Source organism: Caballeronia sp. DA-9, from assembly GCF_051615025.1.
GTDB classification, from domain to species: domain Bacteria; phylum Pseudomonadota; class Gammaproteobacteria; order Burkholderiales; family Burkholderiaceae; genus Caballeronia; species Caballeronia sordidicola.
In genome coordinates this window covers 57,672-115,342 of the sequence record NZ_CP195134.1, presented here as the reverse complement: position 1 = coordinate 115,342, position 57,671 = coordinate 57,672, and the positions used below count along the sequence as shown (strand labels likewise).

General features: G+C 56.1%; 47 protein-coding genes and 2 pseudogenes (2 of these 49 cut by a window edge). 22 read left to right on the top strand and 27 right to left on the bottom strand.

The window, feature by feature from the left end:
* Positions 1-116: the beginning of a phosphate ABC transporter substrate-binding protein PstS gene (gene pstS, locus ACRWA7_RS33870; protein ID WP_438396891.1), read on the bottom strand. Its footprint begins 904 nt before the window's first position; the window shows 116 of its 1,020 coding nt (coding positions 1-116); it begins with the start codon at positions 114-116; its stop codon lies off the left edge, out of view.
* A 248-nt stretch (positions 117-364) separates the two neighbouring features.
* Here pstS and ACRWA7_RS33865 point away from each other — a divergent pair.
* Together ACRWA7_RS33865 and ACRWA7_RS33860 are read left to right on the top strand one after the other, a co-directional pair.
* Positions 365-881, top strand: a pseudogene (locus tag ACRWA7_RS33865) (arsenate reductase ArsC).
* A 163-nt stretch (positions 882-1,044) separates the two neighbouring features.
* On the top strand, positions 1,045-2,328 hold the full coding sequence (locus tag ACRWA7_RS33860) for an arsenic transporter (RefSeq protein WP_438396890.1): 1,284 nt from the start codon (positions 1,045-1,047) through the stop codon (positions 2,326-2,328).
* A 149-nt stretch (positions 2,329-2,477) separates the two neighbouring features.
* Here the strand turns inward: ACRWA7_RS33860 and ACRWA7_RS33855 are convergent, their stop codons facing one another.
* From ACRWA7_RS33855 to ACRWA7_RS33845, 3 genes are read right to left on the bottom strand one after another with little or no spacing between them, the layout of a single operon-like run.
* On the bottom strand, positions 2,478-3,821 hold the full coding sequence (locus ACRWA7_RS33855; RefSeq protein ID WP_438396888.1) for a sigma-54-dependent transcriptional regulator: 1,344 nt from the start codon (positions 3,819-3,821) through the stop codon (positions 2,478-2,480).
* Positions 3,818-5,281: an ATP-binding protein gene (locus ACRWA7_RS33850; RefSeq protein ID WP_438396887.1), complete on the bottom strand. Its 1,464-nt coding sequence runs from the start codon at positions 5,279-5,281 to the stop codon at positions 3,818-3,820. Before ACRWA7_RS33850 ends, ACRWA7_RS33855 begins: the two co-directional genes overlap by 4 nt.
* Before the next feature lie 7 nt (positions 5,282-5,288).
* Positions 5,289-6,218, bottom strand: coding sequence for a substrate-binding domain-containing protein (locus ACRWA7_RS33845; RefSeq protein ID WP_438396885.1), 930 nt, complete (start codon positions 6,216-6,218; stop codon positions 5,289-5,291).
* Between the two features lie 127 nt (positions 6,219-6,345).
* Here ACRWA7_RS33845 and ACRWA7_RS33840 point away from each other — a divergent pair, with 127 nt between their 5' ends.
* The 8 genes and pseudogenes from ACRWA7_RS33840 to ACRWA7_RS33805 all read left to right on the top strand — a co-directional run bounded on the left by ACRWA7_RS33840 (position 6,346) and on the right by ACRWA7_RS33805 (position 13,319).
* A complete protein-coding gene (locus ACRWA7_RS33840; RefSeq protein ID WP_438396883.1) occupies positions 6,346-6,879 on the top strand; it encodes an arsenate reductase (azurin) small subunit in 534 nt (177 codons plus the stop codon).
* Between the two features lie 12 nt (positions 6,880-6,891).
* Positions 6,892-9,369 (top strand): arsenate reductase (azurin) large subunit, encoded by a 2,478-nt coding sequence (locus ACRWA7_RS33835; RefSeq protein ID WP_438397157.1) that lies wholly within the window; start codon positions 6,892-6,894, stop codon positions 9,367-9,369.
* A 57-nt stretch (positions 9,370-9,426) separates the two neighbouring features.
* The gene (locus ACRWA7_RS33830; RefSeq protein WP_438397156.1) at positions 9,427-9,756 is read left to right on the top strand and encodes a c-type cytochrome; all 330 of its coding nucleotides are present in this window, start codon (positions 9,427-9,429) and stop codon (positions 9,754-9,756) included.
* A 58-nt stretch (positions 9,757-9,814) separates the two neighbouring features.
* On the top strand, positions 9,815-10,330 hold the full coding sequence (locus ACRWA7_RS33825) for a radical SAM protein (protein ID WP_438397155.1): 516 nt from the start codon (positions 9,815-9,817) through the stop codon (positions 10,328-10,330).
* A gap of 74 nt (positions 10,331-10,404) precedes the next feature.
* On the top strand, positions 10,405-10,800 hold the full coding sequence (locus ACRWA7_RS33820) for a transposase (protein ID WP_438397154.1): 396 nt from the start codon (positions 10,405-10,407) through the stop codon (positions 10,798-10,800).
* Positions 10,797-11,132: an IS66 family insertion sequence element accessory protein TnpB gene (gene tnpB / locus ACRWA7_RS33815; RefSeq protein WP_044455394.1), complete on the top strand. Its 336-nt coding sequence runs from the start codon at positions 10,797-10,799 to the stop codon at positions 11,130-11,132. The genes ACRWA7_RS33820 and tnpB overlap by 4 nt, the downstream gene beginning before the upstream one ends.
* 58 nt (positions 11,133-11,190) lie before the next feature.
* Positions 11,191-12,722: pseudogene (gene tnpC, locus ACRWA7_RS33810) on the top strand (IS66 family transposase).
* Between the two features lie 57 nt (positions 12,723-12,779).
* Positions 12,780-13,319 carry a hypothetical protein gene (locus tag ACRWA7_RS33805; protein WP_438397152.1) on the top strand — a complete coding sequence of 180 codons (540 nt, stop codon included), beginning with the start codon at positions 12,780-12,782 and terminating at the stop codon, positions 13,317-13,319.
* A gap of 10 nt (positions 13,320-13,329) precedes the next feature.
* On the opposite strand, the gene arsC is transcribed toward ACRWA7_RS33805, so the two are convergent.
* Both arsC and ACRWA7_RS33795 read right to left on the bottom strand, forming a co-directional pair.
* Positions 13,330-13,752, bottom strand: coding sequence for an arsenate reductase (glutaredoxin) (gene arsC / locus ACRWA7_RS33800; protein ID WP_438397151.1), 423 nt, complete (start codon positions 13,750-13,752; stop codon positions 13,330-13,332).
* Complete coding sequence (locus ACRWA7_RS33795) at positions 13,749-14,843, bottom strand: ArsO family NAD(P)H-dependent flavin-containing monooxygenase (RefSeq protein ID WP_438397149.1); 1,095 nt, start codon at positions 14,841-14,843, stop codon at positions 13,749-13,751. The genes arsC and ACRWA7_RS33795 overlap by 4 nt, the downstream gene beginning before the upstream one ends.
* A 503-nt stretch (positions 14,844-15,346) precedes the next feature.
* Between ACRWA7_RS33795 and ACRWA7_RS33790 the strand changes: the two genes are divergently transcribed.
* A complete protein-coding gene (locus ACRWA7_RS33790) occupies positions 15,347-16,627 on the top strand; it encodes a methyl-accepting chemotaxis protein (protein ID WP_438397148.1) in 1,281 nt (426 codons plus the stop codon).
* Between the two features lie 400 nt (positions 16,628-17,027).
* Here the strand turns inward: ACRWA7_RS33790 and ACRWA7_RS33785 are convergent, their stop codons facing one another.
* Positions 17,028-17,996 (bottom strand): cation diffusion facilitator family transporter, encoded by a 969-nt coding sequence (locus ACRWA7_RS33785; protein WP_438397147.1) that lies wholly within the window; start codon positions 17,994-17,996, stop codon positions 17,028-17,030.
* A gap of 194 nt (positions 17,997-18,190) precedes the next feature.
* Positions 18,191-18,622 carry a Cd(II)/Pb(II)-responsive transcriptional regulator gene (cadR, locus tag ACRWA7_RS33780; protein ID WP_438397145.1) on the bottom strand — a complete coding sequence of 144 codons (432 nt, stop codon included), beginning with the start codon at positions 18,620-18,622 and terminating at the stop codon, positions 18,191-18,193.
* Between the two features lie 226 nt (positions 18,623-18,848).
* On the opposite strand from cadR, the gene ACRWA7_RS33775 reads away from it, so the two are divergent.
* The 4 genes from ACRWA7_RS33775 to ACRWA7_RS33760 all read left to right on the top strand — a co-directional run bounded on the left by ACRWA7_RS33775 (position 18,849) and on the right by ACRWA7_RS33760 (position 23,402).
* Complete coding sequence (locus ACRWA7_RS33775) at positions 18,849-21,299, top strand: heavy metal translocating P-type ATPase (protein ID WP_438397162.1); 2,451 nt, start codon at positions 18,849-18,851, stop codon at positions 21,297-21,299.
* A gap of 51 nt (positions 21,300-21,350) precedes the next feature.
* Positions 21,351-21,740: a zinc ribbon domain-containing protein gene (locus ACRWA7_RS33770; RefSeq protein WP_438397144.1), complete on the top strand. Its 390-nt coding sequence runs from the start codon at positions 21,351-21,353 to the stop codon at positions 21,738-21,740.
* Between the two features lie 138 nt (positions 21,741-21,878).
* Entirely contained in the window at positions 21,879-22,604 is a 726-nt protein-coding gene (locus ACRWA7_RS33765) for a ZIP family metal transporter (RefSeq protein ID WP_438397161.1), read from the top strand.
* A 270-nt stretch (positions 22,605-22,874) separates the two neighbouring features.
* Positions 22,875-23,402 carry an MgtC/SapB family protein gene (locus tag ACRWA7_RS33760; RefSeq protein WP_438397142.1) on the top strand — a complete coding sequence of 176 codons (528 nt, stop codon included), beginning with the start codon at positions 22,875-22,877 and terminating at the stop codon, positions 23,400-23,402.
* A gap of 295 nt (positions 23,403-23,697) precedes the next feature.
* On the opposite strand, the gene ACRWA7_RS33755 is transcribed toward ACRWA7_RS33760, so the two are convergent.
* From ACRWA7_RS33755 to ACRWA7_RS33730, 6 genes are all read right to left on the bottom strand, one after another.
* The gene (locus ACRWA7_RS33755; RefSeq protein WP_438397140.1) at positions 23,698-25,128 is read right to left on the bottom strand and encodes a heavy metal sensor histidine kinase; all 1,431 of its coding nucleotides are present in this window, start codon (positions 25,126-25,128) and stop codon (positions 23,698-23,700) included.
* Positions 25,125-25,808: a heavy metal response regulator transcription factor IrlR gene (gene irlR, locus ACRWA7_RS33750; RefSeq protein WP_438397138.1), complete on the bottom strand. Its 684-nt coding sequence runs from the start codon at positions 25,806-25,808 to the stop codon at positions 25,125-25,127. Before irlR ends, ACRWA7_RS33755 begins: the two co-directional genes overlap by 4 nt.
* Positions 25,805-29,038 (bottom strand): efflux RND transporter permease subunit, encoded by a 3,234-nt coding sequence (locus ACRWA7_RS33745; protein WP_438397136.1) that lies wholly within the window; start codon positions 29,036-29,038, stop codon positions 25,805-25,807. The genes irlR and ACRWA7_RS33745 overlap by 4 nt, the downstream gene beginning before the upstream one ends.
* Before the next feature lie 73 nt (positions 29,039-29,111).
* Entirely contained in the window at positions 29,112-30,584 is a 1,473-nt protein-coding gene (locus ACRWA7_RS33740) for an efflux RND transporter periplasmic adaptor subunit (RefSeq protein WP_438397135.1), read from the bottom strand.
* 8 nt (positions 30,585-30,592) lie between these two features.
* Positions 30,593-31,915, bottom strand: a complete 1,323-nt coding sequence (locus ACRWA7_RS33735; protein WP_438397134.1) for a TolC family protein — start codon at positions 31,913-31,915, stop codon at positions 30,593-30,595.
* A gap of 650 nt (positions 31,916-32,565) precedes the next feature.
* On the bottom strand, positions 32,566-32,829 hold the full coding sequence (locus tag ACRWA7_RS33730; protein WP_438397132.1) for a hypothetical protein: 264 nt from the start codon (positions 32,827-32,829) through the stop codon (positions 32,566-32,568).
* Between the two features lie 1,076 nt (positions 32,830-33,905).
* Between ACRWA7_RS33730 and ACRWA7_RS33725 the strand changes: the two genes are divergently transcribed.
* Positions 33,906-34,175 (top strand): DUF4148 domain-containing protein, encoded by a 270-nt coding sequence (locus ACRWA7_RS33725; RefSeq protein ID WP_438397131.1) that lies wholly within the window; start codon positions 33,906-33,908, stop codon positions 34,173-34,175.
* A 145-nt stretch (positions 34,176-34,320) separates the two neighbouring features.
* Here ACRWA7_RS33725 and ACRWA7_RS33720 read toward each other — a convergent pair whose 3' ends face one another.
* The 13 genes from ACRWA7_RS33720 to ACRWA7_RS33660 all read right to left on the bottom strand — a co-directional run bounded on the left by ACRWA7_RS33720 (position 34,321) and on the right by ACRWA7_RS33660 (position 50,650).
* Positions 34,321-35,289 (bottom strand): YncE family protein, encoded by a 969-nt coding sequence (locus ACRWA7_RS33720; RefSeq protein WP_438397160.1) that lies wholly within the window; start codon positions 35,287-35,289, stop codon positions 34,321-34,323.
* Between the two features lie 1,403 nt (positions 35,290-36,692).
* Positions 36,693-37,046: a copper-binding protein gene (locus ACRWA7_RS33715; RefSeq protein WP_438397129.1), complete on the bottom strand. Its 354-nt coding sequence runs from the start codon at positions 37,044-37,046 to the stop codon at positions 36,693-36,695.
* On the bottom strand, positions 37,043-40,249 hold the full coding sequence (locus ACRWA7_RS33710) for an efflux RND transporter permease subunit (protein WP_438397127.1): 3,207 nt from the start codon (positions 40,247-40,249) through the stop codon (positions 37,043-37,045). Before ACRWA7_RS33710 ends, ACRWA7_RS33715 begins: the two co-directional genes overlap by 4 nt.
* A complete protein-coding gene (locus ACRWA7_RS33705) occupies positions 40,246-41,787 on the bottom strand; it encodes an efflux RND transporter periplasmic adaptor subunit (RefSeq protein ID WP_438397126.1) in 1,542 nt (513 codons plus the stop codon). Before ACRWA7_RS33705 ends, ACRWA7_RS33710 begins: the two co-directional genes overlap by 4 nt.
* 7 nt (positions 41,788-41,794) lie before the next feature.
* Positions 41,795-43,090 carry a TolC family protein gene (locus tag ACRWA7_RS33700; protein ID WP_438397124.1) on the bottom strand — a complete coding sequence of 432 codons (1,296 nt, stop codon included), beginning with the start codon at positions 43,088-43,090 and terminating at the stop codon, positions 41,795-41,797.
* A gap of 90 nt (positions 43,091-43,180) precedes the next feature.
* A complete protein-coding gene (locus ACRWA7_RS33695; RefSeq protein WP_438397122.1) occupies positions 43,181-43,546 on the bottom strand; it encodes a hypothetical protein in 366 nt (121 codons plus the stop codon).
* A 187-nt stretch (positions 43,547-43,733) separates the two neighbouring features.
* Complete coding sequence (locus ACRWA7_RS33690) at positions 43,734-44,966, bottom strand: acyltransferase family protein (RefSeq protein WP_438397120.1); 1,233 nt, start codon at positions 44,964-44,966, stop codon at positions 43,734-43,736.
* A gap of 563 nt (positions 44,967-45,529) precedes the next feature.
* Complete coding sequence (locus ACRWA7_RS33685; protein WP_438397119.1) at positions 45,530-46,471, bottom strand: copper resistance D family protein; 942 nt, start codon at positions 46,469-46,471, stop codon at positions 45,530-45,532.
* Positions 46,472-46,846, bottom strand: a complete 375-nt coding sequence (copC, locus tag ACRWA7_RS33680; RefSeq protein WP_438397118.1) for a copper homeostasis periplasmic binding protein CopC — start codon at positions 46,844-46,846, stop codon at positions 46,472-46,474.
* A gap of 68 nt (positions 46,847-46,914) precedes the next feature.
* The gene (locus tag ACRWA7_RS33675; RefSeq protein ID WP_438397116.1) at positions 46,915-47,262 is read right to left on the bottom strand and encodes a copper-binding protein; all 348 of its coding nucleotides are present in this window, start codon (positions 47,260-47,262) and stop codon (positions 46,915-46,917) included.
* Between the two features lie 55 nt (positions 47,263-47,317).
* On the bottom strand, positions 47,318-48,613 hold the full coding sequence (locus ACRWA7_RS33670) for a multicopper oxidase family protein (RefSeq protein WP_438397115.1): 1,296 nt from the start codon (positions 48,611-48,613) through the stop codon (positions 47,318-47,320).
* Between the two features lies 1 nt (position 48,614).
* Positions 48,615-50,054, bottom strand: a complete 1,440-nt coding sequence (locus tag ACRWA7_RS33665; protein ID WP_438397114.1) for a TolC family protein — start codon at positions 50,052-50,054, stop codon at positions 48,615-48,617.
* A complete protein-coding gene (locus ACRWA7_RS33660) occupies positions 50,051-50,650 on the bottom strand; it encodes a hypothetical protein (RefSeq protein WP_438397113.1) in 600 nt (199 codons plus the stop codon). The genes ACRWA7_RS33665 and ACRWA7_RS33660 overlap by 4 nt, the downstream gene beginning before the upstream one ends.
* 700 nt (positions 50,651-51,350) lie before the next feature.
* Here ACRWA7_RS33660 and ACRWA7_RS33655 point away from each other — a divergent pair.
* The 6 genes from ACRWA7_RS33655 to ACRWA7_RS33630 all read left to right on the top strand — a co-directional run.
* Positions 51,351-52,022: a heavy metal response regulator transcription factor gene (locus ACRWA7_RS33655; protein WP_438397111.1), complete on the top strand. Its 672-nt coding sequence runs from the start codon at positions 51,351-51,353 to the stop codon at positions 52,020-52,022.
* Entirely contained in the window at positions 52,019-53,443 is a 1,425-nt protein-coding gene (locus ACRWA7_RS33650) for a heavy metal sensor histidine kinase (protein WP_438397110.1), read from the top strand. The genes ACRWA7_RS33655 and ACRWA7_RS33650 overlap by 4 nt, the downstream gene beginning before the upstream one ends.
* Complete coding sequence (locus ACRWA7_RS33645) at positions 53,440-54,402, top strand: cytochrome D1 domain-containing protein (RefSeq protein WP_438397108.1); 963 nt, start codon at positions 53,440-53,442, stop codon at positions 54,400-54,402. Before ACRWA7_RS33650 ends, ACRWA7_RS33645 begins: the two co-directional genes overlap by 4 nt.
* A gap of 31 nt (positions 54,403-54,433) precedes the next feature.
* Complete coding sequence (locus ACRWA7_RS33640; protein WP_438397107.1) at positions 54,434-55,672, top strand: permease; 1,239 nt, start codon at positions 54,434-54,436, stop codon at positions 55,670-55,672.
* A 76-nt stretch (positions 55,673-55,748) separates the two neighbouring features.
* Positions 55,749-56,156: a CopM family metallochaperone gene (gene copM / locus ACRWA7_RS33635; protein WP_438397105.1), complete on the top strand. Its 408-nt coding sequence runs from the start codon at positions 55,749-55,751 to the stop codon at positions 56,154-56,156.
* 1,088 nt (positions 56,157-57,244) lie between these two features.
* Positions 57,245-57,671 carry the start of a phage integrase family protein gene (locus ACRWA7_RS33630; protein WP_438397104.1) on the top strand. It continues 1,274 nt past the right edge of the window, so 427 of the gene's 1,701 nt are visible here — the first part of the coding sequence; its start codon is at positions 57,245-57,247; its stop codon lies off the right edge, out of view.

The window sequence follows — 57,671 nt, the reverse complement described above, 5'->3', positions numbered from 1 at the left end:
AAGATCGGGTAGACAAACGTCGAACCGGCCCCCGTTATATCTGCCGCATGCGCGACAACTGCGAATGTGGCAGCGAGCGCAGCGCCTGCGAGACGTTGCACGAACAACTTCTTCATTTTAGTCATCCTCAGTGGTTGCTGATATCTCGATAACTCTAGATACATTACGACTGTCGGGATTCTGAGTATAGTCCGTGACAAAGATGTGACAAGCTGGGCCTTGATGAAATTTTTATGACGGCGAGCCATAACTGCAGTCTTTGAGGCATCTTCTCGATGGTGCATTGCCAAAAAACGTCATTTCGATTATATTAGAGATGTTGATATGTTGCCAATGGGCGACTTTTACGCTTTCAGGAGCATTCATGACCGAAAACCAAAAACACGCCGTTCTTTTCCTGTGCACTCATAACTCTGCGCGTTCGATTCTTGCAGAGGCCATCTTGAATGACGTGGCCGGCGACCGGTTCACTGCTTACAGCGCGGGAAGTCATCCTGGCACTGCGCCTAATCCTTTTGCCCTTGACCTGCTGCGCTCACGGGAAATCAACGTCGACAATCTCAGAAGCAAGAATTGGGATGAGTTTGCGGAAGAAGGCGCTCCCAAAATCGATTACATTTTCACGGTGTGCGATAACGCTGCAGGTGAAGTCTGCCCAATCTGGCCAGGACATCCCGCGAAAGCGCATTGGGGCATCCCCGACCCGTCGATAACTGAGGGCACAGACGAGGACAAGCGCAAGGCTTTCATAACTGCGTTCATTCAGTTGCGCAAGCGCATCGACTTGCTGGTTAATATTGCCCTTAGACAAGCTGGACAGGCTTGATACGCGAGAACAACTTCAGCGCATCGGAAGCGATTTGGCGGCAAAGGGCGAATGAGGGTTCGTGGACGCGCGTCGGTTGCCTACGACATAGACAGAACAGCGGCTACGTTGCTGCCTGTTGAGCTATTGGCGCATCATTTCGGCGGTTTCTACTCGCGTTCCAACATCGTCTGCAATGGCGCGGGGCCGTTCGGCTTCGCAACTTTAGGAAGTCTTTAATGCTTACCGCGGTACTAATATTTATCCTCACCATCGTATTCGTGATTTGGCAGCCAAGGGGTTTGGGCATCGGATGGAGCGCAGTCGGCGGTGCCGTCCTCGCGCTGCTGACTGGCGTGATTCATATCTCAGATATTCCGGTGGTTTGGCATATCGTTTGGAACGCGACGCTCACGTTTATCGCTGTGATTATCATTAGCTTGCTTCTCGACGAAGCCGGCTTTTTCGAGTGGTCAGCACTACATGTGGCGCGTTGGGGCAACGGCAACGGTCGGAAGCTTTTTGCGTTTCTGGTCCTGCTCGGCGCGGCCGTTGCCGCGTTTTTCGCAAATGATGGTGCCGCGCTAATTCTTACGCCTATCGTCATGGCAATGCTGCTTGCACTACGATTCAGTCCGGCCGCAACCCTTGCGTTCGTGATGGCCGCGGGGTTCATAGCGGACACGGCTAGCTTGCCTCTTGTCGTTTCAAATTTAGTCAACATCGTCTCGGCTGATTTTTTCAAAATAGGCTTTGCTCACTACGCGAGCGTTATGATTCCCGTAGACATCGTCGCGGTCGCCGTCACGCTAGCCATGCTGCTATTTTATTTTCGCCGCGATATCCCGACCACCTACGACGTTGCCGAGCTCAAGCAACCAAGCGAAGCAATTCGCGACACATCTACCTTTAAGGCCGGCTGGTGGGTGTTGGCGCTGCTGCTGATTGGATTCTTCGGGTGCGACGCCGTGGGCCTCCCCATTAGCGCTGTTGCGGCCGTTGGTGCAGCCATTCTTCTGGCGGTCGCTGGACGAGGTCACATCATCTCCACGAAGAAGGTCCTCAAGGAAGCTCCGTGGCAGGTTGTTATCTTTTCCTTGGGCATGTACTTGGTCGTGTACGGCTTGCGCAATCAAGGGCTCACTGGATACGTTGCGCGAATTCTTAATTATCTCGCTGCTCACGGCGTCTGGGCGGCAGCGCTGGGCACCGGACTTCTCACCGCTTTTCTGTCATCTATCATGAACAACATGCCAACAGTGCTTGTCGGAGCGCTGTCTATTGATGCGAGCAGCGCAACTGGTGTCGTGAAAGAGGCCATGGTGTTCGCCAACGTCATTGGAAGTGACCTGGGCCCAAAAATCACGCCAATCGGGTCCCTCGCGACTTTGCTATGGCTGCATGTGCTGGCTCGCAAGAACGTCACTATCACGTGGGGCTACTATTTCAGGACCGGCATCGTTCTGACACTCCCTATTTTGGTTGTTACGCTCGCGGCGCTTGCTCTTCGACTGCAGGCTTAACCTGCCGAGCTGGTCAGGTTCATAACAGAGCTCAAGAGACGCGCGGGAAACGAATCCGCGGGGCTTCCGTCTAAGACGAATTGAACGCGGCAGAATACCTGAATCTGTAGGTAGCGGCGGTCGCCTTCAAGATGGCGACCGCTTAGTTTTTAAGCCGAGCCTTCCTGCCCAGCAATCCGGTGCCGGCGCATTCGCTCCCACAAGCTTTTGCGGGAAATGCCAAGTGCGGCTGCTGTTTCCGCGATTCGGCCGTGGTGCTGAACCAATGCGTTGTTGATGTAGAGCGCCTCGCACCGGTCCATGTACACCGACAACAAAGGAGCTTCGGCGACCTCCGCATCGTTGAAGGCTGATGGGTCCGTGAAAACGTCCGACGGCATCAAAACGTTACCCGCCGACATCAAGCATGCTCGCTCGAGCCGATTTCGCAATTCACGGACGTTTCCAGGCCAGTTGAAACCAACGAGTGCCGCCTCGGTAGCGGGATGAAGCTGTTTCACGGGCTCACGATTACTTTCGGCGTAGCCCGACAAGAATCGGCCTGCTATCCACAGGACGTCATCGCTTCGCTCGCGCAACGGCGGGACACGCAGCGTGACGACATTTAGACGATAAAACAGGTCTTCCCGAAAGTGTCCTTCCTTCAGAAGCTCTTGCAGTTCCCTGTGCGTCGCGCACACGAGACGGAAGTTGCATTCAATATCCCTTTCCGCGCCAACTCTTCGAACACGTTTTTCCTGAAGGACGCGCAGAAGCTTCACCTGCATTGCGAGGGGTAGGTCACCTATCTCATCAAGAAACAGCGTGCCACCATGGGCAAGCTCAAAAAATCCCTTCTTTTGACGGTCCGCGCCGGTAAAGGCCCCACGCTCAAAGCCGAAGAACTCCGACTCCATTAATGTCTCAGGTACGGCTCCGCAATTGACGGCAATGAATGGCTCCTCGTGGCCGCCTGCGGCAATTTCATGGATGTGTCGAGCAAGAACCTCTTTGCCGGAACCTGACTCGCCGTTGATGAGAATGGACGACGCTCGTTTCGCTATTTTTGGGACAGCTTCCGCTAATCTGCGCATCGCGAGTGAAACACCAAGCGGCCCGTGAGCCGGCATTGCTTGTTCAGGGATGTTCTGCACAGACAGCGCCTGTATTTTCCGGACTAATTCGGCGATGTCGAACGGTTTCGTCACGTAGTCAGACACGCCCGATTTCAGCATCGACACGGCGCCATCAATCGAGGCATAAGCCGTTACCAGAATATAGGGGGGCACCGTCGGCATTGCGTGCCGTAGCCGGCTAAACAACTCATCGCCCGCAAAGTCGGGCAATCTCACGTCGCTTACCACGACCGAGTAACCCTTCTTCGGAATCGCTGCGAAGGCATCCGCAGCGCGCGTGTGCCAATCGACCTCAAAGCCTTCCAATTGAAAGCGCTCGACCATCGATTCGCCCATGATGGGGTCGTCTTCGACCAGGCATATCAGAGCTTCGCTCATGTCTTGTCTCCTGCCGTTATAGGGAGCACAACCTCGAAGGTCGTTTGGCCGGGCTGGCTGCTCACTGATATCGTCCCGCGAAGCTGCGTGACGATTTGATAGCTGACCCATAAACCGAGCCCATAACTGCGCACGCCTGCCGATTTCTGGTTTGGAGAATATGGCTCGAAAACATGGTTCACCACGTGTTCAGGTATGTGTTCGCCCGTGTTAGATACCAACACACAGACTTCCGACGGCGAAGCGGTCGCTGTGCACGAGACCGTTCCACCTTCTTCGACTGCTTTGACCGCGTTCAGCAAGAGGTTGAGCACGAGTTGCCTAAGCAGGTGCGATGGCAAGGCTACGGTGTCGGCCGGCACGGACCACTGCATCTGAAGATTTTTCGTGATGACTTCGGGATGCACCAAAATTTGCAAGTCATCCCAATCGGCTTGACCCATCGCAGGCGAATCGAGTCTTGCCTCTATCAAAAGCGCCCCGACGGTCGACCTAATTTGCGTAAGGCCACGCTCCAAGAGGCCCAGAGTGCGGCTGGTGAGCCCGTCAGGCGCCCCATGCTTGGCCAAGGTATCAACAGCGTTAATGAGCCCGCCGAGAGGATTGTTAATCTCGTGTGCGATTCCAGCGGCGACACGGCCGACCGCTGCCAATCGTTCAGATACAACCATCTCACGTTCAAGCTGGCGTTTTTCTGAAAGCTCGTCGAGCATCCCGCGAAAACTCGCCGATAAGGCTCCGATTTCATCGCGCCCCCGCGCATCGACTTCGCTCTTGAGAATTTCGGGAGCCGCCGTATGCACCCGCTCCATCGCATCGCTGAGCCGGTGAAGGGGCGTTGCCATCCGCTTTCCCCACCACCACGCAATCGGCAGCAGCAGTAGTAGGCCGAATAGGCTCAATAGGACCATCCGAATGAGTAACGTCGCAATTTCTCCGCGAACCTTACCCGTGTCGTAAGTAACCACGACGTAGCCAAGAAAACTGCCGTCCTCAGCCAGAACGGCTTGGGCGGCCACTACGTCGTCAAGGGCGAAGACGCTGGGGAAGCTGAGGTAGAAGAATTCCGGGTTGGCATGGACTTGACGTATCGCGACAGCCACCGGCTCCCCAAGGGACGATGCCCGAGCCCACGTCGCTGAGAATTTCGGGTTGGTTGATGCGTAAACGCGGCCGGCCGAGTCCAAAACAATGACCTGTTTTAAGGGGTTGCCAAGCTCCCTTGCGTCAATTGGTGCCCGGATGACCTCGAAGACTCGATATAGGTCATCGCGCATCAACGAATCGCGTATGGACAGCGTCGTTACATTTGCCAGGTTGCGCGCACCGCTTTCCACGTTGCGCCGTGCATCCGACAGGGTCAGCGCAACAAGAGCGGCAGTGACCGCGAGTTCCGTCAGTAAGATAGCCAGCATTAGAGCGGCAGGAATCTTGTAGCGGTAACTCACATTTTCTAGCACGACGCCCTCACCCGACAACGGTGTCGGAAAGCTGCACAAGTCCGCGAACGCCGTCGAATAACGAATCGTCGCCGGTTACAAAGCGGTCAAGATTGAGCTGCTGTAGGACGTCTCTGCCCGCAGCATCGGCGTTCATTGAGACTAACGCAGTTTGCAGGCTGCTGAACATATCTCCAGCGAGATTGCGGCGAGTGACGATAGGTGGAAACCCATACTGGGGAGAACGCCATGCAATCCTAACGCCAACAGTGGAATCAGGAATTTGTCTGACCAGCGTATCGAATATGTACCCGTCGATTTCTCCAGCTGACGCCAGGCCCGATGCGACCGCTTCAACCACCTTGCGATGTGCAAAAGTGAAGAACGTCTTGCTGAAGAAATGTCGCGGGTCCAAGCCCATTCGTATGAGTTCCGTTCTCGGAACGAGATAGCCGGAATTAGATTGCGGGTCGCTGTAAGCAAAAACTCTCCCCTCAAGGGCTGCGATGCTCGTGGTCGATGTGTCGGATGCCGGAACCAGTAGGTACGAACGATATAAAGGCTTTCCCTGATACTGGGGCACTGCGAGCAATTTCATCTTGTCGCCGTGCGTCACATAGGGATAGCCGCATACCCAGGCCAAATCAAGCTGGTCTGCGAGAAGCAATTCCGTAATCTCGCCGTAGCTGCGGCGTTGCACGAAAGCCACCTCCGCCCCCAACTGTTGCTCAAGCCGCGCGCGCCATTTCGCAAGCAACCGTACTTGGTTATCCAGAAAGACAGCAGTAGTCCCGAAAAGTATCTTTTTGCGCGGGGCTGGGACAGCTGCAAGCGCAGGACCACAGGACGAAGCAGCTGCGCCCACGGCGAGTGCGCCCAATACTTTGCGGCGTGCGTTACTGAACGGTAACCCCTCCATAGCGCTGTCCCCTTCAGCCGTTACCAAACGGAAACTCATTCTAACGTCTCTAGGAACGTGGAATAGTTGTATTCCAAGCTGGCCGGCATTCTTCGTGTTTTGGCATAGAGCTTGCCATTGATGCCCCGATGGTAACGGTTGCCCACGCGGGTATCAAGGAGCAGAAATGCCAAACGAGAATATATCGAGACGAACGTTTTTGAAGGTCGGTGGAACGAGCGCCGCGGCAACCGCTGCCGTGATTTTGAAGCCCGCATGTGCAGCGACACCACCTGCTGCGCTCGCTCCAAACACCAGCCATACCTTGCTCCCATACTTGACGAAATTCGTCACGACCGCCAGCCAACTGAACCAAGGAACACCGCTCACCTTTAGCTATCCGGACGCTTCCTCACCATGCATGGCCATCAAACTCGGATTGCCTGTTCCCGGCGGCGTCGGTCCAAACAAGGACATCGTCGCTTACAGCATGATGTGCACCCACATGGGGTGTCCTGTCATGTTCGATGGCGGAACCAACACCTTTAAGTGTGGTTGCCACTACAGCATGTTCGACGCAGAGAAGGCGGGGCAAATGATTGCAGGGCAAGCAACTGAAAATCTGCCCCGCATCCGACTTTTATACGACGAGAAGACAGGAAAGATTTCGGCAAATGGCGTGGACGGAATGTTGTACGGCCGTCAAGCCAACGTTATCTAATCAGGGGGAGATATGGACAATCAAAGCGGCCGCATCACGTTACCACCCGTGACTGCGCAGCGAACAAATATGACGTGCCACTTCTGCATCGTTGGTTGCGGATACAACGTTTATAAATGGCCTGAGAATGAAGAAGGCGGTCGAGCGGCCAATCAGAATGCGCTCGGTCTCGACTATACGAAGCAACTTCCCCCGCTGAGCATTACCCTCACACCGGCGATGACAAATGTCGTTGAGAATCGGGACGGCAGCCGCCATCGAATCATGATTGTTCCGGACAAAGAATGCGTGGTGAATAGCGGGTTGAGTTCAACGCGCGGTGGCAAGATGGCGACGTATATGTACGCGCCCGATGGACTCACTCGCGAGCGCCTACGTAACCCTCGCATGTACGTGGGAGACCAATGGGTTGATACCGATTGGGACCGTGCTATGGCAATTTACGCTGGCTTGCTCAAGCGCACGCTCGACAAAGACGGGCCAAGTGGCATCGTCTTCTCCGCGTTCGACCATGGTGGTGCCGGAGGCGGTTTTGAAAACACGTGGGCAACCGGCAAGCTAATGTTCACGGCTCTGCAAACGCCGATGGTGCGCATCCATAACCGGCCTGCATACAACTCGGAATGTCACGCGACGCGCGAGATGGGAATCGGCGAGTTGAACAATTCATACGAGGACGCCGAAGTCGCCGACGTCATTATGGCCGTCGGAAACAACGCATACGAATCGCAGACAAATTACTTCCTGAATCACTGGATTCCCAACTTGCAAGGTGGTACGACAGACAAGAAGAAACAGCGGTTTCCAGGAGAGGCGACGCCTGCGACCAAGATTATCTTCGTCGACCCCCGGCGTACGCCTACTATCGCGATAGCAGAGCAAGTTGCCGGCGCTGCCAACGTGCTGCATTTGGACATTCAGCCGGGAACCGACGTTGCATTGTTCAACGGCCTCTTCACCTATGTAGTCGAACAAGGTTGGGTCGACAAAGAATTTATCGCGCAGCATACAAATGGCTTCGATGCTGCGGTCAAAACGAACCACATGACCCTGGAGGATTCCAGCAAGGTCACTGGCATTCCCGTGGACAAGATTCGTACCGCTGCCGAATGGGCATATAAGCCCAAAGCTGCGGGACAGATGACGCGAACGATGCATGCATATGAGAAAGGCATCATCTGGGGCAATGACAATTACCTTATCCAGTCCTCATTGGTTGACCTTGTACTTGCCACCCACAATGTCGGTCGACGCGGTACTGGCGTGGTTCGTATGGGCGGTCATCAAGAAGGTTACACCCGTCCGCCATACCCGGGTGATTCGAAGATATATATCGACCAACAGCTCATTCACGACAAGGGTCGCGTGATGACCTGGTGGGGTAGCAATAATTTTCAGACTAGCAACAACACTGAGGCGCTACGCGAGGCCGTCCTGCGTCGCTCACAAATCGTGAAACAGGCAATGCAAAAGGCCAAGGGCGCGACGGACGCCGAGATGGTTGATGTAATTTACGATGCGACGAGCAAGGGGGGGCTGTTCGTTGCGTCAGTGAACCTTTATCCCACGAAACTTGCAGAAGCCGCGCACCTGATGCTCCCTGCTGCCCATCCGGGCGAGACAAATCTGACATCAATGAACGGCGAGCGGCGCATGCGTCTTTCTCAGAAGTTCATGGATGCGCCAGGCAGCGCGATGGCCGACTCGCTTATCGTGGCCCGCGTGGCAAACACGTTAAAGACCATGTACCAGGCGGAAGGCAACACCGCGATGGTGACTCGTTTTAGCGGCTTTGATTGGAAAAGTGAAGAGGACGCGTTCAACGACGGATTTCGGCAAGTGGGGCAGCCGGGCGCAGGGAAGATTGATAGCCAGGGAGGTGACACCGGGCATCTCGTGACTTACGAGCGGCTGCGAGCCGCAGGAAATAACGGCGTGCAACTTCCCGTTAAGTCGTTCGACAACGGAAAGTTTGTTGGCACGGAGATGCTGTATACCGACTCCAAGTTCGATACGCCTGACGGCAAGGCCCAATTCAAGCCTGCACCGTGGGGTGGCCTGCCTAAAACCGTCGCTCAGCAGAAGGAAAAATTCCGGTTCTGGATTAACAACGGACGCAACAACGAGGTGTGGCAGACGGCTTATCACGACCAATACAACGAGTTCATTCGGGCGCGCTACCCGATGGCCTATATCGAGATAAATCCGGACGACGCAAAGGAACTGAAGCTGGAAGCTGGCGATGTCGTCGAGGTCTACAACGACTTCGGTTCTACCTACGCGATGACCTACCCGACGGCGGATATTAAGCGCGACCAAACCTTCATGATGTTCGGGTACGTCAATGGAATCCAGGGAGATGTTACGACCGACTGGGTCGACCGCAATGTCATTCCATACTACAAGGGCACATGGGCCAACCTCCGCCGAGTGGGCTCGATGGAAGATTACAAACGAACTGTGAGCTTCAAGAGCCGCCGTTTTGCATAACCTTCACCACGCCGCGGACAGGGATGCACGCGGCGTTCTTTTTCACGGGACGATTCGATGAAACGATTGCTCGCTATTTGTCTGGCCGCATTTGCCACTACCCACACACTTGCGGATGTTGACGCAGCAAAAGCACAAGGCATCGCTAGCAAAAACATGTGCTTCAGCTGCCACGCTGTCGACCACAAGGTCGTCGGTCCGGCGTACCACGATGTCGGCCTAAAGTACAAGGGGGACGCCGACGCTCTTGCCACCTTAACGAAGAAGGTCAAGAACGGCGGCTCCGGTGTTTGGGGCCCAATGGCGATGCCGCCGAACCCGGGAATAAGCGACGCCGATTTGCGGGTTGTTTTGACATGGGTGTTGGCCGGTGCGCCGACTCAGTGACGCGACGAGGCGGTTCTATGTCATCAAGACTGTACCGTGTTTTTTCCCGATCTCAGACATGCGACTATTGCGGCACGTGATGCCAGTCGAACCGCATTTGGAAGGACTCGCAATTGACCAATTGCGTCGTCCCATGCGAGACCTGAGAATCTCGCTGACAGACAGGTGCAACTTCCGCTGCTCGTACTGCATGCCGAGCGCCGTGTTTGGCAAGGAGTACGAGTACTTGCCGCGCGAGCGAATTCTTTCGTTTGACGAAATTGAAACAGTCGCGACTGCGGCGATCGCGGCGGGTGTCGAGAAGCTCCGATTGACCGGCGGAGAACCATTGTTACGCAAAGACATCAAGCTATTGGTGGCAGAGCTTAGCGCGCTTCGCACACCGTCTGGTCATCCTGTAGAAGTGACTCTAACGACCAATGGTTCGCTTCTACGCCGTAAGGCGCGCGGCCTACATGATGCGGGAATGAACCGTCTCACGGTTAGTCTGGATGCGCTCGATGCGCAGGTGTTCGCCACCATGAGCGGTTCAACCGTTGACGTAGACGTGGTGCTCGATGGAATTGATGCGTAAGCACCCGGCAATCTCATCTGGTTTTCTATACTTTGGCGTAAGAGCATACGTTTCCACGATCAGGAAGCGGACACGTGCACACTATTTCCCAAGACATTCCGACCGGGCGCACACGGCGCACCTACAGCACCTCGTTCAAGTCAGAGCTTATCGAACAATGTCGCCAGGTCGGCGTCTCATGTTCAGCCGTGGCGATTTCGCATGGTCTGAACCCCAATGTGCTGCGGCGTTGGATTAAAGATGCCGCCGATTCCAGCGACGCTGCACTGCCTGCACTCAAATCGGTTGTTGTCGACGTAAAGCCTGCCTTCGTCGCGTTGCCAATGACCGTGCCGACACCACAAGCGCCCGACGCGGCGCAAGCGAACGTGCGTATCGACATTCAGCGCAATGGCACAACCGTGTCAGTGCTGTGGCCGCAGCTTTGTTTGAGTGACAGTGCAGCTTGGGTTCGGGAGGTGCTACGATGATCCGCATCGACGCCATTTGGCTTGCGACCGAACCCCTCGATATGCGTGCCGGCGCCGATACCATCCTTGCTCGCGTGGTGAAGGTATTTGGGTCCGCACGGCCACATCATGCATATCTGTTTGCCAATCAGCGCTCGACGCGCATGAAGGTCCTGGTGTACGACGGATTTGGCGTCTGGCTTGCTGCACGACGCTTGAACAAAGGTCATTTCGTTTGGGCCAATGGTCATAGTGATATTTCTGAGACGTTAAATCTCGAGCAACTGCGCGCACTCGTGATCGGGCTGCCCTGGCAGACGTTGGCGCACGACCACGTAATCGCGGTGGTATAGCAAGTGACGTAAACAGTTCCGATTCCCCCGGCGTGCAAGTGCTGGCAAACTTGGGGGCATGAATTCACCCACTGATCTCGATGCCCTGAACCCCGATCAACTGCGCGCGCTCGCGCGGCAGTTGATGACTCAGGTCGACGAGAAGACGCGTGAATCGCACTACCGCCAAACGCGCATTGACCAGCTCACCCACGAGCTCTCGGTCATCAAACGCCTGCAATTCGGCAAACGTAGCGAACAGTTCACCACCGAGCAGTTGAGCTTGCTGGACGAGGCCATTGATGAGGATTTGGCCGCGCTTGAGGCCGAGCTGGATGAACTGCGCTCGGACGCGCCGCAGGAGAAGCCTCGCAAGCAGGCCAAACGCTTGCCGTTGCCGCCCCAGTTGCCCCGCACCGACATTCATCACGAGCCGACAGAGTTGAACTGCCCCTGTGGCTGCCAGCGCGTGCGTATTGGCGAGGATATCAGTGAGAAGCTCGACTACGCTCCGGGCGTGTTCACTGTTGAGCGCCACATCCGTGGGAAGTGGGCATGTAAAGCGTGCGAGACGTTGATCCAGGCGCCGGTGCCACCGCATGTGATTGACAAAAAGATTCCAACGAATGGCTTGCTCGCACAGGTGTTGGTCGCCAAATACGGCGACCACCTTCCTCTGTACCGGCAGGAACGCATCTTCGCCCGCGCGGGCCTGGCAATTCCACAATCGACGCTCGGCGGCTGGGTGGGCATATCTGGTGTGCGTTTGCAGCCCTTGGTAGACGCGCTTCGCGAGGAACTACTGCGCCACAGCGTCCTACATGCAGACGAAACGCCAGTGCAGATGTTGAGCCCCGGCAAAGGGAAGACACATCGCGCCTATTTGTGGGCGTACTCCTCGACCCAGTATGCAAAGGTGCGCGCTGTCGTGTACGAGTTCGCCGACGGCAGATCTGGCGAACATGCCCGCGCCTTCTTGGGCAACTGGCGTGGCAAGCTGGTCGTCGACGATTACAGCGGTTATAAAGCAGGATTTAAGCTGGGCATCACGGAAATTGGCTGCATGGCGCACGCGCGGAGAAAATTCTTCGATCTGCATGCGAGCAAGAAGAGCCAGATCGCCGAGCAGGCATTGAAATTCTCGTGGCGCTCTATGACGTCGAGCGCGAAGCCGCCGACTTAGACGCTGAGCAGCGACGAGCAAGTCGTGAAGAGCGAGGCCGGCCAATTGCGCAGGCGTTGCATGTCTGGATGCTCGCTCAGCGCAAACTTGTATCCGAGGGCTCGCCGATCGCCATAGCACTGGACTACAACCTTAAGCGTTGGCAGGCGCTCACGCGCTATCTCGACGATCCTCATGTACCCATAGACAACAACCGAATCGAGAACCTGATCAGACCCTGGGCAATCGGACGGGCGAACTGGTTATTTGCAGGTTCTCTACGCGCTGGACAACGAGCTGCGGCCATCATGAGTCTGGTGCGTTCCGCTCAGCTCAATGGGCACGACCCATACGCATATCTGAAAGACGTCCTCACGCGACTGCCGACACAGCGGGCCGATAAGATCGCCGAATTGCTTCCGCATAACTGGGTACCACCTGTCCCCTGATTGAGCTCACCCCTGACTTTGCCGGGCGCTTACATTGATGCGGCCGTCGAGGCGGGTATGGAAAATATAAAGATAAACACGGTCGTCAAGCGAGGGGTGAACGAAGACCAAATTATTCCAATCATTCATCGATTTCAAGGAACAGGCGTGACGCCTAGGTTCATCGAGTACATGGACGTTGGAGCCACGAATCAGTGGAACCTGCGGGACGTGGTGCCGTCCTCAGAACTCGTCGAGCGCATCGACCGCGTCTTCCCTGCAACTGATGGCTTCCGAACGGAACGCACCACATCGCGACTGTTTCGGTTCGCAGACGGCATGGGCAGTGTAGGGTTTATTTCAAGTGTCACCGAGCCGTTTTGCGCGGATTGCACGCGGCTTCGGCTCACAGCAGATGGGCGACTCTTCACGTGCCCTTTCGGTGCTGAAGGATTTGACCTGCGACCCGCATTGAGGCGATGCGCGAGTACGGAGCAGACTCAGCAGGATATTCGGAGCGTCTGGAGAGCGCGCAGTGACCGATACTCGGAGGAGCGAGGAACGGACACTGGAAAGGTAGAGCAGCGTCATGCTGAAATGTCGCTGCTCGGTGGATGAGAACGCTTGATCAGCCGACGCGTTTTCCTTGAGCGTCGATGACTACCTCTCCGTCCTCCTTCGTGAAAGGCTTCATGAGCGCTTCAGGGAGGATGTCGAGAAGGATCTCCGACGGCCGACAAAGTCGTACTCCAACGGGGGTGACGACGAACGGCCGGTTGATCAGGATCGGATGTTCCAGCATTGCGTCGATAAGTTGCTCATCGCTGAGCATCGGGTCGTCCAAGCCGAGATCCGCATAGGGAGTTCCTTTTTGCCGTATCGCATCGCGAACGCTTAGACCCGATTCCTTGATCAGTTGGGTTAGGACTTCGCGGCTCGGAGGTGTCTTCAGATACTCAATGACCGTCGGTTCGATGCCCGCATTTCGAATCATGGCGAGCGCGTTACGCGAAGTGCCACATTCCGGATTGTGATAGATGGTGACGCTCATAAAATTTCCTTTTCGATTGAGTTCAAATACTCGGTAATCTGTGCAACCGTCGACCTTGCAGTTCGCATGACACCGATGAGTGTTGCTGAGGCGAAACCGCACCAGTCGCCATATCCGACCAGCCAAAGCCTCGGCTCCTGCGTCGCTCGGCCATCAAGGACGTCCACTTGGCCGGCGTCATTTATAAGGTGCAGCGGTCCTAAGTGTTGCAGCGCAGGTCGAAAGCCCGTACACCACAATACCGCGTCAACATGCGCGCGTGCCCCATCCGCCCAAACGACACCATCCTCGACGAATTTGGAGAACGGCCGCACCGAGTGCATGACACCACGTTCGCGCGCTTCCCGCACGGGCGGAATCATAACGATGTGTCCGAGACCGCCGCTTGGGAACGGATCAGGCCTCCCCTCCGCTCGTGCCTTCCACCGCAGCGTTGCGCGCTCAAAGAGAACGCGCCCATCCACGTCATCTGGCAGAAACGTCGGGGACTCCACTGTCACCCAGGTTGTGTTACAGACCTGCGACAGTTCGGCTTGAATTTGTGCTCCTGAGTTGCCTCCGCCGATCACCAGCACATCCTTTCCCTTAAACCGCTCCGGGCTTTTGTATTGCGCCGAATGCATCTGGATGCCTCCGAATGTCTCTTGGCCCGGATATGTCGGAATGAACGGGGCGCTCCACGACCCAGTCGCGCTGACGACTGTTTGTGCAAGCCATTGGCAGTCGTCCGTCGAAACGAGCAACCCGTCGTCCTCACCGGACACCGAGATCACCCGCGCGTTACGACGCACTGGGATTTCATAGCGCACTTCGTACTGGGCCAGGTAGCGCACAACGTGATCGCGCGACGGATACTCGTCTTCCATTGACGGCATCAACCAACCTGGAAGTGAGCTCCATTGCGCCGGTGAAAACAAGCTAAGTGAATCCCATGCGTGCTGCCATGCGCCGCCGGGGGCCGGCTGATCATCTAGGACCAGATAACTGACAGCCGCTCGGCGCAGAAAGTAGGATGTGGCAAGTGCCGATTGTCCGCCGCCAATGACTAAAACATCAACTGGAATCGGTAGTGTTGTAGTTTCTTTCGACATGGAGTTTTACGGATCAATTACTTCGATAATTCGGGACACATCGATATTTATCATCGTTGGAAGGATGCTACAAGTTCGACGTCTGAAAGTCCTTAGTCGGGCCAAGTGCAGCGACTGGGTTAAGGCGATGTCGAACTCATATGAGAGCTTTCGCATTGCCAACAAGACATGCCGCTGCATACGACGCGCTCACTACTATCCGATCTCCTCGGATTGCACAATATCGTCCCGACTGCTTTCGCGCACCCGCCGGCGCCCACCGCGAAACGAGCAGGCAGACAGCAGCCCGATCAACAAAATTCTCGCCTTGCTATCCCACAACTCCCGCGGACTATCTGTTCGATGTCCCAACGTTCAGACATGCCCCAAGACGAGGGTAACTCAGGGCTAAAGAACTTTCTAACATTTCCGTTATACCGGATATATCGAGATAAAGGGCGCCTGCGACCGTTGCGTGAAGACCAACCGATGCTGGTGCGAATACAACCAAATCGGATAGCACAATGAACATCGTGAACAGACTCACTGTGGCTTTTTGCGTCTGTACCGCCTCGTTGGTGGTGACCGGCGCCTACGGGCTCTTTCAACTGGCAGAGTCGCAAGATCGATTTGAAAGCATTTACTCGGATGTTTTGCCGTCTATCAAGACGCTTGATGCGGTAACCGCCAACCTCACCGAAATCCGCATTCTCTTGTACCGTCATGCGCTGATTTCCGACGCTGCGGGAAAGTCGAAGATCGAGGCCGTTGTTGCCGAGAAGAAAACCGGCTTGGATCGATTGCTCTCTGATTCAGGGAATACGCACGACCTTGACGAAAGTGGCGCAAGTCTGCGTAACGCCGACAAGTCCAATCTCGAAGCCTATAAAGCCGGAACACTTAAGCTGATGGAAACGTCGCGCGCAGGTGACCTGGAAGCGACGAAAACCATGCTGTATGGAGATGGACCGCTTGATGCCGCGAGCAAAAAACTGCGCGCGGGCATTGCATCGCATATCGAACATGAGGTTCGACTTGCGGACAATCTGCGAATGGCCAATGCCGCTGCCTACAAAAAATCAGTGACCACCTTGGCCGTCGGCATTGCATTGATAATGCTTTTCACTGCTGTCACGGCCTTTCGCATACTCACACATATTCGAGCAAGCCTTCGTGGTATGAAGGCAGTGCTTCTCTCAGCGAGCGAGTCATTGGATCTGACACGGCGGATACCGGTCAGCGTGATGGACGAGATAGGACTTGCAGCATCAGCCTACAACGCCCTAATTGCTCGAATTTCCGGCGTCCTCGCGCTCGTATATTCATCGTCGGATTCTGTCAGTACTGCGAGCAAGCAAATCGCGGCCGGCAATGTCGACTTATCGTCGCGCACTGAAGAACAGGCAGCTTCGTTAGAAGAGACTGCCTCTAGCATGATCGAGCTGACAGCAACCGTCAAACAAACCGCCGAGAATGCTCGCCAAGCTAGCGCTCTCGCTTCAGACGCCGCCACAACCGCGGGAACTGGCGCAACTTCCGTGCGATCAATGTTAGACACAATCGGCAAGATCAGTGACAACTCGACAAAGATCTCCGAGATCACTGGATTGATTGAAGGCGTTGCATTTCAAACGAACATCTTGGCGTTGAACGCGGCTGTCGAAGCCGCTCGAGCAGGCGAGCACGGCCGCGGTTTTGCGGTTGTCGCAAGCGAGGTTCGCAGTCTTGCTCAGCGATCGTCTGCCGCAGCCAAGGAGATTAAAGAGCTCATTGAGTCGTCAGTCGCCACGCGTAGACCGCATTAAAACTGTCAACGTTGCATCAATAAAATTGTCACTTCGCCCAGTTTTCACTTGCGCTCAAGGCGCCAAGTCATATTTGAAGGGGAATGCTTATGCGAAATAAAGATGTCACTGGGGCCGGATTGCGACGACGGTCGTTGGCATCCTTGCCCCCTCGAAAGCAAACGCATAAACCGTTCAAAGACGCGGGGGGGTCCAGCCGTTCGCGAAGAAATGATTTGCGCTTATAGGGAGCGGAGTTGGGCTTGCACGACGGGGTGGAAAATCGCGTCGCCAGAACTAATTCGAGGCATCAAAGTTACCGGCGACCCGGTATCGTCATTCGGTATTTTGTTGAGCGGCGCCTGCGGACGGAGGATCAACGGCCGGTAGTGTGCGCCCAACACGCGTTCAAGTTTCAGCACTAAACAACATTTGTGGGTGCCAGCCGACAGAGATACCCCGGATCCCCTTCCTCAATCTGAAAGGTTGCATGGCCAATCGCAAAGCGCTCCTCTAAACCTTCGCAGGCATGGTTCAGAAAAGCATCATCAAGACCGTTGTTTGGGCGCACCAGATGCGCCGTTAAGGCGGTTGCGGTCGTGCTCAGGGCCCAAATATGAATGTCGTGCACATCCCGGACGCCGGGAAGCGCTGCAAGATAGGCGTGCACTTTCTCTGCGTCCACGCCCTCAGGCACCTTGTCGAGCGCAAGATTTACACTATCGCGCAGGAGACTCCACGTCGAGACCAGGATTAACGCAGCAACAGCAAGGCTTACGACAGGATCGAGCCAAGACCATCCACTCAGTATAATCACGAGCCCCGATATCACAACACCCGCTGACACGACGGCGTCAGACGCCATATGCAAGAAAGCGCCTTTCACGTTGAGATCGCCCTTTCGACCACGAGCGAACAGCAGAGCGGTGACGCCATTTATAACGATTCCTGCACCGGCAACGATCATGACTGTTTGGCCACCGACCGCACCTGGCGGAACCCCTTCGACAAGACGACGTACGGCTTCGACTGTAATGCCGCCCACCCCAATCAGGAGCACAACAGCGTTCGTTAAAGAGGCAAGGATTGAGCTCCGTCCGAAGCCGTAAGTGCGATTGCGAGTGGGACTACGGCGCCCAAGCCACGCAGCCCACCACGCCAATAACAATCCAAGCACGTCCCCAAGGTTGTGGGCCGCATCCGCGAGCAGGGCGACTGAGTGCGCGCTCAGACCGTAGATGACTTCGGCGATGACAAATGCTGCATTTAACGCCGACCCGATAGCGAATGCACCGTCGAAGCCGGCAGGTGCCGTATGGTGGTGATGGTGCCCTCCCGCACCGTGCTCGTGATCCGCGTGATCGCTGTCGTGGTGATCATGTTCAGCCATGGTTAATCCTAGCGCCTCGTGAGAAAAATGCGATGATCTATGCGAATCGATTCATGCCAATCTATTGACTTTTGTAGTCAATCCCCACGATTTAGAACGACCGCGCTTTGGGATTTCTCGGTACGAGTAGCGCGTACATCTGCGAAACGGCCATCGCAAAACACCAGCCGCTTATGCGAAGGCAGCGCATATCGTTAACCAACGTGCGAATGTTTCATACGCGAGGGCATAACGTCCATGTTTGAAAGCTCCCGAACAATTCCGCAGTCCCCCACAGCCTGTTCCGCTTCACACCGGCTCCTCAAGTCAATGAGTTGCGCTCGCAATTCCATCAGTTCTGCAATGCGATGGTCGACATGGGAAATATGTTCGTCGACCAGTAAATTGATGCCGCCGCACGGCCCCGTCGGCGCATCCGTTAACCCTAGCAATGCCCGTATCTCATCATGTGCCATATCGAGCGCTCGGCAATTTCGAATAAAGCGTAGTCGATCCAAATGCGCCGCCGAATAGTCGCGATAATTTGCAACGGTGCGATCGGCGTCAGGCATGAGCCCCTCTTTTTCGTAAAAGCGAACCGTCTCGGTGGTGCATCGAGCAAGCTTTGCGAGTTCTCCTATTTTCATTTGAACCTCCGAATATCGCTTGACCTTGTAGTGACTTCAAGGTGTTTACTAGAACACAAATCTAGCCAGGAAGCCACAGATGTCCGACTCAACCAAAATCGCGTCCGAACGTGAATTGCAAGAATTACCGAAGTCTGAGCGCGGTAATTGCTGTGGGACTCAAGCAAAAGCTCCTCGAAAAGAGGCGCTTGAAGGTCCAGGCAGGCGCGACAATGGCCCTTCGTCCATGGGCGCCCCTATCCATTCTTCCTGCGCGCCCGCTCCGGATTCGTTCGCTGAAAACCACGCCCATAGTCAATCGCCTTTGTCCGCTGAGCACGCCCACCATCATGAGTCGGAAGGTGCGGCACACAATCACGAAGCGCACGCCCATGGTCATGATACCCACGGCGATGACCATAGCTCATTCGTCTCGCGCGCCGAGCACGCCCACCATCACGGACCCGAGGACACGTCACACGAGCACGGAGCGCACGCGCATGGTCATGATGGACACAACCATCACCATTCCGAGGCATGTTGCGCCACGGCCCTGGCCTCGCTCGAAAGCCTTTCCGGAGCGCAAGTAGTCGGTAAAAACATTCGCACGCCGATTCGGATCATGCAGATGGATTGCCCGACTGAAGAAGCGCTTATCCGCAAGAAGCTCGGGACGATGAAAACCGTGGAAGGCATGGAATTCAATCTCATGCAGCGGGTAATCACAGTCGAGCATGCTCCTGACGCGCTGGACTCCGTAGCGGCAGCAATCCGGTCGCTCGGATTTACGCCAGAGTTGCCGGGCACGACCGGTCAACTCGACACTGCCGTGGCTGAACCCAAAAAGCCGTGGTGGCCGCTCGCGTTGGCAGGGGTTGCGGCAGTCGGGTCGGAAGCGGCCAGCTGGCTGGGTGCACCCGTGTGGATACCTGCCGCTCTGGCTATCTTTGCTGTCGTTGCCTGCGGCCTGACTACTTACAAGAAAGGTTGGGTTGCGATCTCCAATGGCAATTTGAACATCAACGCGCTCATGAGTATTGCGGTAACGGGTGCGCTCGTGCTCAGGCAATGGCCAGAAGCGGCGATGGTGATGGTGCTCTTTACCGCTGCCGAACTGATTGAGGCCAAATCGCTTGATCGCGCACGCAACGCCATCCAGGGGCTTATGCAACTGACGCCGGCGAAGGCGACTGTACGCCAGGCGGATGGAACATGGGCGGATATCGATGCAAAGTCGGTTGCTATTGGCGCCGTCGTGCGGATCAAGCCGGGCGAACGTATTGGACTAGATGGCACGGTCGTGGCAGGACGATCAACAGTCAATCAGGCTCCGATTACCGGTGAAAGTCTGCCTGTTGATAAGGCGGAGGGCGACACCGTGTTCGCGGGCACGATCAATGAGATAGGCTCGCTTGAATTCAAGGTCACCGCGATCGCCAGTAACACAACCCTTGCACGAATTATTCACGCTGTGGAAGAGGCCCAGGGCGCCAAGGCTCCGACGCAGCGTTTTGTCGATCAGTTTGCACGCGTCTATACGCCAGTCGTATTCGCGATTGCGCTTGCTGTGGCGATTGTGCCACCGCTTCTCGCGGGCGGGAGTTGGCAAGAGTGGGTCTATAAGGCGCTTGTCTTACTCGTGATCGCTTGCCCATGCGCACTCGTCATCTCGACCCCGGTCACGATCGTAAGCGGACTAGCGGCAGCGGCCCGAAAAGGTATTCTCGTCAAGGGCGGCGTCTATCTCGAAGAAGGACGCAAGCTTGCGTGGCTCGCGCTCGATAAGACGGGCACCATCACCCACGGGAAACCAGTCCAGACCGATTTCGAGTTGCTCAGTGACGACGTTGACTTCGAGCAATGTAGGCGAATTGCTGCCAGTTTAGCTGGCCGATCGGATCATCCCGTCTCTCAGTCAATCGGCAAGGCAGCCGACAGTTCGGGCGTTGGTCGCTTAAATGTCGACGGCTTCGAAGCTATTCCGGGGCGGGGCGTGCGCGGCATAGTGGCCGGAAAGGCGTATTCACTTGGCAATCACCGGCTCGTTGAAGAACTCGGGCAGTGCTCCGCTGCGCTGGAGACACACCTTGAATCCCTGGAGCGGCAGGGCAAGACCGTTGTCATGCTGAGCGATGCAGTCCATGTCCTTGCCTTGTTCGCCGTCGCCGATACGGTCAAGGAGACGAGCCGGGCAGCAATCGAAGATTTGCACACGCTCGGCATCCGCACCGCGATGCTGACCGGCGACAATCCGCACACTGCGCAGACGATCGCCCAGCAGGTAGGGATTGACCAGGCTCGTGGAAATCAGCTACCGGAACACAAACTCAAGGCAGTCGTCGATCTTTCCACTAATGGTTCGGTAGTCGGTATGGTTGGCGATGGTATTAATGACGCGCCTGCGCTTGCGCGTGCCAACATTGGCTTCGCGATGGGCGCAATGGGAACCGACACCGCTATCGAGACGGCCGATGTTGCGCTCATGGATGATGACCTTCGCAAAATCCCCGCCTTTGTGCGTCTGTCAAAAGCAACGCATTCTATCCTCGTGCAAAACATCGTACTAGCGCTTGGAATCAAGGCTGTGTTCCTGACGCTGACGCTGATTGGACTGGGCACGATGTGGATGGCCGTGTTCGCTGATGTGGGGGCAAGCCTGCTTGTGGTCGGCAACGGACTCCGGCTACTGCGCAAGTAAGCTGAGCCTAGTTGGATACGCACGTTTCTACGACGTTATTCTGGAGGCAAAATGGGACTTTTGGACCGGTTTTTGAGCGGACACGGCGGAGGGCATGGCAGCAATCACGGCGGTGGGCACAGCGGCGAAGGACGCAACCGTAAAGAACACCACGGCTCTGGTCACGGATCAGGGCATGGCGACCGACACAGACCGGAGTATCAAGAGAACTACCGTACCCCGGACAATTATGGCCGAGAGTCCGGTCAAGGTTGGGGTCGGGGTAACGCGTCAACCGACCCCAGCTTGGCGTGTGCCAAATGCAGCGCTGCGAACCCGCCGGATGCGAAATTCTGTTCGCAATGTGGCGCTTCGATGACTCCTGGGGCATGTTCCCAATGTGGGGTCGCGCTTGCTGCTGGCGCAAAATTTTGTGGCGGCTGTGGAGCCCCGGCAAATTAAAGACAGCGAAGCTTCGCTACAAGTTCGCTCCACTGAAGTGTGGGTTATTGAGCCGATAGAGCGGTGAAATTGCTTTCGCATACGACGTCCGCCAAGGCGCATGAAGCGGCTTTTTTGGCTGATCAACGAGAAAACCGAGTGCCGCCATCCCTGAAACTTGCGCTATATACGTTGCCTCCAGTACTGGCCGCCATTGTCGGGTCGGCGCTCGCATCGGCTAGCCCACCTGGTCCGCGAACAACTAGTGTGATTCAGCACTTTACGGCCGGCATTGTATTTGCCGCCGCCGTGCTCGAGTTGTTACCACAAGATCGTCTGCACGCAACCGCGCCCGTAATCATGGGCTTCGCGTTGGGACTCGCATTAATGCTTCTACTCCGAAAAGTCTCGGAGTGGATTGAAGTGCGGTTCGGTAACTCAGCTTTTCCCACTGGCTTGTTGCTTGTGACGGGTGTTGACCTGGTTGTTGACGGCGGCGTTTTGGGAATTGCATTTGCGGCCGGCGAGCAAACCGGCATCATCCTCACTATTGCACTCACGTTGGAAGTGCTTTTTCTAGCCCTGTCAGTGAGCGTTGCCATGAGCGCAGCAAAAGTCGCTAAGCGCTGGGCGTTGACAGTGCCTGCGGGGTTAGCACTGTTGCTGAGCGCCTCGGCGATAGGCGGACACGAGGTCTTCGCGGGAATGTCTCCCAAACCCTATGCCGTGTTGCTGGGGTTCGGGACGGTGGCGCTCCTCTATCTGGTCACCGAGGAACTTTTAGTGGAAGCGCACGAGGTGCCGGAAACGGCACTCGCAACGGCGTCGTTCTTTTTTGGATTTATCGTGTTTTTCGTCATTGAAGCGGTGGTCAAGATCCAGTAACGACCAACCATCTACGGCGCGGCTTAAGCACATTACGCAACGGGATCCTAGACAAGGCCGCGCGTCACCCGAGATTGACACGCTGAAAATGTGCTCGCCCCTCCAGATCAATCCGAACGTAACGGCATTCCCGAAATGAAGGTGCGATTGACGAACCAAACGGCAATCGCCAAAAGTAGATCGCGATAGGGAGCGTACAAGGTGTCGCGATGTGGTCGGACCACAGCTACCTCGCCGCGCCCCGCGGCAAACTAGACTTTAAGGAAATGTGTGAACCTTTGGCTTGAAGAGGTAGGGTTGACCATCCAGCAAGAGTTTCACGATCTTGGCGACGCGTTTTATATTACCCAGGTTGTGATGAGACTCGGCATGGCGCTGATACTTGGAGGCGCCATTGGCTTCGAACGGGAATCGGCTGGTAGTGCCGCTGGTTTGCGCACCCACATGCTGGTCGCTGTCGGATGCGCGCTTTTTATTCTCGTTCCACTACAAGCCGGATTCTCACAAGACAACATGAGCCGGGTGATCCAAGGGCTTGTATCGGGCGTCGGGTTTCTAGGTGCGGGCGCCATTTTGAAACCGGCGGATGATCGCGTGCGGGGCCTCACGACTGCGGCCAGTATCTGGCTCAGCGCTGGGGTTGGTATGGCGGTCGGACTGGGCCGAGAAGCCACGGCAACCCTCAGCGTCGTCGTTGCCATAGCCATCCTGTCAGGCGCAAAACTGTTTCGAAGCGCTACGCCTGCAGCGAAACGGAGCACGGAGCAGCCGAAGAGTACGCGAGGGGCAAAACAATAAATTGCTGCCGGTTCTGATTCAGCTATCGACAGTTTCGCGAGTCACCTCGATTATCCAACGCAGCCGTAAAAGCGGTTAACAGACCAAAACAGAAATTCCGGCATACCTGATATATCCCAAGGACTGTAGCACCCGTCAAATGACCCGAATGTACGACAGCGTGCGCCGCGGCGTCGATGTTAAAGATCTCGCTTAATCAAGCTGTCGATCGTTCAATAGCGCATTCCGAGCGCTTGCAACAAATGTGGGAAAGTCGTTGCGGCAGGAGGTAACGACTGCAAACCGACCTAGCAAATCACATCGAAGGCAGATAATTCGTAAGACCATCGCGACCGCCGTTGGCAGTCGGGAAGCAGAGCTTGAATGTCGTCCGGACATTCGGGATACTGGTTACAGTGCAATCGCCTCCATGCTCTTGCATGATCGATCGTACGATGGCCAGCCCAAGTCCCGTTCCCGATGCGGAACCGTGCCGCGAGGGATCAACACGGTAAAAGCGATCAAAAATGCGACCAATGTGTTCCGCACTGATTCCTCGACCGAAATCGGTAACGCTCACCTCACTCGATGTGCCGTAAGCCTGACACCGTATCTGCACGCTTGAGCCTTGAGGTGCATGAGCGATGGCGTTGGAAACCAAATTACTGATGGCCCGTTGAATAAGCAGCGGATCACCGTTGAAATTTGCCTCACCTGCGACATCGATACTGACACCCGCATCCTCCGCCATGATCTCGTAGAAGCCAGCCACGCGATCAGCTTCGCTTCGACCGTTAATAGCCACAAAAACCGGCTTTTGTTGCGCGTTGTCGCTGCGTGCCAAGAAGAGCATATCGTCAATCATGCGCGAAAGTCGCTGGCACTCGTCAACACTTGATTCGATCACTACGCGATATTCATCGCCGCTACGCGGTTGCGACAACGCCACCTGTGCTTCAGCGAGCAAGTTTGTGAGGGGGGTCCTCATGTCATGCGCGAGATCGGACGAAAATCGGCTGAGGCGAGTGAACGAATCGTCAAGTCTTGCCAGCATGCGATTAAACGCGTGGCTAAGATCCTTGAGTTCGCCCGCCATCTCCGCCTCAGGCAACGGTTGCGCAAGTCGGCTGCTTGAGACCGCTTCGGCCCGGGTTGTTAGCTGCGCAAGCGGACGAAGGCCAAAGGAGGCAATCAAATAAGCCACCGCTGCCGTTGCCATGGTACCGATTACGACGACGAACAGCACACTAAGAGCGTAGGCCCGCAAAAGTGCGCGCTCGCTTCGTGCGTCGTACTGAACCGCCACGCGTACGATCGGGCCTTGTGGCCCATCCAATGGAACAATGGCAACGAGATACCTTAGCGTCGTTCCCCGCATCAAAATCTTTGTAGGCGTAGTGCTTGCTTTTGCTGCGAGGACGGCGTTGCTTGCTCGAAAACCGCTTGTTCCCGCCAGCCGCCGACCTTGCGCGTCATAGAGCGCAAGATCCATGTTTTGATGACCATGGAGGGGGTCGTAAAGCGGAGCACTGTCGGACGCCACTTCCTCGACAGTGCGCACATCGCTTAAGTGCGATTGTGCGGCCGTCAGCGTCGTCATCATTTCTTTCTCAGACATGGACGCGACATTGGTCTTCAGCGCTTCGTACAGCAAAAGGCCACTGATCGCCAGCAACACAGACGTGGACACCGCGAACAATATCGTCAGACGCGCGCGTAGGGTGCGGGGAAGCAAAGTTATTTTCATTCGGAGGCTTGCGCCCGCTCTTCGAGCACGTAACCCATGCCGCGAACCGTATGGATAAGCTTCGGGTCGAAATCGTCGTCAACTTTTGCTCTCAATCGGCGAATGACCGCATCCACAACATTCGTGTCGCTGTTAAAATTCATATCCCAGACCTGCGACGCGATGGTGGACCGTGGAAGGATCTCGCCCGTGCGTCGCATCAGTAACCAAAGCAGCGCGAATTCCTTGGCAGTCAATAAGATCGAATGGCCATGACGCGTGGCTTTTCGTCGCGTAACGTCGAGCTCCAGGTCCGCCACACGCAAGGAGGTCGAATCCCGGCTTTGTCCTCGCCGCAAAATTGATCGCACTCGAGCAACCAACTCAACAAAATCAAATGGCTTAGCGAGATAATCGTCCGCACCCAGCTCCAGTCCCTTGACCCGATCGCCCACGTCATCGCGTGCAGTCAAAAATAAAACGGGTGTCAAGTGCGTTTTACGCAACTCGTTAATGACGGCCCATCCGTCGCGCCCGGGCAGCATCACATCTAAGATAATGAGGTCATAGTCCTCAGTCTGAGCTTGGTGCAAGCCGCTCGCGCCATCGGTTACCCAGTCAGTCACGAACCCTGCTTCATTCAAGCCTTTGCGGAGGTAGGTACCGGTTTTTGCTTCATCCTCGACGATCAAAATTCTCATGCGTTTTCCCCCGCGGACTGATCGAACCGGCGACGCAGCCGCATTGGCAGGAGCGGACGAAGCACGTTGAGCGCTGAGGCACGGAAAGATGTGGAGTGGCAGACCCGGTATAGCACGGGAAGCACGAGCAAGGTCAACGCAGTGGACGAGATAATGCCTCCGATGACGACCGTTGCGAGAGGTCGTTGCACTTCGGACCCCGTTCCTGTTGCAAAGGCCATCGGCAAGAAGCCAAGTGAAGCCACCAATGCCGTCATCAGCACCGGTCGAAGCCGGGTGAACGCACCCTCGGTCACCGCCATATCAAGCACCCGCCCATCCTCGCGCAAGTTGCGAATAAACGAAATCATCACTAAACCGTTGAGAACCGCGACGCCTGAGAGCGCGATAAATCCGACCGCCGCAGAGATGGATAACGGGATGCCGCGCGACCACAACGACAGGACGCCACCGCTGAGTGCGAACGGAATCCCGGTAAACACCAGCAGGCCGTCCTTCACGTTATTAAACATCATAAACAGCAGCAAGAAAACAAGCAGCAGCGCAACGGGGACGACCAATTGTAGCCGTGCGGTTGCAGTTTGCAGCTGTTCGAACTGCCCACCCCAAGACACCCAATAACCGGACGGAATCTGGACGCCTTGTTGGAGCTTATCCTGTGCCTCGGCCACAAACGATCCCACATCGCGCCCACGCACGTTCGCGCTGATCACAATCCGGCGCTTACCGTCTTCGCGGCTGATTTGATTCGGGCCGGGCGACACATCAATGTTCGCCACTTCCGCGAGCGGCACATAGGGCGCCTGGGCCGGAACCGAGCTTGCGCCCGCTCCAACAGCCGCAGTTGGCAGCGCAATCGGCAAGCGCTTGATCGCTTCGATATCGGTACGCAGCTCATCGGGCAGGCGAACCACAATGTCAAAACGGCGATCGCCTTGAAACAGCGTGCCTGCCGTCTGACCACCCACTGCGGCGGCGACCGTGTCCTGGACATCTGCGATATTGACCCCGTAGCGCGCCAGCCTTTCCCGATCCAGATTGACCGTTAGCACAGGAAGGCCTGTGGTCTGTTCGACTTTCACCTCCGACGCGCCAGGCACCTTTTGAAGGATCGCCGCAGTTTTCGCCGCCGTCGCGTTGAGCACCGCCATATCATCCCCAAATATCTTCACCGCGACATCGCTTCGCACGCCTGAGATTAGCTCATTGAAGCGCAACTGTATTGGCTGCGAAAACTCGAAGTTGTTGCCCGGCAGCGTTTCGACCACCGCCTGCATCTCCGCAAGAAGTGCATCGCGCGATTTCTTTGGGTCTGGCCATTGATCAGTGGGCTTGAGCATGATGTATCCGTCGGAGATATTTGGCGGCATCGGGTCAGCGGCAATCTCTGCCGTACCAGTTCGTGCGAACACGCGGTCGATTTCAGGAAACCGTTCTTTCAGCGCTTTCTCGACCGCCTTTTGCATCGTCACCGACTGCGACAGGCTCGTACTTGGAATGCGCACCGCCGCCAATGCCATGTCGCCTTCGTTCAAACTAGGAATGAATTCGCTACCCAGCCGCGTTGCGAGCAGCATGGTTAGACCCACGATGACGACTGCGCCGCCCAACACCCGCTTGGGTCGCGCAAGAAACGCGTTCAGCGACGGCTCGTAAGCGCGTTTGGCCCATCCCATCACGCGGCTTTCTTTCTCCGCTACGCGGCGCCCGATGAACAACGCAACCGCGGCAGGAATAAACGTAACCGACAAGACCATGGCGCCGGCCAAAGCGATCACAACCGTAATCGCCATGGGATGAAACATTTTCCCCTCTACGCCGGTTAAAGCGAGGATCGGCAAGTAGACGACCATGATGATCAATTGACCAAAAATCAGTGGCCGACGAGCTTCCTGAGAGGCTGCGAAAACCTCGGCGAAGCGCTCTTCCCGAGACAACGAGCGGCCCGCTACGGTTTGCGCGTGAGCCAAACGGCGCACACAGTTCTCAACGATGACTACGGCACCATCGACAATAATGCCGAAGTCGAGCGCACCCAGGCTCATCAAGTTCGCGCTGATTTTTCCATTCATCATTCCCGTGAACGTGATCAGCATCGAAAGCGGAATGACAGCCGCAGTGATAATGGCTGCACGAATATTCCCAAGGAAGAAGAACAGTACCGCGATTACAAGCAATGCGCCTTCAAGCAGGTTCTTTTTGACGGTGGCGACAGCCTTCTCGACCAAGACCGTGCGATCGTAGACTGCAATTGCGCGCACGCCTTTGGGCAGCGAGCGATTTACATCATCCATCTTTTTGGCAACCGCTCGCGCGACCTTACGGCTGTTCTCGCCCATCAACATGAACACGGTACCAAGGACGACTTCCTGGCCGTTCGCAGTCGCGGCGCCCGTTCGGAGCTCGCGCCCGATTTCGACCTGCGCCACGTCCTTGATACGCACAGGCACACCACCCACGTTTGCCAGAACGACATTGGCAATGTCATCAAGCGATTTAGTCTGCCCGGGCGCGCGCACGAGATATTGTTCACCTCGTTTTTCGATATACCCCGCGCCCACGTTCGCATTGTTGCGCTCAAGCGCGCGAACAACGTTGCCAAGGGATAGGCCGTAGGACATGAGCTTGGCGGGGTTTGGCGCAACCCTGAATTCTTTGACGAAACCGCCGATTGAATTGACTTCGGTAACACCCGGGACGTTGCGCAGCTGCGGCTTGATTACCCAGTCTTGCAATTCGCGAAGGTCTGTCGGCGTGTATGAGGTTCCATCCGGCTTACGCGCATCCGCATTTGCCTCGACCGTCCAGAGATAAATTTCTCCCAGCCCGGTGGACGTCGGACCCATCGCGGGAGTCGCGCCGGGAGGCAGCTTATCTTTCGCCTCTTGCAGCCGCTCATTCACCAGTTGTCGCGCAAAATAGATATCCGTGCCTTCTTTAAAGATGACGGTGACCTGCGACAAGCCATAGCGGGAAATAGAGCGCGTTTGCTCGAGATTCGGGAGACCGGCCATCGCGGTTTCGACCGGATATGTAATCCTCTGCTCGGCTTCCAGCGGTGAATAGCCAGGTGCCGACGTATTGATCTGCACCTGTACATTGGTGATGTCTGGAACCGCGTCGATCGGCAGCTTCTGGTAGCTGTAGACGCCCAGCGCTGCGGCCCCGGCGACGGCTATCATGACGAGCCAGCGGTGCACGATAGCGAAACGAATCAAGCGCTCAAACATAAAACGTATCCTTCCCGGGGGCGTCAAACATCAAGGTGTTGTTGTGATCAATGACTGCAAAGCGGATTAAAGCTCAATGCCCTTCGGCGCTGCCCTTTTCCAGCTCGGCTTTCAAGACGAAGCTGTTTGCAGCCGCGTACTGCTGTCCAGCCTTGAGCCCTTTCGTAACTTCGACGAAGCTTTCGTCGCGCCGACCCAGTTCCACGGGCTGCGCGACGAATCCCTTCGCTGTTTGAACAAAGACCGCCGGCTTCCCGTCGATGTCGTGCAGTGCTTCGGTCGCTACCGCAACAGGCGCGTCCTTCGAGCCCGCGTTGACGGCGACGTTGACAAACATGCCCGGGCGCCATGAGCCGTTCGGATTAGTCAGCACCACGTGTGCGGGTGCTGTCCGGGTTTGCTCACCCAGCAGTGATCCAACGTAAGTGATCTTTCCTGTGGCTCTGGAGTCGAATGCCGCAGCACTCACGGAAGCCTCACGACCCACTTGAACATCGTTGAGTCGCTGCGCCGGAACGGCCATCTCGGCCCACACCGAAGCAAGATCAGACAGAACAAGTACGTTCGCATCGGCGGCAACTGCCTCGCCCGCTGTGACGTGTTTTTCGACAATCGTGCCGGAGAACGGCGCGCGCAACTCGTAGCGGTTCAGCACACCCGTTGCAGCGGAGGCGTTGAGCGCTTGGAGTTTTTGACTAGCGTTCGATGTTGCAATTTCCGCCTCGCGCAGCTGGGTTTGAGCCTGGAGGTAGTCCTGCTCAGCCGATATTTTTTCCTGCCACAGGGTCCGCTCTCTCGAATACGTTGCTTGGGCGGCCGAGAGCCGGCGCTGCGCTGTCAGCAACTCGCTCCGGCGATCTGCCAGGTCGGTGCTGGCGATCACAGCGAGCACCTGGCCCTTCTCAACACGCTGCCCGAGCGACACGGACACCTTTTCAACAATGCCGGCCACCCGAGGCACGATGTGCGCGGTCGTATCTTCGTTGAATCGGATTTCCCCCGGAAGGACAAAGGAACTGGCGACCGAGACTGGTCCGGATTGTTTGGTAGCAATGCCTGAAGCTTTCAACTGCTCTGGCGCCAAGCGGATTGCACCATCGGCTCGCGATACCTCGTAGATTGCGTCCGCGCCGGCGGAACGGACCTTTAACGAAACGTCGAACACATGCGGCTTTGCAATCGGCTCGGGCAAGACGAATTTCTGGCCGGACGTGATCAGGTCAACCGATTGTTGATTTCCGTCATAGCGTTTTACGACGCCGGATATGGATACACCAGCAACACCGATTGGTTTGCCCTTGGAAAGAGGATGTACCTCGAGTTGGACGCTTTCCCCTTGCTCAGCGAAGACGACCTCAATGGATTGTGTCCCGCTCGTGAATACGGTCCCTCCTCGGGGTCCCACGGATGCGTCGGCCGAAAGTGCGGCATTCGCCGTTGTTGCTCCGTTGATGTCGATGCCAAAGTAGTTTGCCGATAACAACAAGACTGCAACAAAGACAGCGGAACCGCCAGCCGCCACAACCAGATTCTTTTTGCTTGCCATGACGTGCCTTAGGGATGGGTAAATGAGGATGCTTGCGAAGCCAGATCGACGTTTCCGACGACGCGCTCGAGGTCCGCATAGGACTGACGGGCTGCGATCAGAGCTCTGATGTACTGCGAGCGTGTCTGAAACAGCGTGCGTTGTGCGTCAAGCACATCTATAAAACTGAACTTACCCAGGTCGAACCCGCGCGACATGGCGTCAAGGGCCTGGCGGGCAGCAGGCAGCACATCGCCTTTTAAACGCTGCGCCTCGATACTCGCAGCGTCATAGCTGGCATAGGCTTGAGCGAGATCCACGCGCATTTGGGCAAGTTCACCGTCGCGATCGGATATGGCTTTCTCCGCGCGATGCGTGGCCTCGAGCAACGCGCCCTTGTTGGTATCGAAAATCGGCAACGGTATCGAAATTCCGACCACTGCTTGATTGCTCGGCATACCACCTGTGACGATGCGTTTCATACCAGCACTCACGGTGATATCCGGCGTGCGCCTCGCGCGCTCAAGGGACACGATCGCGGTCGATCGTCCTATTTCGGCCACTGCTCTTCGGGCGGTGGGTGTTTCTTCGATTCTTTGTTGAAGCACAGACATTCCGAGAGGCACCTGAAGTGCTTCGGCATCGCCGGTTACGACCCTCTCTCGCAAGTCGAGCGTGCCTAGGGTCGACGCCAGCTTCACCTGCGCGGCGGAGACATAGGCATTCGCGCTCGCAAGCGCGATCTGAGCTTCGGTTGCGGCGACCTGCGCACGCGTCGCCTCCACGGGGGACACTTTGCCCGCCGTTGCGCGCCGCTGAACCAATTGTGCTGAGCGAGTTGCGATATCGGCCGAATCACGCGCGAGTTCGACCTGCTTTTGCGCAAACAACACCCCATAGAATGCGGTGCTGACGTCAGCGTGCAGAATGGCGGCCCGCTCATCAAGTGACGCGAGAGCACTTTGCCGCGCATATGACGCGGCGTCCAAGCGGTAGGATCGTTGACCCGCGAGTTCAATGCGCTGGTTGATGAGCCCTGTTGAAGTACGTTCGTTACCCGTAAACCCTTCTTGCAAGAATGACACTTCTGGATTTGGTCGAACACCGGCCTGAATATATGATCCCATCGTTGCGTCGGCTTCAGAGCGAGCACTGCGCAGCAGCGGATTGTGTTCAAGCGCGATGCGCTGTGCTTCTTCCAGCGTCAATGCCATCGCTCGACTAGACTCAGTTGTTTCACGCGCGAACGCGTCAAAGCGCAGCGGTGGCGAAGCGTCTGCCGATATAGTTTGTGCCGCGACCGTACCGGCAAACGTGGCCAATATGGCTGCTCCTAAAAAGCGTGCGCGCATCTTTTTTACTCGATTAGATCGTTGGTATGTGGAGGAAATCATACGAATTTGTTGCGTCGCAAACATGAGACGAACATGAGATTTTTGTCATGTTCATGGGCAAGTACAGAAGTACGCGTTGCTGCGAAGTTCTCCACTGCACGTTTAACGCGAAGGACACGATGGAAGCTTCACGTGGAGGTTTTGACACGGATAGTCCGGCTTCAATCGAGGCGCACGTTTGGCAATCGGACTCGCCAAGGATGTAGGATTTTTTTGATTACCCCCATCTACAAACGAGCAGCCCGTCAACATGATGGTCGCAGCCACGATCGCGGAGACGCTCAGCGCGTTGATTAAGTGAGGTAAACGCAGCCCTGACGCAGCGCCACTTTCTCGACTTTTATGCCTCGCGAATACATTCATTATTGATACCTACCGCTAATAAAGACGAGTTGAGGGCGTGTTCACGACGTCCAGGCGAGCACCAAAGCCTACAGAGTTGAGTGAAGGGCCCTGACTGTGCCGTGTAATCGGTCTAAAACGGTCAACGTGCGTCAGCGGCAGCGGCAGCCCGTGCTTCAATCACGGTACAGAGAAATCCTGTGAAATTGGCTTGGCTAACCGCTGAGACTAGCCGGTGCAGTCGAGGACAATTTCGGCTCGAGCGATTACGGGCCTGCTCGGTGAATTAAGGCGCTAGTTGCTGGTACGGAACGGGTGGGGTTCCTCATGTCCTGATCCGCATCGTCGGACGCCCGGCGCGCAGGTGCTTTCTCAACAACTGCGCCTTGTTGGACCGTTTCTGATTTGATCTGCGCTTGATAGCTTGATCTGTCGAGCTCCCATGACGGATAGTCATGGTCACCATCCGCAAATGCGGTCGGGGAAGGCGTTGCGGCGAACACAGCAACCAAAAGGAGGGCATGTTTCATCGGAAATACCTCCGAAAATATCGCGGATCGAAGTGATCTTCGAGTGCTCCCATTTTGAGGAGACAGGTCCGATGAGGACATGACGGCCAGATGATATTTTTATCATCCGGGTTGCTGGTGATTCCGCGTCATTTCCGGTTGGGAGAGAGAACTTCGAGTTGGTCGATTAGCCTCCTTTGCCGACGCAAAGCTCAGTTCGTCGTATGACACCGTATGCGATGAGGCGTCACGTCAATAGGTTAGGGACGGGGGCGCCTCACTCGATGCGTGGAGCAGAGACTGGGAACCGGCCCACCGTTCTCCCCCTTCGTCAGCGCTGAAGGTTATCTGAGCTTGTCCAGCGCCCCCGCAGAAATTGTCAACGCCAGCATGACGGCGGGCGAACCCGCGAGTTCTTGCATCGCGCATCGGACTCGGCCGGGAACGTAGGTGTCGTTGCTGCGGCACCCTTCATCCCATCTTGTTTGGCCGCCCCATCAACTAATGCGCAACCCGAGAGAAATGCAATAGCGGTCACAATAGGAAAGACGCTCACCGCGCTGATTAGTCGCGGTGAACGAAAGAATTTTCCGAAAATGGCTCTACAAGTCTTAATTGCTTTAATGAGGCACACAATTGTCTCCGCCAGATAGAAAGTTATATGATTTCAACGATCGAATGTCGCTGTTTGGTTTCGAAAGATAAGCTGGAAGCGTCGCAGATGCCCTCTTTTTTTGATTTCATTTTGAGGACGTGATTCATACATGAGCATGACCGCTAGATGATATTTCTATCGTCCAGGTTGAGCTTACGAGGTGGAATTGCTCCCTCATCGACCGATGACGGGCTATCGACATCCAACAAAGGTAGACACAACAACACATGAAAAAATTTTTTACTGTCGACGGTTGTATCTCGATATTCAATACCAGTTAGCCCTTAATGGATCTCGACATTTCCATGTAGGAGCACTAGCTGGTTGAAGCCTGCGAATCTAACAAAATTATCATCCTGCCATCATGGTCGCGCACCATCGAGCGTGCAAACTTCTCTCCAAGCCGCCACATCGGCGGTTCTTAACCGAGAGAGATTTGACTATGAAAGCTTCTAAAGTTTCGGCATTTGTGGTCCTCACATGTGCTTCAGCAGTTGCGCTTGCGCAGACGCCATCGACGGGAAAGACTCGTCAGCAAGTGCAGCAGGAACTGATGCAAGCGCAACACGACGGTATTGTTCCGGTTTCAAAGCATGATTACCCGCCCAGCCCCGCCCGCATTGCGCGGAATAAAGAGCTACATGCACTAACAAAGCATGCCGGCGAGCAGATGCCGGTGCAGGACCATCACGACAATCTAGCGTCGCGGTAAGCGTTCAATCGCGTCAACGCTAACGAAATTTTTTATAAGTCGCGTTGGCTGTGGGCAGGGGCGGTCTCAAATGTTCACGCGTCGTGATATTTGAACTTTCGTTGGCCGGTTTGACGATTTCGTTTCACAGACCGCTCGCCCGGCTTCAATTAGCCCAAGGTCGGCGATTGTAAAAGTACAAGCCGTGCGGCGAACGGCCCACGTCGATCACCGAAACTAACTTGTTACTAGTCATGTCAACGACGCCGACGCTTTTTGAAAACCGGAACGTCACCCACAAAAAACGATTGTCCGGGGTCAATTCCATGTCATCCGGGCCCGGCCGCAACCCCGTGATGTCTTTCACTTTCGTGAGTGTGATTTGATCGATTTGGCTGATTGTGCTTTCCACGCGATTGCTCACGAGGACATGGCTACCGTCATTGAGCGGCCGAAAATTGTGCGCGCCTTTGCCAGTCATAATGCGTTTGATGATGGTGCGGTTATGCCAGTCGATCACTTCGACGTTGTCCTCACCCGTCATACCAACCAAAAGGTATTTGTCCTGCGGTGTCAGCCAAAGCCCCGCGGGTTGTTTGCCCACCGGCATTTTCCAAAGAATTTTTTGACTTTCAAGGTCGATCGCCGCTAGTTCGTCTGAATCTTGAAGGGTCACAAACACAATCTTATTGTCCGCGGTGAAGATCATGTGACTGGGTGTCTGCGAAAGCGGAAGGCGTTTCACAATCTTTAAGGTTTGCCCGTCGTATTCGTAAATATCGACACGGTTCAGCCGCAAGCCGTTGGCTACAAACCACTTCCCGTTGGGCGAAAACCCAAGTTGATATGGGTCATCGATGCCTTCTAACGTTTTCGTGACCTTACCCGTTTTCGGATCGACGAACATCAAATTGTTGCTGACGGAGTTGGCGACAAGAAGTGTCTTTCCGTCTGGTGTCGCCATCAAGTGGTGTGGCTCTTTGCCCACCTGGTAGGTATCGATCACCTTGCGCGATGCTTGGTCAATCAAGGTGATCGAGGCGCCTGCGGAATCAAGTACAACGACCGGATCGTTTGCCCAAGCATGAGAAGCGGCAAGAACTGCCAAAACAGCGCCAGCCATTTTAGCGATCATAGAATTTCGATTCATAATTTTCATCCTTCATATATTTACAAGCGTCTGCGTGCTTGCTCGACTGACTACCGTTCTCTAGTTCTGTAACTGACATTCACGCCTTGGCAGAGTGCTAAAGGCAACAGCTTCAGTGCGATTTTAGGTACACGATGGTCAAGATACCGAGCGACAAACCCGCCATCCAGCCGATCTTATAAGGCATCGGCCTATTTTTGACGGGTATCGCAGCTCGAGCGAACAAACGACAAATCAACATAAATAGCAAATTTTCCATGGCAAGATCTGCGCAAGCCCTGTTTTCAAAATTTAAAGACTATGTCCTGTTGTCGGCTGCATTGGTTCGGACTGGCTATATTTTTGCGTGTCAAAAACCCCAACCCAATAGCGGTCATCAAAACCGCAATCCACCAGCCGAACCACCTGCGCCGTGACCATTGTTGCGCCGCGCGCGTCGGTTTCCACGCTGCTAACCCGGCGATCGACGTTGGTAGGATGAACCCTACGATACCGATCAGTTTGCACAACCCAACCGTTGCGAGCAACCCTGCAAACCCCATGCGGTTATATACACGTCCGCCTGAGTCGGAGATAGGCTGGTACGTTCGCGTTCTAATGTGGCCTTTTTTCTTCGCAACGCCCGCGAACCCTTGTCCCTGTTTTCTGGCGTCGGCTACGAGCTGACCTCATGCAATGCGTTCCTCCAAGGCCGCGCTCATTTTCAACATGTATTTGCCGACTGGTCCTTTGACCTTGCACATAAAGCTTACTACGCAGGCGTCCACACTGATGTTTGGGGCGGCGGATAATCGGAACGAGCAGATTTGCGATATATCATTTCTTGGCTGACCAAAATCAGAGATTTACCTGATTTAACCCCAAGAGCGCCTACTGGAACCTCGATGGACGAAGATATGTATTTTGAGAAGTGTCTCACCGACGTCGCTTGCAAACGTGCGTTTACCGCACGATTGGACATGTCGCTGAAACGGGCAAAGATGCCTTCGAATCGCGTGGCTCAGTACCTCGGTGTACCGGAGAACGACGTAGCTCTCTGGCGCGCCGGCGTGATCGTGCCAAACGCATCCCAGTGTCGACGTTTGGCCAACCTGCTTCGGGTCGACGTCACATAGCTTTGCGTAGGTTAGGCATAACGCGCGCCATGTGTTTCAGACTGCATTAATGTGGCTAATTGGCAGGACACCGCTGTCTTACTCGGGTACAGGGCTAGCGCTTTTGCGAACGAGGTCATAACGGCTAAATCGGCGCACGTTTCTAAACATAGCCTTTTGCTTAAGTTGCTGATGTCATTCCGATCGCTGTACTTTGACTGACAACAGATGGAGGCAACAGGACCGCAGGATCGTAGTAACGCGACGAACCTGCAGGTCGGCCTCAAGGCGTTATCACTGCTTTTCCAGCTTTACGATGGTCATTGTTCCATCGACGTTTTCGACGCGGACTTTGACCGTGTCGCCTTCATGAACCTGCTTGAGCATCGCTGCGTTCCCGGCTTTGAAAGCCATCGTCATTGCCGGCATGCCGACGTTCGTGAGCGCACCGTGCTTAAGCGTGACCATACCGGAGGCCGGGTCTACCTTCTTGACCTCGGCGTCGGTCAACGCGGCGCGGTTGGACGCTGGTGCGTTCATCGCACCAGCGTCCATCTTCATGCCGGCCATAGCGTCGGCGGCTGAGGCAGTGCCTGCAAAAGCGCAAGCGCCAACGAACAAAGTTGATACGGCGATAAGTTTCTTCATTTACTTTCTCCCGAGAGGATAGATGGCACGTGCGTGCCGGTAGTTACGACTTGAGCTTGATGTGCCAGATGTTCACGGCGCACGCGTCGGCGTTGTAGCAGCAGCCATGCGGCGGGAATGACCAGCATTGACAGGATTGGCGCGGTCACCATGCCGCCCACCATCGGTGCGGCGATGCGCTGCATTACTTCGGAGCCAGCGCCGTGTCCGAGCATGATGGGTATAAGACCTGCCAACACCACTGCAACCGTCATTGCCTTGGGCCTGACGCGCAACACCGCGCCTTCTCGAATAGAGTCGACAAGAAGTGCTTCCGTTAGCTGCTCACCAGCCTCCAACCTGCGATTGAGCGCCCCCTTCAGATACAGCAACATGACCACGCCGAACTCTGCTGCAACACCTGCCAGTGCGATGAAGCCGACCGCAGTCGCAACCGAGACGGCGTGACCGAGAATCCAAATCAGCCAGAACCCACCGACCAACGCGAAAGGGACGGTCGACATCAACAGCAGTGCATCCGCAGCAGAGTTAAACGTCAGGAAAAGCAGCACGAAGATGACGACGAGCGTCACCGGAATGACAGTGCGCAGCTTGGCGGCAGCACGCTCCAGATATTCGAACTGTCCGGACCAGGCGATGGAGTAGCCTGCTGGCAACGCGACCTTTTCTGCTACCACGCGCTGCATTGCCGCCACGGCCGACTGCAGGTCCGTATTCCGGATATCCACATAGACGTAACCGGACAGCCGAGCGTTCTCGCTGCGAATCATCGGAGGGCCGTCGGCAATCTTGATGTCCGCGACATCGCCCAGTTGGATTTGTGCTCCCCGGTCCGTGACAATCGGCAACTGACGCAGCTTTTCCAGAGAATCGCGTACTTCCCGTGGGTACCGGACGCTAATCGGAAAACGCTGCCGACCGTCGATGACCTCGCCGACGTTGTCACCACCAACCGCCGAGGACACGACCGATTGCACGTCCGCAATGGAAAGCCCGTAGCGAGCGATCGACGGTCGATTGATGTTCACGTCGATGTAATGGCCGCCGTTTAGCCGTTCGGCCAAAGCAGAGGTGACGCCGGGTACAGTCTTTACCGCTGCTTCGACCTGCGTCGCGATTTTGTCGATTTGCGACAGGTCGTTGCCGGAAATCTTCACGCCGACAGGCGTCTTGATACCGGTTGAGAGCATGTCGAGACGATTGCGAATAGGTGGCACCCAGACATTCGACAACCCCGGCACTTTGACAACTCGGTCCAACTCGTCCACAAGCTTCTCGGGTGTCATACCAGGTCGCCACTGGCTGCGTGGTTTGAACTGAATTGTCGTCTCGAACATTTCGAAAGGTGCCGAGTCAGTTGCTGTGTCGGCGCGGCCCGACTTGCCGAAAACGGTCTCGACCTCTGGAATAGTCTTGATAAGGCGGTCGGTTTGCTGCAGAAGCTGGGAGGCGGTGTCTGCAGAGATGCCTGGAAGCGCCGTCGGCATGTACAACAGGTCGCCTTCATCGAGCGGTGGCATGAACTCGCCACCGAGGCGGGACACCGGTATCAGCGTGATGGCTAGCGCCACGACAGCCAGACCGATGGCGACCCAGGGACGCCGAAGCGTCGCTTCGAGCAATGGCCGGTACAGCCGAATCAACGCGCGATTGATGGGGTTTGAATTCTCATGCGGAATACGCCCTCGAATCAGATAACCCATCAGCACCGGCACGAGCGTCACCGACAGTCCAGCCGCCGCTGCAATCGTGTAGGTCTTCGTGAACGCTAGCGGGGCAAACAACTTCCCTTCCTGACCTTCGAGCGAAAATACCGGAATAAACGAGAGCGTGATGATGAGCAGCGAGAAGAACAAAGCAGGCCCGACCTCAGCTGCAGATGTGGCGATGAGTTCCCAACGCTGCGCTGTCGTAATTGGTGTATTGGGATGCTCGTGCTCGAACGCTTCCAGATGCTTGTGAGCGTTTTCAATCATCACGATGGCGGCATCAATCATCGCTCCGATGGCAATCGCAATGCCGCCCAGCGACATTAGGTTCGCGTTGACACCTTGATAGCGCATTACGATAAACGCGGTCAGAACACCGAGGGGTAGAGAGAGGATGGCTACCAACGCGCTTCGCAGGTGGAACAGGAACACCGCGCAGACGAGTCCAACGATGATAAATTCTTCGATGAGCTTGTCTTTCAGGTTGTCTACGGCGCGTTTGATAAGCTCGGAGCGGTCATAGGTCGGCACGACCTCGACGCCCGCCGGTAGCGACTTTTTCAAGTCAGCAAGCTTGGCTTTGACCGCTTCGATGGTCGTGAGCGCATTCTTCCCTGAGCGCATCACGATAACGCCGCCAGCCACTTCACCTTCGCCGTTCAACTCGGCGATACCTCGACGCATTTCGGGGCCGATTTGTATGCGGGCGACGTCTCTCAGCAAGACCGGCGTACCGGCATCATTGGTGCGCAACACGATGTTGCGGAAGTCATCGAGCGAGTGCAGATACCCGGATGACCGGACCATATATTCGGACTCCGCCAACTCAACGACCGAGCCACCAGACTCCTGGTTCGCCTTGCCGAGCGCATCCGTCACCGCAGCTTGCGTCATGCCGTAGGCGCGAAGCTTGTCGGGGTCGAGGACCACCTGGTACTGGCGCACCATGCCGCCAATACTGGCCACTTCGGAGACGTCCGGAACCGATTTGAGTTCGAACTTCAGAAACCAGTCGTTCAGGGCTCTCAGTTGTCCAAGGTCGTGTTTGCCGGTACGGTCCACCAAGGCATATTCGTAGACCCAGCCGACGCCAGTCGCGTCGGGTCCGAGCGATACGGTTGCGCCTGGCGGCAAGCGGCTCTGCACCTGATTGAGGTATTCGAGTACCCGCGAGCGCGCCCAATACTGGTCGGTCTTGTCATCGAACAGCACATACACGAATGCATCGCCAAATGACGAATATCCGCGAATAGTCTTTGCACCGGGCACGCCCAGCAACGTAGTGGTTAGCGGATAGGTCACCTGGTCCTCGACGACCTGCGGTGCCTTTCCCGGGTAAGACGCCTTGATAATGACTTGCGTATCGGAAAGGTCGGGCAGCGCGTCTAGCGGCGTTTCTGTGAGTGAGTAGACCCCCCATGCCGCGACAAGCACGGTCGCGAGCAGCACGAGAAACCGGTTGTAAATGGACCAGCGAATGAGGCGTGCAATCATTTGGAGCCTCCGGCGGGTTCAATCTTCGTCAACTGATACCCATCGTCGGACTGCTTGAACACGAAGTGCACGACTTGGCCGGCCTTTACCTCCGGGAAAGCCGTCGGCGATGGCTTGCCGAACGTCATGGTCATCGCACCCCAGCCCAACGCGGGCACAGGCTGATGCGAGAAGGTGATGTCGCCGGCTGTTACCTTTTCGACCTTTCCCGTCGTGTCGTATGTCGCGGCGTCGGCGGATGGAGCCGGCGCAGCAGAGGCAGCCGTTACGACGGGTGCGCTGGCACCCGTTGCAGGAGGTCCTTCCAGCCTCGGCAGTACCGATTTCAAGCTGGCCTCGGAGTCAATCAAGAATTGGCCAGACGCGACGACCTGCTGTCCCTCGCTCAGGCCACTGGTCACCTCGACATCGTCGCCCAAGTCGTTGCCTGTGGTCACGGCGACAGGTTGCAGTCGCCCGTCGGCACTTTTCACAATGACAACCGACCGCTTACCCGTCGTGATGACCGCTTCGGACGGTACGACGAGTCGCGACGCCGTCGTCGCGGCGCCGATGCGAGCACGCATGAGCATGCCAGGGGTGAGCTTTAAATCCTTGTTATCAATGGAAAGCCTCGCCTGCAAGGTGCGACTGCCCGCGCTGATTCCCGGCAGTATTTCCCGGATGTGCCCGGTGAAGTGCTGCGAAGCATCTCCAGCAAACACAGCGTCGACGCTCATGCCGGGTTTGACCTGCAAGGCCAACGCTTCCGGCACTTCGACCACGAGCCACAACTGATTCAGCCCCGCCACTTTTGCAAGCGTCTGGCCCGGGGCGACCATCGCTCCGTCGCGCACGTTCAGCTCGGTAATGACGCCTGCCGCTGGCGCCGATAGCGTGACGTGCGTCTGCGCCTTTCCAGTGCGGTCCAGGCTGGCAATGACGCCATCCGGTATCGACAGCGCACGCATGCGGGCGCGCGAAGCCGCGAGCATGGTGTCGTCCATGCCGCTGCGCTTGAGCTCCAAGTATTCTTCTTGCGGTGCTAGCCACTCCGGAACAAACAGCGAAGCAATTGGTGCTCCCTTCGCAATACGTTGCATCGGAGCGCTGGCGTACAGGTGGTCGATGTAACCCGTCGCGCGAGACTGAACAACGTCAGAGAGCGACTCGTCGAACTGCGTCGCGCCCACTGCGTCAAAACCGGCCGCAACGTTGACGCGACGAACTTCAGCGTAACGAATGCCGAGATTTTGTTGAAGTCCCGAGTCAATCTTGATGCCAGTCGAACCACCTTCGTCCGCGAATACTGGCTCGAGTTGCATGTTCATGAAAGGCGATTTGCCGGCCTTGTCGAAGTGCTGATTCGGCACCATCGGGTCATGCCAATACAGCACCTTGCGCCCAGTCTTCGTGTCTACATTGCTACCGGGTGCCGGGGCCGCCATCGTGTTCGCATTACCATCGGAGTGGCGGGTCCCGGCGACGTATCCCACGGCGAGTAAAGCCGCTGCCGCGAACAGTGCGAGGCCAGCACGAGTCAATTGATTCTTGTTCATGTTCTTCTCACTGTCCGAAGGTCATTGAGGGCGGTACGACCTGATACTCAAGTTGAGCCCAAGTAAGGGACACTTCGCGCTGAAGGTCGAGAACCTGCAGACGTGCGTCGAGCAAGCCTCGTTTCGCAGCGAAGGTGTCGGCAAGCGAGCCTGTGCCCGCTTTGTAGGCCGCAGTAGATAGCTGAAGGCGCTGGTCTGCCGCTGGCAGGAGAGACACGGTAAGGTTCGACACGCGCTCGCGCCCGCTGGTTAGCGTCGCCGACAAGTTGTGGATGTCTGCATCGACTTGTCGCCGCGCGTCTTCAAACATCAGTCGTGCCTTAGTGCCCAACTCCGCTTTTTCCGCGGTATCGCGGTCTTGACGGTCGCGTTTGTTCAGGGGAATTGGGATGCTTACACCGACCGAGACCATGTTCGAGTACTGGCCGCCGCGCTGCTGGTAAGACACCCCCCATGTCCAATTCGGGCTCTGGTTGCTATGGGCGACAGCAGTATCGGCATCAGCGACCGCTATTTCGGAGGAGGCGGAAATGAGCGCGGGCTCGACGCGCTGAAGCTCTTCGGGCGGTAGCGACGCAACGACCGACTGCGGAGCGGGCGGGTCGCCTGAAATGTCCGCCACGGGTGAAGCCGTCCATCGCGATAGCCCGATAAGGGCGCTCTGAAGCGACTGCTGCGCCTTTAGAAGCTGGTCACGTGTCTGCGCGAGCATGAGCTGGGCTTGCGTCACGTCGCCAGCGCTGGATTTCGCCCCTCGGTAGGACGCCTGCGTCGCCGAGAGTTCATGCGTCATGTGGTCGACCAACTCCTGCTGCAAAGACAACGCCTTCTTTGCATAGGCGGCGTTAAGCCAAGCGGTCGCAGTTTGCTGCCGCACGTTGACGAGTTGTGCGAGATACCCGGAGCGCTCCCGGTCGACCTCCTGGTTGGCGAGCGCTGAGCGGAGCCGCCGCTTCTCGGGCGACACCCACTCTTGCTCGATGCCGATGCGGCGCATCGTCATGAAATCTTGGCCAATAGTGAATCGTTGCGACCCGTTAATAGGCAAGTTATCGACCCCTGCTTTCAGCATCGGGTCGGGTAACAGGCCAGCCCCGACCGCTGCTTGCGAACTTGCTCGGACTGAAGACTGCGCGGCCTGCATTGAAGCGGACCGGTCCATCGCAGATTGCAATGCCGCGTCAAGTGTTAAAGGTGTTTCCTGAGCCTGGGCGGCAGCGCTAACAAAAAGGACGAGCACAGCCAGCGCGCAAGCACTCGCAGATGCACGCCGGAACGCCGGCATGCCAGTAGTTGAATGCATATTCCAACCCCAAACGGTCGAATCCCATAGGGAATCACGTCCTAGATGTAGGACGACCTCACCGCGATAGCGGCGAACTGGCGAAGGGAGTTAGCTTGCGCGAGGGGGTTTCCACAGGCCGTCAGGCTCGCGGACTAATAGAACTTGAATATATTGGAAGACAACTGGTCGGTATGCGCCTGCTGGTCGTGCGACCTGCGGCGTGGAAACCGGGTGGTACAGACTGCCCATTTGGCATTGCGCCGTTACTTTACAAAGGGTGCCCTTCGGTTTGGTGTCCGGGCTTCTTGGGGCTGCCATTGATTCGCAGCCGGGCATCGACTCGGACATTGCATTGCCAGGGTCGGCGACCGTCGCCTGCATGGGGCATTGTCCGGTCGTGCCGCTCGCTGCCAGCCCGGTAAGGGGCAGCACCGCGCAAAGCAACACGACGAACAATGTACGCAGGAATTTCATAGCGAGAATTATAGCTCAGCGTTTGTTACTACAACTGGCCAACAGCCAGGAACCTCGAGTGGTTGCCACCCAGTGCCGACCTTAGTTCGCGGGTGCAGAGCACACTTCGCTCGCACCAACATGGAACAATAAAGATTACCAAGGTGGGAAGGTCAAGGCCCACGCGATGTTCGCACAGTGAGCGGCACTAACTCCGCGCGGCTGACTCTGCGGTCTCCTGCGTCGCCGGCTTCTGAAGGAAACGCCGGCGTATCTTGTCTCTTACCGGCGCCACCACGCGCTCTTGAAAATACACAGCGGCAATAACCGCCCCGATTAAATAAAGCGGATACGTAGCCATGCTTGGTAGGACGTCTTTTGACGCTGCGACGCAAGCTGAGAAATGCGCGGCGCAGGTGAGCGGTGACTGTCCCAGAGAGGACAGCTTTAGAATCTTTATCAACACGAGAAAGATAGGCGCATGAATCGCAAATATCGACAGTGCGGCGTTACCGAGTCTCACCGAGAGTTTCGCAAACCCCACGGGTAGCGCAGCAGGCGCGCACACAATGACCAGTGCCATCTCAGCAGGCATCAATGCGCCATTGTGGACAATGTATCGCCAGTACAAGGCGCCGTCTGCGACGAGCCATGCGGCAGTAGCGAAACTGACAGCGACGAAAACGAGGGCAAGGAATCTTCGACCAGGGGTCTCAGTGAACAAGCTTAGCTGTTGTTCGCGATATAGACCGTACAAGACAATTCCGCTCGCAAATTCTGGCAAACGCAACACCGGGTTTCGCGTCACAATTCCCACCGCAACTGGGCCGAACCAATGCATGCTACTCGCCACAATGGGCGGAATCATGTACGCCACCCACAAAAGCAATAACAGCAGCGCCTTCTTTCGAACCGCCAGCATGCGCGGCGCGAGGAAGGGAAAAGTGATGTAAAAGAAAAGCAGCGTTGCCAACGACCATGACGATGGATTCACCGAACCGTAGGGCGGGTTCCATACCTGAACCATCGCGAGATTTAAAACGAAATTGAACGCTGTTTCTACATGACCCAAATAAACCAGCTCGTCGGCCGCGTCACTCAGTGAAAGGGTCGCAAATTCGTTGAACGCGCGGGTGCCCGCTACCGAAACGAGTAGCAGCAGCGCCAGCGAAATTAAATGTATGGGATACAGATTGGACAGGCGCTTAACAAAGAACGCCCGCGTTCCACCACGAAGCTCCGATGTTTGAGCGAAATACACGTGCGTCAAAATAAATCCAGACAGCAAAAAAAACGTGCTGGTTGCGAAGCCGCCCAGATTCAATAATTCGACAAAAGGAATCTCTGCGCTTTGCGGGTACTGATGAATCGAGTGGAAAACCATCAAATAGACGGCTAAGAGAAATCGCAGGAGGTCGAGACCAACGAACTTGTTCTTCACATTGCCTCTAGGAACGTTGCCGCGCGGGGCGTTGGTGGTGCTTCATCAAAATCCGGCGGTAGTTTGGGAACATAGGCCATCTTTGAACGCTTTACCGTACACCGTCGCCATACTTCGTGTTGTGCGCCGGGCCACAATTTTCGCCAATGTGTGACGTTGACCGTTTACGATGCAGTCCTATTTAAATAGTGGTCATCCCACTCATTTTGCGGAGGTTGCCGGAAGGCTTCTCCAGCTTAAGCCATCACTGAACCAAATCTTTCTTTCTTAGTGAAGAGCTACCGGTCTCAATGACAAACAAATGACCAAAATGTAACGTCATCGTCATTTAAAAATGAGCTGTCATGTCAAGGCATTTACGTCCCCCACTTTGAAGAGCGATGCGAACTCGGTCGTCGAACCAAGACTCAACGCATGAACCGCTCACATCGAAAAGCGAAGAAAAAGAACCCGAGCACAGGGCTCGGGCAAAAAGCAAATACCTGTCAGCAGCATCTTCTGCAACACGATGCATAAGACAAGCATTTGCCGCGTGTTAGAAAGATTATGCGTCCCGCCTCAACTTACTCTGTTCCGGGCAAAGGGCTTGATACGAGTACAGCTGCGATGGCGACAACGCCAATCAGCACCCACGATTCAACGTGCAAAATGGTAGAGAATCGTTTAAGGGGTCCCTGATGACTGACCGCTGTGTTTCTTAGCGACCCCAGAAGCGATGGCATTTCAAAGAAACGATTGTGTCCACCCAATCCGGCCGCTATCAGCACGAGAACGAGCTTCAGAACGAGAACCTGCCCGTACCAGGAGCCCAGCAAGTTTTCGGGAGCATTCACGCCGCGCCAGCCGTTGTACGCGCCCGTCGCAAACAAGGCGATAAGGGCGACGGTGGCGGCATCCGACATCGACTGAACGAACGATGCGCCACCGGACAAGTCCTCCCGTCCTGCCTTCAACATTGCCGGATTCACGATAAACGTTGCGGCGAGCACAATGCCGACCCAAGAACTGATGGCGATGAGATGGACCCAGTCGGCCCACACTGGAATGCTCAACATTCCCGCATCGACTGGATGACCGCCGTTACTTTTCGCCAAGGCGACGCAAGCAACCAAGAGCCAGATAAGGGGCTGAAATCGAATTGTCCCCGCCCGTGTGCAGATGACCGACAGACCGATAAGAAGGACCAGTAGCCCGGCACCGATTGCCCAGACGTGACCGAACTGGGTCGACCTCAGCATCGAAACGACAGCGGGCCACGCGTCGAGTATCGGTAGCTCACTCATCAGGGCGCAGTGCACCCAAAAGGCACCGGCGCCTGAAGCTAGAGTCAGGATTGCCGAAAGCGTGAACGCGGTGCTGAGGCGGCCATTGACGCGCAGTCGCCAGCCCGACTCAGCTCCCCGCAGCCATCGCGCGCTCAGCAAAACACCCACCAAGCTGGCAAAGCTCAGACTCTGCAGCGCAAGAAAGACCAAGCGCGCGATTTCGAGAGGCCCAAAGCTCATTTACTTCACCGAAAATTTGTACGTGCCTTTGGACTTGTGACTGTCGCCAGTCATCACGGCCCATTGCACAGAGTACGTGCCGGCGCCAAGCTTCGGAACTGCAAGCGTGAGTACCTTCTTGTCTGCCGCGTCGACTTTTGCTTTGGCTTCGCCAACGGCAGTGCCGCTTGCGTCTGCAACTTTAATAGTTGAGAACGCAGGCTCAAGGTCTTCATTGAACGTGAGGCGCAGATTTGGCGGCGCAGTGTCGACGGTAGCGTTGGCAGCAGGCTCCGCGCTCTCAAGCTTGCCGTGCGCGAAGGCCATTGCAGGCGCGAAAGCGACCAAGGCAGCGGCGGCAAGGCTAACGGCCGTTTTCTGATTAAAAAAGGTCATTCAGATTTTGTCCTGTGAGTAGGTGGCGCATGGCACGCCGCAGGAGACGGGCCACGCGAACGAGGGCTTCACTTCTTTTCGAGCTTGGTCACGGTCAACGCGCCGTTCACCTCTTCGGCCACAAAGTCGATTTTGTCGCCGACCTTGACCTGCGAAAGCATCGCCGGGTCCTTCACCTTGAATGCCATCGTCATGCCTTCCATGCCGAGGTTTTCAAGAGGTCCGTGCTTGATGGTCATCTTCCCGGTCGACGGGTCGACTTTCTTGACTTCACCGTGCGACATCGCTGAACTTGCGGCGCCGCTTTTCATGGCGCCGCTTGACATGTCCATGTTGCCCATCTCGCCAGCGGCATAGGCCGCGCCCGAGGTCGCCAGAACAACGCCCACCATCATCGATACGATTGCTTTTTTCATCTCGTGCTCCATCCATTGCGTTAAAAGGACCCGCGCATTGCGCGAGGCAAACTACTCATGCGTCAGGCATCTCGCCCGTGTACTCGAATGCAACCGTTCCTTTAGGGTGCTTAAACCAGCCTGGGTCACGGTAGTCGTTGCGAGCCAACCCCTCGCGCACCTTGACGACACTAAACATTCCACCCATTTCGAGCGGGCCGAATGGACCCGTACCTGTCATCATCGGAATCGTGTTGTCTGGCAACGGCATCTCCATTTCACCCATCGCACCGCCGGCGCTCCCCATCGCCATGTAGTCGGGAACCAGCTTGTTGATGCGCTTAGCCAGGTCTTTTTGTTGGACGCCGATGAGGTTCGGCACCTGATGACCCATCGCATTCATTGTGTGGTGCGACTTGTGGCAGTGAAACGCCCAGTCGCCTGGACGATTTGCAGTGAATTCGATTGCCCGCATCTGCCCTACTGCAACGTCAACGGTGACCTCCGGCCAACGCGCGCCAGGCGGTATCCATCCGCCGTCGGTTCCTGCGACCTCAAAGTGATAGCCGTGCAGGTGGATGGGATGGTTGGTCATCGTGAGATTGCCAAACCGAATCCGGACCCGGTCACCCATACGTACGGGAAGGTGGTCAACGCCCGGGAACACGCGTGAGTTCCAGGTCCACATGTTGAAGTCCGTCATTTCATTCACGCGCGGCGTAAAGCTGCCTGGGTCGATGTCATAAGCCGACATGATGAAAACGAAGTCGCGGTCGGCCCGCATGACATTCGGGTCTTTCGGGTGAACAATGAACGTTCCCATCATCCCCATTGCCATCTGCACCATCTCGTCAGCGTGGGGGTGGTACATGAACGTCCCGTGCTTTTCCAACTGGAACTCATAGACGAACGTTTTCCCCGGAGGAATGTGGGGTTGGGTCAAGCCGCCGACTCCGTCCATGCCGGACGGCAACAACATGCCGTGCCAGTGAACGGTCGTGTGCTCCGGCAGTTTGTTGGTGACGAAAATGCGAACCTTGTCGCCTTCTACCGCCTCAATGGTCGGTCCCGGGGCCTGGCCGTTGTAACCCCAAAGATTCGCCTTCATGCCCGGTGCCATCTCGCGCACCACGGGCTCCGCCGTCAGGTGAAATTCCTTCCATCCGTTGTTCATGCGCCAAGGCAGCGACCATCCGTTAAGCGTCACGACAGGGTTGTACGGCCGCCCGTTGGGGGGAGCAGGCGGCGGTTGCGTGTTGACGCTCGACATCGTCGCTGCCTCGGGTAACGACGCCGCTCCGGCCTTACTGACAAGTGCAGCGCCAAGCAGCGCCGCGCCGGAACCGCCGATAAAGTTTCGACGAGAGACCATTTCACTTACCTTCTGAATTTGTAGGGGACGCTGGTTGCGTTGCGGATTCGGGCATAGATTGCATTTGAGCGACCGCAACCGACGGCAAGCGGCCACCCACTGCTTGTTGCAGGTCGGTTTCCGCTATCCAATATTCCTTCAACGCATCGATGTAGCTGTTGACCGCGCCGACTTGCTCGCGAGAATCAGCGAGCAGCTCGAACACGCTTGCCAACATGCCGTTGTAGCGCAGCAAGAGCTCATCTGAAATGGTTTTGCGAAGCGGCACGACCTCGTCTCGGTAGTGCTTTGCGACGTCGTAATCGCTGACATACGCGGAGTACGATTCGCGCACTTCGGAACGCGCATTCACCGCCGTTTCCGCAAGCCGATTGGCGGATTGCATGTACACGGCTTGTGCTCGCCCGACCTTCGCACCACCCCAGTCGAACAGAGGAATCTCGACGCTAATGTCAAAGCCGTGCAGGCGTCCCTTATCGGTTTCGAAATTGTTTTCGTAGCCGACGTCGAGTGCGTTGATAAAACGGGTCGCCTGAGTCAGCCCCAATGAAGTTGCGACCGCTTGGGTCTGTAGTTTCGCCGCCTGGATGTCCAGGCGGTTCTGCATAGCAAATCTCTCAAGGTCGTGCAGCTCGGGACGGTCCTTCGGAAGGTCCGGCAGACGCTCGGGTAACTGGAACTGTGCGCCGGCGCCCCACAAGCCCATCAGGCGGGTCAATTTCTCTCGCGCGACGACGCTTTCTTGCCGGGTCTTGGCGAATTGAGCGACCGAATCTGCGTAGAACGCCTGCTCACGCGCGTAGTCAAGCTTGCTAAAGTTGCCTGCTTGCTGCATGCGCGAAGCCAGTTCGGCGACGGCTTCCGCCGAATCCTTGACCTGTTTAGCGTAAGCGACTGACTGTTGCGCCGCGACCGCGCTCACATAGGCGCGCCTGGTGTCGGCTGCGACTTTCAGCATCGCATCGGCGGTCAACAGCTTCGTCTGCTCGAAGCGTCGGCTTTCGATACGTGTGGCCAACGGGAGCGTGAAGATACTCAGGATGCCAAGCGAGAACGTACGATTGATACTCAAATCGTTGCTGGAATGCGTGCGACTGAACGAGAAGCCTGGGTTCGGCAACCGCCCGGCTTGCACAAGGTCGGCCTCGGAAATACCCAGGTCACCATATGAAGCTTGCAAACCGCGGTTGTTCAAGAGTGCGACCTGTACCGCGTCATCCATGCTAAGGGGCTTCGCCAACAATTCCTTGGTGCGCTTAAAGACCGAATCTCTATCGGCGGCCGTTTTGACAATGACCGCATCCTTCCCAAGCCGGTCAGACGCGACATTGGAGACGGTATTGAACCCTCCGTCCTTGGAGAATGTTGTGCAGCCAGCAAATAGGGCAACGACGCCGACGGCCGCAACAAGCCGACTAGAGGCAAAGAGCTGAGGCTTCATTCGCCCATCTCCCCGTTGTTCGTCTTCATTCCCTGCTTTCCGGCAGGAGCTGGCTTTAAATCGCTGTCAGGAGGCATCTTCGAATGGTCCATGCCTGGCATGCTGTCGCTGCCTGCCTCCCCTTTCATATCACCCTTACCCTTCATGTCGCTCATGCCCTTCATGTCACCCATGTCTTGCATGTCCATGCCCTCCATGCCCTCCATGCCTTTCATAGATTCGGGCTCGGGTGAGCCGATCGGCATTTTTAAATGGTCCATATCCGCCATGCCATTTCCTTTTGCGGAAGAAGGCTGAGGGGTTTCTTTCGAAGGCTGATTTTTATTCATCCCTTGCATACCGCTCATTCCGCCCATGCCGGCCATCCCCGACATGCCCGTGCCGTTCTTTTTAGAAGGTGTGACAGCGCCGTTCAAGTCGCGCCACGAGCCGACGGGCTTATCCTGAAAAGGCTTGTAGTCATCCGTTGCAAATGGAACAGCGACCGCTGGCACCGGTGCGCCCGGGTCGGTCGGGTCTGGGGTAGCAGCGGGTTCACTTGCGAACGAAGGCAAAGCCACCGCTGCGCTAAGCAGCGCGGCATAAATAATTCGCATGAAATTTCTCTCGGCAGAGTTCAGCTGACAGCAACAATTGCGGTCAGAAACAGGGAGCGTCACGCCAGCGGCGGGACGACCAAACTCAGGCGAGAATGAGGCGGGGAGGTCTTTCAATACCACCCGTCAAGAAACGCTCGGAGCCAGCCGACGCATTGTCCACAGGGACATCACGCACAGCCTGGCTGGGAATCGAGATAGCGGCGATAGGAGGCAGAACGCCGCCGACACAGCAGGAAACGCAAGTACTGCAATGCCCACTGCCGTGATGGTGCATGGCGCCCTGAAGATTATGTTCTCCATGGACAGAGACGGTTGTCATCGCTTCCGACGGGCGACTCGCCATCTCGTGCATGTCGTGCGCGCTGGACATAACTTCTCCGCTGCCCTGCGAAAGCTCGCAGGTCAGGGGGGCGGCCCCAAATGCCCGAGCCGACAGGCTCAGCATCAGCAACACGACCGTGAGAAGTTTGCGCCAGTTAATCATAGGGCTTGAGTCTAGCACGCAGTTTTAGCCCCTTGTAAGGTTCGCAGGGCTGATAAACAGGACATTACCAACACCCCCATGACGAGACAATGGCTCCAAGATGACCGTTCAGTCATCCATGCATCGAACATGGCAAAAATGTCATTTTGCCGCCATCTTATTGATCGCTCTAAATTGCTACCCTGTCCGCAACACTAAAATAAGAGGCTCAGTATGCGCATACTTATCGTCGAGGATGAGCAGAAAATGACGTCGTATCTGCACAAGGGTCTGACCGAAGCGAGCTTTAACGTTGACATCGCAAGCAATGGCAAAGACGGTCTTTTCCTCGCGCTGCACGAAGACTTCGATGTAATGGTGCTGGACGTCATGCTTCCCGAGATGGATGGCTTCGAGGTGCTGCGGCGTCTTCGGGAGCAAAAGTCCACCCCTGTGCTACTGCTCACTGCGCGCGACACCGTCGAAGACAAGGTAAAAGGGCTGGAGCTTGGCGCTGACGACTACTTGTCGAAACCATTTGCCTACGCCGAATTTCTGGCTCGCATCAGGTCGCTCCTGCGACGCTCGCCACGCGGCGCTCGCGACGTCATCATGATTGCCGACCTCGAGATCGAGCTCTTCAAGCGCCGTGCGAGACGAGGCAACACGCGCATTGACTTGACCGCGCAAGAATTCGCGCTCCTTCAACTATTGGCCGAGCGTCAGGGCGAGGTGCTCACGCGTACCTTCATCACGTCGCAGCTCTGGGACATGAACTTCGACAGCGACACCAATGTCGTCGATGTCGCGGTCAAACGACTCCGGGCAAAGGTAGACACACCCTTTGAGCGCAAACTGTTGCACACAGTTCGCGGAATGGGATACGTCTTAGAGGAACGCACATGAACACCACCGGCCGGCACTATTCGCTTTCCGGCCGCCTCGCGCTCGCATTCCTGGTGGTCGCTGCCGCCGTGTTCGCGCTCATAGGCGCATTTTTATATAGTTCCCTCGATACCGAACTTCAGCGTCGCGACGACATCGAGATTGATGGCAAGCTCAATCAGTTCGCACAACTTGCACGCGACGCCAACACGGTCGCAGGGGTGCATGGCGCCCAGACCATGTTTCACGAAATCTTGCTCTCCCATCCTGGCGTCTACCTGACCATCCTGGACCAATCTGGCAAAATCGTTGCCAACCACTCCGAGACACCCGGGGCAAACCTTCCCTCTGCATATGGCTCGCGAATCGCGCAGCGCGTGCCGTACGCCTGCCGCCCATTTCAGATTGGCGCCGCGCGTTGTGTTTTTGCCGACGAAACCCTCCCCTCAGGTGAGGACATCCGCATTCTTTTGGCGAGAAGCGCATCGGACCGTGACTCGCTTCTCCGAAGCTACCGCCTCGACATCTTGTTCGCAGCCGCCGCCGGCTCCGTTTTGGTTGGATTTCTCGGGTACGGCGTCGCGCGCCGCGGACTTACCCCGGTTAAGAGCATCGGGCGACAAACTTCACGCATTGAAGCCGACAATTTGAGTGAGCGATTGAATGTCGAAGGTGGACCACTTGAGCTGACGGACATCGCTGTATCGGTCAACCGGATGCTGGACCGCCTTGAGCGCGCTTTTACGCGACTATCGCAATTCTCGTCGGACCTGGCGCACGACATGAGAACGCCACTCGCGAACGTCATCAGCTCTTCGCAAATCACATTATCAAAGACGCGCAGCATCGAGGAATACGAGACGCTTATCGACTCGAATATCGAGGAATGCGAACGCTTGCAACGCATGATTGAGAATATGCTCTTTCTCGCGCGAACCGACAACGTCAAGCAAGCAGTCAAGGTGACGGCGCTTGACGTCCAATCGGAATTTCAGCGGCTCGCCTCATATTTTCAAGGTATGGCTGAAGAAAGCCGACATGCCATTGGCATTGAAGCCAGCGGCATCGTATATGCAGACACGACCTTGTTTCGCCGCGCGGTCAGCAACCTCGTGAGCAACGCGCTGGACCATGCAGCTCCCGATTCAGTCATTTCGCTAAAGGCTGATGAGCTGCCAAACGCAACGGTGATCTCCGTGAGCAATGTCGGCGTAGCAATTTCCGAAGCGCACATGGAAAAAATCTTCGACCGCTTTTATCGCATTGACCCGTCGCGCCATGAGTCCGGAAAGAACTCCGGACTGGGCCTTGCAATCGTCAAGTCCATTATGGAGTTGCATCGCGGCAAGGTCGACCTGACAAGTCATAACGGACTGACCACGTTCACATTGTTATTTCCGAAATCCAGCTCTGCTGTGTTTCAAGAGGCTATCACCACATGAAGACCCTATTCTTGCTGACGCTCTCCGCGCTCGTCTGTTCGACCGCGGCCCACGCTGAACTTGTGACTGTGCTGAATTCGTCTGACGCCAACGTTAGCTTTATTGACATGGCTAGCCAAAAAGTGACCGACACCCTCCCCGTCGGCAAAGAGCCTCACCACCTGATGGCGAGCCCAGATAACAAGTCGCTCATCGTGGCCAATTCAATAAGCAACAGCTTGGTGCTCCTTGACCCAAGAACTGGAAAAGTTCAGCGCTGGATTGAGGGTATCGAAGACCCTTATCAACTCGGATTCTCGTACGACAAAAAGTGGTTCGTCACGGCGGGACTCCGGCTGAATCGGGTTGACATCTACCACTACGACGGAAGCAACTTTGCAATCGCTAAGCGTGTACCCCTAGCGGACACGCCAAGCCACCTCGCATTCACAAAGGACAATAAAACTGTCTTCGTCACGCTGCAGGAATCCGACGAACTCGCGGCGCTTGACCTTGATACGCAAACCGTCAAGTGGAAGATGAAGGTTGGCAAGGCGCCGGCTGGTCTTTTCTTCACGCCCGACGACAAGTACCTTTTGGTTGGCATGACAGGCGCCGATTACGTGGCCGTCGTCGACTGGCGTACGCAAAAGGTCATCAATACTATTCACACAGACCGGGGAGCCCACAACTTCCGGTCGATGGCCGATGGACGCCGTGTACTCGTTACCAATCGCGTAGGGAGCACCATCAGCGTTGTCGACCTTCAGTCGCTCACGGTGCTGAACACGATTACAGGGCTCCTGCCGGGCCCCGATGACATGGAACTGACACCGGATAAGCGATACCTCTGGGTCACCTTCCGCTTCACTCGATTCGTCGGTGTGATTGACCTGCAGACAATGAAGCTGGTCAACACCATTCACGTTGGAAAGTCTCCGCACGGCATTTACTTCCCCGATCGCGCACCGCTTGGTTGAATGTAATCGCCTATAGGTCAAGGAGAACGAGATGAGCGTCTTGATGGCAATCGGTCACGCGCTGTGGATGTCTTTCACGATGTTCTGGGACATCTTCTGGGGCCTCTGCCTGGGTTTTCTGTTCTCGGCGATTATCGAGGTCGCGATTTCGAAAGGCGAGATGTCGCTGCTGCTGCCTGATGACAAGGCAAAATCGATAGTGAAGGCGAGTGCGTTGGGTGCGGCTTCGTCGTCGTGCTCCTATGCAGCCGTCGCGATGGCGCGTTCCATTGTCCGCAAGGGCGGAGATTTTACGGCTGCTATGGCGTTCCAATTTGCGGCCACCAACCTGGTGCTAGAACTGGGAGTGCTGATGTGGGTGTTGATTTCCTGGCACTTTGCAGCCGCCGAGTTCATTGGCGGTCCAATCATGATTGCGGTCTTAGTCTTGCTCTTTCGCTTGACTCTCAAAGATTCACTGAAGAAGTCTGCTCTCGAACAAGCTGAAAAGGGTATCGCAGGTTCAATGGAAGGCCATGCAGCGATGTCAATGGGCGAGCAAAGTGGCACTTGGAAGGACCGTTTGTCCAAAGCGGGCTGGGTCAACATCAGCCATTCGTTTGTGATGAATTGGGCCATGCTGTGGCGTGACATCGGCATTGGCCTGCTCGTTGCGGGTGCGCTGGGCGCCTGGGTGCCAAACGAATTCTGGAAAGCGTTCTTTTTGGTGGACCATCCCGTCGCGGCGATGATTTGGGGCGCATTTGTCGGACCGTTTATCGCGGTAATCTCCTTCACTTGCTCGGTCGGTAATGTTCCGCTTGCGGCCGTCCTATGGAACGGCGGCATCAGCTTTGGGGGGGTTGCGGCCTTCATCTTTGGCGACCTCATCATCCCACCCATCCTGAACATTTACCGGAAATACTACGGTGGCAGGATGACATGGTACATGCTCGTGACCTTCTACATTGCGATGGTAGTGGCCGCGCTCGCGGTCGAACTCATTTTTGGCGTTGCCAGTCTGATTCCTCATCAGCGCAATGTCAGCATTCTGACCGAGACCATTACCTTCAACTACACGACGGTTCTGAACATCATCTTCGCGGCCGTTAGCGCCGTGCTTGTGCTCGTGTTCTTTAAGAGCGGTGGTCCGGAAATGATGAAGATGATGAACAAAGGTGGTCGCGACCGTGGCGGCCATAATCACGCTCAGAATAACGGCCACGATGCGGCCCCTTCAAGCAGTGCTTCAGCCTCTAACGAGCATCACGGGCACCGCAATCATCAGTAGCAGAAAGCAGTTCTGTCGAAAGCCAAAAGCCTCACATTTCCGATAGTCCACCCGCCACTTACTTATAGAGGTTGTCGTGAAAAATAATTCTTCTCTCAAAACCGTCGTGCTGAGCATCGCCGTCGCTATCGGCTCGTTAAGCGCCATCCCCTCACAAGGTCAAACCCCGGCGAGCGGGGCGATGGCTGGAATGTCGATGGGCAAGGACGCGGCTGGTTCAAGCAAGAGTCCCTCCACCGACGCTTTCATGTCTGGTCGACAAACCATGATGCAACGCATGGACATACCGCTCTCGGGCGACGCAGACAAAGATTTCATCGCCGGGATGATTCCACATCACCAGGGTGCAATCGACATGGCACAGGTAGAACTGAAATATGGCAAGGACCCGGAGGCGCGAAAACTGGCGCAAAACATCATTTCGGAACAGGAGAAGGAAATTGGCGTCATGCAACAGTGGCAGATCAAGCACGACGCTAAGTAATTGGTTGGGAGTGAGCTGCGTTCAGGAGATGTTGCAAACGGATTGCGCGCGGTCGGCGAGCCCGACAGTCGTGTTAGCCGACATGGCGATTGGCCCAACGAGATTTCGTTGTTTCAGCGCGGCTTAATCGCCTTCACCCGGAGGCCTTGCTTCGGAGGTTTATCCCAGCTTTTGCAGCAGCCACAATCTGTGTCTTTTAGACGGTCAGCCCTGCCGCAGAATTTGCTCGCCATCGTGGCACTGAAAAGGCGGTGGAACAACGTCAAGGCAGGACAATAAAAGGTTTCATTTGACCCCACGCTAGCAACCGAAAGTGCGGACCGACGAACACTTGTTGTACTTGTTGGGGACAAATTTCGAGTCTGCATGCTCGTATTCTGTCGCCATGCCTGACGATGATATGTGCCGATCGGTTTTCAAATCCGAGGCGCGCGGCGAGGGGTCATCCACATGACCGAATGGTCATCTCGCGGCCACTGCCGGTTCATTGAGCAAGAAGCAAAATGGCTTTGAGCGCCGAAATGCGGCGCGTTAAAAAGTCATGGAGAATAAAGATGAAAATTTTTCTGCTCACCGTTAGCGCGTTTGCCACGATGGTTTCTTCTACACATGCGTTTGCTGACGGCGACCACCATTATCCGGACGCTAATTCCCAGAGGTACAACTCATCGAGCCGGAACGCTGCCTCAAGCAAGGACACCACCTCAAGCACGAACACCACCAATAGACAGGTCAGTACCGCGATTAGGAAAGAAGAGAGCGAAGCATGCCAGAATGGGCGAACCATAGCGTCTAACTGTTAACGGCTAAGACGCGAGATGTCGACAGTTTGCGAACACAGAATCCCAGTCATTGCCAATTTAAGGCTGCGGCAGCGCCGAAAGAACCTGAGTTTGCGGACTGAGTGCGTACCTCCTCACGACCCGCAAGCAACCTAAACTATGCAATTGTAGAGATGGAAGCTGAGGAGTTAGTCTTTAAGGCACAAATAGAGCGTTCTAAGCTGGTGCTCGTGTTCGAATAAATTGACGCTGTTGCGATAATCCTTCTTATCGCGTTAGCTGTATTTCTGACCTAAACTGGCGTTTATGAAATCGCGCTTAGCCCAATCGTCCGCGCCCGATTCCTCATCGGCCTCGTTTCCCGATGCAGATCGGCTCGCTGCGCTGCGCGGTTGGTATGCGGGACTGTCCTCCCGGGCGGCAGTGGACCGTTACTTACCGAATGATCGGGTTATCGGTGCGTCTGCACGCAGTCTTATTGGCAGCATTCGGCATCAACTGATTGAATTCGCCCGACAGCGCCAGCGTAGCGATCTAGGTGCACTCCTAGAGCACGCCGTCGGCGAGCGGATGACTAGAGCCAGCGCGGTCGCGCACGCGATCGAGCTGTTGCGCGCACTCCCTGTTCCGCAGCCGCAAATCGCAGACAACGTCAGTCTGTGGCTAACGCCACGTGCGGCGCGTGTGCTGCGCAACCACGGCATCCGGACGCTGGCTGACTTGACCCTGCGAG

What these genes read in the sequence shown, in the direction of transcription:
- ACRWA7_RS33655 (WP_438397111.1), top strand. Translation starts at nt 51,351, where the DNA reads ATGCGCATACTTATCGTCGAGGATGAGCAGAAAATGACGTCGTATCTG.
- ACRWA7_RS33745 (WP_438397136.1), bottom strand. Translation starts at nt 29,038, where the DNA reads ATGTTTGAGCGCTTGATTCGTTTCGCTATCGTGCACCGCTGGCTCGTC.
- ACRWA7_RS33700 (WP_438397124.1), bottom strand. Translation starts at nt 43,090, where the DNA reads ATGCATTCAACTACTGGCATGCCGGCGTTCCGGCGTGCATCTGCGAGT.
- ACRWA7_RS33840 (WP_438396883.1), top strand. Translation starts at nt 6,346, where the DNA reads ATGCCAAACGAGAATATATCGAGACGAACGTTTTTGAAGGTCGGTGGA.
- ACRWA7_RS33650 (WP_438397110.1), top strand. Translation starts at nt 52,019, where the DNA reads ATGAACACCACCGGCCGGCACTATTCGCTTTCCGGCCGCCTCGCGCTC.
- ACRWA7_RS33730 (WP_438397132.1), bottom strand. Translation starts at nt 32,829, where the DNA reads ATGAAACATGCCCTCCTTTTGGTTGCTGTGTTCGCCGCAACGCCTTCC.
- ACRWA7_RS33860 (WP_438396890.1), top strand. Translation starts at nt 1,045, where the DNA reads ATGCTTACCGCGGTACTAATATTTATCCTCACCATCGTATTCGTGATT.
- ACRWA7_RS33660 (WP_438397113.1), bottom strand. Translation starts at nt 50,650, where the DNA reads ATGCGAATTATTTATGCCGCGCTGCTTAGCGCAGCGGTGGCTTTGCCT.
- ACRWA7_RS33675 (WP_438397116.1), bottom strand. Translation starts at nt 47,262, where the DNA reads ATGAAAAAAGCAATCGTATCGATGATGGTGGGCGTTGTTCTGGCGACC.
- ACRWA7_RS33705 (WP_438397126.1), bottom strand. Translation starts at nt 41,787, where the DNA reads ATGAACAAGAATCAATTGACTCGTGCTGGCCTCGCACTGTTCGCGGCA.
- ACRWA7_RS33785 (WP_438397147.1), bottom strand. Translation starts at nt 17,996, where the DNA reads ATGGCTGAACATGATCACCACGACAGCGATCACGCGGATCACGAGCAC.
- ACRWA7_RS33670 (WP_438397115.1), bottom strand. Translation starts at nt 48,613, where the DNA reads ATGGTCTCTCGTCGAAACTTTATCGGCGGTTCCGGCGCGGCGCTGCTT.
- cadR (WP_438397145.1), bottom strand. Translation starts at nt 18,622, where the DNA reads ATGAAAATAGGAGAACTCGCAAAGCTTGCTCGATGCACCACCGAGACG.
- ACRWA7_RS33740 (WP_438397135.1), bottom strand. Translation starts at nt 30,584, where the DNA reads ATGGCAAGCAAAAAGAATCTGGTTGTGGCGGCTGGCGGTTCCGCTGTC.
- ACRWA7_RS33640 (WP_438397107.1), top strand. Translation starts at nt 54,434, where the DNA reads ATGAGCGTCTTGATGGCAATCGGTCACGCGCTGTGGATGTCTTTCACG.
- ACRWA7_RS33685 (WP_438397119.1), bottom strand. Translation starts at nt 46,471, where the DNA reads ATGAGCTTTGGGCCTCTCGAAATCGCGCGCTTGGTCTTTCTTGCGCTG.
- ACRWA7_RS33795 (WP_438397149.1), bottom strand. Translation starts at nt 14,843, where the DNA reads ATGTCGAAAGAAACTACAACACTACCGATTCCAGTTGATGTTTTAGTC.
- ACRWA7_RS33770 (WP_438397144.1), top strand. Translation starts at nt 21,351, where the DNA reads ATGGGACTTTTGGACCGGTTTTTGAGCGGACACGGCGGAGGGCATGGC.
- ACRWA7_RS33715 (WP_438397129.1), bottom strand. Translation starts at nt 37,046, where the DNA reads ATGAAGAAACTTATCGCCGTATCAACTTTGTTCGTTGGCGCTTGCGCT.
- ACRWA7_RS33830 (WP_438397156.1), top strand. Translation starts at nt 9,427, where the DNA reads ATGAAACGATTGCTCGCTATTTGTCTGGCCGCATTTGCCACTACCCAC.
- ACRWA7_RS33835 (WP_438397157.1), top strand. Translation starts at nt 6,892, where the DNA reads ATGGACAATCAAAGCGGCCGCATCACGTTACCACCCGTGACTGCGCAG.
- ACRWA7_RS33775 (WP_438397162.1), top strand. Translation starts at nt 18,849, where the DNA reads ATGGGCGCCCCTATCCATTCTTCCTGCGCGCCCGCTCCGGATTCGTTC.
- irlR (WP_438397138.1), bottom strand. Translation starts at nt 25,808, where the DNA reads ATGAGAATTTTGATCGTCGAGGATGAAGCAAAAACCGGTACCTACCTC.
- ACRWA7_RS33645 (WP_438397108.1), top strand. Translation starts at nt 53,440, where the DNA reads ATGAAGACCCTATTCTTGCTGACGCTCTCCGCGCTCGTCTGTTCGACC.
- ACRWA7_RS33805 (WP_438397152.1), top strand. Translation starts at nt 12,780, where the DNA reads ATGGAAAATATAAAGATAAACACGGTCGTCAAGCGAGGGGTGAACGAA.
- ACRWA7_RS33725 (WP_438397131.1), top strand. Translation starts at nt 33,906, where the DNA reads ATGAAAGCTTCTAAAGTTTCGGCATTTGTGGTCCTCACATGTGCTTCA.
- ACRWA7_RS33665 (WP_438397114.1), bottom strand. Translation starts at nt 50,054, where the DNA reads ATGAAGCCTCAGCTCTTTGCCTCTAGTCGGCTTGTTGCGGCCGTCGGC.
- ACRWA7_RS33790 (WP_438397148.1), top strand. Translation starts at nt 15,347, where the DNA reads ATGAACATCGTGAACAGACTCACTGTGGCTTTTTGCGTCTGTACCGCC.
- ACRWA7_RS33855 (WP_438396888.1), bottom strand. Translation starts at nt 3,821, where the DNA reads ATGAGCGAAGCTCTGATATGCCTGGTCGAAGACGACCCCATCATGGGC.
- arsC (WP_438397151.1), bottom strand. Translation starts at nt 13,752, where the DNA reads ATGAGCGTCACCATCTATCACAATCCGGAATGTGGCACTTCGCGTAAC.
- copC (WP_438397118.1), bottom strand. Translation starts at nt 46,846, where the DNA reads ATGACCTTTTTTAATCAGAAAACGGCCGTTAGCCTTGCCGCCGCTGCC.
- ACRWA7_RS33845 (WP_438396885.1), bottom strand. Translation starts at nt 6,218, where the DNA reads ATGAGTTTCCGTTTGGTAACGGCTGAAGGGGACAGCGCTATGGAGGGG.
- ACRWA7_RS33825 (WP_438397155.1), top strand. Translation starts at nt 9,815, where the DNA reads ATGCGACTATTGCGGCACGTGATGCCAGTCGAACCGCATTTGGAAGGA.
- tnpB (WP_044455394.1), top strand. Translation starts at nt 10,797, where the DNA reads ATGATCCGCATCGACGCCATTTGGCTTGCGACCGAACCCCTCGATATG.
- ACRWA7_RS33720 (WP_438397160.1), bottom strand. Translation starts at nt 35,289, where the DNA reads ATGATCGCTAAAATGGCTGGCGCTGTTTTGGCAGTTCTTGCCGCTTCT.
- ACRWA7_RS33710 (WP_438397127.1), bottom strand. Translation starts at nt 40,249, where the DNA reads ATGATTGCACGCCTCATTCGCTGGTCCATTTACAACCGGTTTCTCGTG.
- ACRWA7_RS33695 (WP_438397122.1), bottom strand. Translation starts at nt 43,546, where the DNA reads ATGAAATTCCTGCGTACATTGTTCGTCGTGTTGCTTTGCGCGGTGCTG.
- ACRWA7_RS33735 (WP_438397134.1), bottom strand. Translation starts at nt 31,915, where the DNA reads ATGCGCGCACGCTTTTTAGGAGCAGCCATATTGGCCACGTTTGCCGGT.
- ACRWA7_RS33755 (WP_438397140.1), bottom strand. Translation starts at nt 25,128, where the DNA reads ATGAAAATAACTTTGCTTCCCCGCACCCTACGCGCGCGTCTGACGATA.